The following is a 57,671-nucleotide window of genomic DNA, read 5'->3' as shown; positions in this document are numbered from 1 at the left end:
ATTAGCGATAAAAGGAAGGGCTTCTAAAGGAAATTTGGCGTCCAAATATCCAATCAAAAAGATAGAAATAAAGGAGAAAGGAATTTCGACTTTATTGCCAAGGAAAATTTGGTACGATGATACCGTGCAACGATTAAATGTTGATGCGAGAGGAGAATTATTAGGCGAATTTAGGCCCAATGATAAAATTTTAGTAATCCAGCAATCAGGAAAATTAAAAGTGGTTATTCCTGAATTGACCACTCATTTTGAGGAAGATATGATTGTTTTAGAAAAATGGATTCCTAAAAAACCTATTTCAGCGATTTATTATGATGGCGAAAAAGAACGGTATTACCTAAAGCGTTTCTTGGTGGAAACTGAAAATAAAGAGGAAATTTTTATAACCGAACATCCAAATTCGCAATTAGAAATTGTATCGACGGATTATCGTCCAGTTGCGCAATTGGTTTATCCAAAGATAAAAGGAGTTCAAAAAGAGAGTTTACAGGTGGATATTGAAGAATTTATTGCTGTAAAAGGAATTAAGGCTTTAGGAAATCAATTGACAACAGAGAAATTAAAACAAGTGAATTTGTTAGAATCGTTGCCTTATGAAGCTCCAGAAGAAGTTATTCCGGAGGAAATGGAAGTCAGAGGCGAATTAAATGCTGATGATGGTCCAATCCAACTGGATGATGATGGTCAAATTGGCCTAATTTTAGAATAATATGAAAAAGCTTCCACCATGTCGGAAGCTTTTTTTTTGACTTTTATCTAAAGAAATGATACAGCATAAGAGCATCTTTTTCTCTTAACTTTTTTAAGATTTTAAGAAAAGCGATAGCGGTAATGTAAGCATCTCCTATGGCGGTATGTCTGTCTTTTTTAGAAATATCAAATTTATCGGCTAGATCGTCCAAGGTGTAATGATCCTTATGTTGCAGTAAGTTTGACTTAATTAATGTTTTTTTGTACAAGCTGGCTGTGTCTAAAGTTCGGTTTGTAATTTTAGCCAATCCATTTCTAACCAAAGCATTATTAATCATTGTCATGTCAAATTTTGTATGATGAGCAACAATAATCGAATCGCCTAAATAATCTAAAAACATTTGCAATACCTGAAGTTCCGATTTGTGATCCAAAACATCACTTCTAATAATACCATGAATTTGTACGCTGGATTTATCAAAATGTTCCTGATCCATATAATGTTCAAAAGCATTTTGTAAATTGATGATTCCGTTTTGTAAAGTAATGGCGCCAATACACAGAATTCTATCATTTTCATAATCAAAACCAGTGGTTTCAGTATCTAAAACAACAAAACGTTCCGATTCAATAGGTCGATTTAATTTTTCGTCAATAGGTTCCTTAAGAATGCCTAAAATTTGTAGCGACTCAATAATTTTTTCTTTAAGTGTCATTATATTGTAATTTTTCCAGGATTAAAACGCATCGAAATAACTTCTTGTAATTCTTTTATAGTTTTAAAAGCGCCTTTCAGTTTTACTTTTTCCAGTTTCGAAAGGGCTTCTAATTCAATAAATTGTCCTGAATCATGATGTAAAAGACCTTGTTTGGTTCGGAATTTCAATAATGTTTTGTATGAATAAGCACAAGATAAATACAATTCTTTATTTTGAGGCTCGAGTTCGGCTAGTTTTTCAAATCGTTCGGGAGTATTACTTATTCCTTTAACCGAATGTGATAAGATTAATACTCGTGCCGCATCGGCTAATGGCATTAAAGCGCGTCTTTTAATGTCAAAGAAGTCTTTGTGAGCGCCATCTTGTTCGACTAGAAATTGTCTAAAAAAACCTGTTGGCGATGGACTTTGCAAAGCACCACTAACCAAATGAACATAGAAAATGGGATTAGCATCAATATCGCTAAAAATAAAATCAGCTAGTTCATTTGCTAATTCTCGGTCTCCATAAGACAAACTATAATCAAAAAAGATAAAAGATAGTAACACTTCGTCTTTTCCTGGTTTGCTAATCCAGTCGTGAACTAATTCTTTCCATTGGTTTAAACTCAAACACCATTTTGGGTTGGATGCCATCATTTCGGCAGGACAATATTCGTAACCAATTTCAAAAAGTCCTTTATTGACTATTGCTGCTAATTCTAGAAAATACTTGTTAGTTTTTTCTTGTAATATTTCCGGAACATCTTCATATATTAACGCATTGTCTTGATCGGTGTGTAATAATTGTTCACTACGGCCTTGGCTTCCTAATGCGAGCCAGGAAAATCGAACTGGTGGAGGAGTTCTCATTTTAGTCAATGACAATTCTATGACTCTTTTGATGCAAGCATCGTTCAATTCGGTAATAATTTTAGATGTTAGTGTTATCGGTATATTTTGATCTAAATAGCCTTGTAAGAGTTGCATTATTTTGGCTCGAATTGGTTTGATTGCTTTGACTTTTTTAACCCTTTTTAAAGCTTTTATCAGTACCGCAGGATTGTTTCCTAAGGCTACCATCAAATCGTGTTTGGATAGAATTCCTACTGCTTTTGTATTGGCTGTTCCATCTTTAGTAAGACATAAATGGCTGATGTTGCTTTTCATCATTGCCATTTGTGCTTGCGTAATCGTCATTTTTTTAGAATAGGTAATTACGGGCGAATTCATAATTACATCAGCCGTAGTGTTGATAGAATATTCTCCGGTTACAATTTTATTCCTTAAATCTTTGTCGGTAATAATTCCTATTGGCAGCATATCTTCAACCACAAGCATGGCGCCAATATTCTTTTTAGTCATTGTTACTGCAATTTCTTTAGCAGTTGCTGCACGCGAACAAGTAATTATCTTTTTAGAATATTTAATAGGTTGTAAGTCGAGAATTTTATTATCAGTGTCGATCACTTCTCCAATATTTTCTCCATTAAAAACGTCTCCATATAATTTATCGCTATGACTTTTAGAAAAAGGATTCTGTGTGTTTGAAGCAAAACTATCTATAATGAAACTCCCAACATCAGGGTTTTTTATGGCATACGGTTTAAAAACAGCAATTGGAATGGCATATAAAATGGTTTCTTCATGCGTGATGGCTTCCATTTTGTAATTTTCGTGTGCAATTAATGGTCGTAAACCAAAAATATCACCTTCATCACACATATCCAGAATATCATTATGCTCTTTTTTACGGAGTTCTATTGCACCTTTATGCACCACATAAAAGGAATCGTGAGTTTCTTCATTTTCAGTAAAAATAACAACTCCTTTGTCTTTGTATATTATGGAAACTTGCTCCGAAAGCACTTCAATATCATGTTGGTCTAGAAAACTAAAAGGAGGGAAATTTTTTAAAAAATCGGCTACTCTTTGCGAAATGGTATTTTTCATTAAAGTTTATTTTATGGCTATGGTTTAGTTGTATTATTGAAAATAAAAATTTGTACTGATTTTTATATCGTATGCTAATGTATTAATTTTTATGTTTTATAATCAAAAAAAGCTCCCTTTAAGGAGCTTCTTGATAGTAAAATTTGTTGGATTTATTTCTTTTTTGACATTTTCATATTCAAAACTTCTACCATAAGAGAAAAAGATATAGCAAAATACAAATACCCTTTTGGAAGAGGAGTAACATGACTGCCAAAAATCAAAGCATTAGATAGGTGAGCACTTTCGGTAATTAGCATCAAACCAATTAAAATTAAGAATGATAAACCTAAAATTTGAATAGAAGGATGTTTGTTTACAAATGTTCCTACTGGAACAGCAAATTGCATCATAATGATAATTGAAATCACCACAGCTGTTATCATAATGTAAATAGCCCCAGCAACACCATTAGTCATCCCCACTGCAGTTAAAATACTATCGAATGAGAAAACTAAGTCAATCAGGATAATTTGTATGATTACACTACTGAATGATTTTGCAGCAGTTTTTCTTACTTCTTTTTCTTCTTCTCCTTTATGATCTACTTTTTCTCTAATTTCGGTGGTGCTTTTATAGATTAAGAATAATCCACCCAATAAAAGAATGATGCTTTGTCCCGAAACTTGAGCGTTTATCCAACTAAAATCGATGGTAAACCAAGGTTCTTTCATTGCAATTAGGTACGATATCCCCAAAAGAAGAGCAATACGCATAAACATCGCTAAGAACATACCAATTTTAGTGGCTTTTTTTCGGCTTTCTTCAGGTAGTTTACCCGTTGCTATCGATATAAAAATGATATTATCGATTCCGAGTACGATTTCTAGAAATGTTAGTGTTAACAGCGCAATCCAGGCATCAGCGTTTAAAAATACTTCCATAGTATTAAGTTAAGAATTAAAGAATAAGTAGAATTTACAATTCACCAATTTTTGTTACAGTTCCTTTTTGTTTTTGGTCAGAACCAATGATACCAAATTCAAAGGTATATGAATTTCCTGAGGTACTCAATATTTTCATACCAATTGATTTTTCTTCAGCCCTATTCTTTGGATGCAATTTCTTTAACACATATTCGCAATCGTTTAGCCAGCGCACCGAAGCAGTATCCGTTTTTCCGTCGAATGTTTCAATTTCGATACTGTCATTGCGTTCAAAGAGCGTTACTTTTTTTACGCCGTCTACTTCGTGTTCAAATTTGAATTTCCCAGTTTTGAAATCTTTGCAATTGTGTTCGGCATTGTAGCAAGAAGCTAAAATAAGAAGTAAGGGCAGTAGAATTAGTTTTTTCATTTCTATTGAATTTTAATATCGAATTTGTCTAGAAGTCCCGGAATTCCCTGCATCGAAAATTTAGCTTTTCGCATTGGGTTGAATTCAGGATCAATTTTATAATTATAAGCCGTCAGGAAATTCACTTCTTTCAATTGCGTATCATTAAAAATGGCATTGTCTAAATTACAGTTATCAAAAACCGAACTAGAAAGATTTGTTCCAATGAAAGTCACTTCTTTCATCGAACAGGAATTGAACTTTGTTTTGGGCATTTTTTTATTCGAAAAAGAAGCATAATCTAAGATGCAATCATTAAAACTTACGGCAAACATAAAATCGGCACAGTTGTTAAAATGAATTCCCAGTAGTTTACAATTCGAAAAATGCACGGTTTTTAAACTAGTTCCGCCCAGCGTTGTCATCGAAAGATTGCAATTGATGAATTCACAATCCATAAATGTATTATTCGAAAAATCACTATTGGAAAAATCACAGTTTTTAAAAACGCAATCTTCAAATTCTCTATTACTTACTTTTTTGTCGATAAAAACTACTTTATCAAATGTTTTCTGGATATGAATTAAATCTTCCATTAAAAGGTTTTGGGTTTTCTTGAGGTATGTCTAACTCGCAGAATTTGAATATTATTTGGAGTAATTCGGTATGAAATCATATAGTCATAAATAAAGTAAGTTCTAAAACTTCCATCATTGTTATCTTTCTTAGTATCGAGTTTGTAGATTTCTGGTTTAGTTTTAAGAATTTTGGTACTTTCAAAAATTTCATCAATTACTTTGTCTGCAATATGAATGGATTTGCTTTCAAAAAGAATATAAAAATGAATGTCTTCCAGTTGTTCTAAAGCATTGGAAGACCAAATTATTTTCTTCCCCATTTTTTTGAAATTTCTCTTGCTTCATCTTCAGTATGAAAATGTCCTTTCTTAATACTTTCTAATGCTTTTTCAATATCGATATTGTAATCAATAGTGGTAGCTTCATGAGAAGAGTTTGTAGTAAGTAAAAGGCGTTTTAATTTTTCAACAAAAGTAGGATCTTTTACCTTGTCAATTTCTTGATGTATCCAATTTATTTCAGCTTGAATATCCATAATCTAATTTTTAGTAAATATACAAATTAATCGTTAAATAAGGCTTTCATCATTGTTTTCAATCCTAAAAAAATCAAGTACATCGATGCTAAACAAGCAATGATTCCAATACCTAGAACAAGGTAATGCCATACATTTTCTTGGTTCATAAAAGCATTGTAAATCAAGGATGGCCCGATAAAAAGCAAAGGCAAAGCACCAGATAAATACCGAACTCCTTTAGATAATAATTCTTTGTTTGTTGCCATTTTGAAAAGGTTATGAATTATTGGGATATGAGTTATGGGTTATGAGTTATGGGTTATGAGTTATGGGTTATGAGTTATGGGTTATGGGAGTGCTTGTTAACAACGTATAACACCTAACTTATAACTTCTTTGCATTAAAGAAATCAACTGCTTTGCGTACGCTTCCATGCTCTTTCAACAATTGAGCGGCTTCTTCGTAGCTTACAGGAATTTCACCCATAATCATTTTAGTTCCGCGATCCACAAGTTTGTTGTTACTCAATTGCATATCGACCATTTTGTTGCCTTTAACTTTTCCTAATTGTATCATAGTGGCAGTCGAAATCATATTCAAAACCAACTTTTGAGCCGTTCCTGCTTTCATTCTCGAACTTCCGGTAATAAATTCAGGACCTACCACCACATCGATGGGGAATTGTGCCGTTTGCGAAAGCGGACTTCCCGCATTGCAAGAAATACTTCCTGTAATAATATTATTTTTATTGCAAATTTCTAAACCACCAATAACATAAGGCGTTGTTCCCGAAGCTGCTATTCCAATGACTACATCATTCTTGTTGATGTTGAATTCCTGTAAATCAATCCAGGCTTGCGTTGCATTGTCTTCGGCGTTTTCTACCGCTTTACGAATGGCTTTATCGCCACCAGCAATAATTCCCACAACCAAATCAAATGAAACCCCAAAAGTTGGCGGACATTCAGAAGCATCCACCACACCTAAACGACCTGAAGTTCCAGCGCCTATGTAAAATAAACGTCCTCCCAGTTTCATTTTAGCAACAATTTGAGTTACTAAATTTTCAATTTGTGGCAAGGCTTTTTCAACAGCAAGTGGAACGGTTTTGTCCTCGTTATTGATATTCGAAAGCAAGTCAGCAACTGACATTTTTTCTAAATGCTCGTATTTTGAGGATTGTTCGGTAGTTTTAGTGAAGGTCATTTTGTTTGAGTTTCTGAGTTGCAAAGTTTCAAAGGTACTAAGTTTTTGAAAAGTATAGTAGCTTGTTTATATTTCTCCACCATTTATTGGATTTAAATTAGAAATTATGAATACTTTATCAAAATATAAATTAAAATCAATGATTTCTCTTAATTGACTAAATTCAGTTTGACTCAATCCGTTTCCTATATTGTCAACTAGAGCAAGCCACCAAGTTTTATATTCAGATTTATAATTTTCTATTTGTTTTGATTTTTCAGGTATAATAATTTTTAAGCTGTTGTAAATATTTGCTAAAACAAATCCTCCTTCATTGAAATCTATTGAAGAACCAAAATGATATTGAGTGTCAAGTTTTTTATCAGAAGGGAAAATTTCTAATTCAAGATTGTCATTTATTTTGTATTTCTTAGATGTTTCCATTATTGAAGAATGGTTTTCCAGAATAGCATTTATTAAATCTTTAATTTTCTTATTGTAGTTTATAGGTCGAGTATATCTTATTCCAACAAATGCAGATTTAGAGTAGCTTTCTTTTTTAAAAGCTTCAATCTGACTAATGATTTTAGGGAGTAAATTGTGTTTTACTTTCTCTATGGGTATTCCATTATAGAACTGGTTTAATCTTCTAACCTCAATTGCAATTTTTTCATCAATTACAAAGTCAGGTGTACGGTTACCTTTTGGTTCAAAGACAATGTTTTGGAAACCAATTGATTTAAAGTAAGTTTCAACGGTTTTTTCTTCTCGTTTCAATTCAAGTATAAATAATATTTTTTTTTATAATTTTAATAAAAAAATAAATTTGATTAGCATATGTGTTTTAATACTTGATTTTCGTCTCCTATCAATTTTGCAGTCACTGACTGCAAAATTGTATTTTGTTGAAAATCATTTATATAGAATTCAACAGTCACTGACTGTTGAATTTCTGGATACATTTTATAAAACTTTGCAAACAAATAAATATTCCGTTCAGAGATTCCTTTTATGTGCTTGCATCTATTGGCAATTTCTTTGTATCAATTCTCTCCATAAACCGCTCTGTCTTTGCCTTTTTGTTCGTATTCTACAATATAAAAACCAAAAAACCAGTTGCGCAACGTAAGCCCAATATTGACCTGTTTTTGGGCTTGTTGCCTAAAATAAGTTTGGGTTTCGCTTATTACGGTTACTAAATTTTGAATTTCTTGCATAATACTTTTTCTCCAATATCTAATTTAAAACCTCTAAAATACGATTTTAATGAATGTCAAGATTTGTTTTTCTAAATGTTTGTTTTTTGAGGGTTATTCGATTATATGGCTTTTTTGAAAACTAAAATTTACAAAAAATAAGCCAAGACAATTCCTAAAACAATCATCGAAACTTTGGCAATATTAAATTTGTGTCCTTCGCTACTTTCGAAAATAATAGTTGAAGAAATATGAAATAATATTCCGATTACGATTGCTGTAATTTCGTTATGGTATTCATTTAATACTGTAAGATAATCAGAGGCGAATGTTCCTAGCGGTGTCATCAAAGCAAAAGTAAGCATGAAGGCAAAAATAGCTTTCTTGTTTAGATGGGAATTAATGAAAAAAGTAGTCAAAATAATGGCAATAGGAAGGTGATGAATCGCAATTCCCAGCGCTAAATTATCGTGATTGTGTCCCACGGGAAATCCTTCCAAAAAGGCATGAATACAAAGACTGATAAACAACAACCACGGAATATGAGACATATTAGGATGTCCGTGAACGTGACCGTGTTCGGCACCTTTAGAGAAAAATTCTAAGATGATTTGGAACAAAATCCCCAGCATGATAAAGATTCCCGCATTGTAATCGTTACTTCCACCAATAACGTGTTCATGAATTTCATAGACTTCAGGTAATAAGTGCATTACCGTCAAAGAAAGCAAAAAAGAACCACTAAAAGCCAATAGTAGCTTTAGATTGCTTTTGTTTTTTGGTTTTAAAACCAATGCAATAATATACCCTAAAAGTACAGAAAGTAATGGTAAAAGGTAATTCATTATTTAAAAATAAGGATGAGTCGTTCGCTTTCGGTTTTGTGGAATTTTTTCAGCTTATAATCTCCAAAAATGTCCAATAGATAAATACCTGCTTCTTCCATCATGTATTCGAAATCTTGTAAGGTCAGGGCTTTTACTTTTTCGGTAAAATGGAATTTTTGTCCTTGGTCTTCAAAATCAATTTCTTTAAAAATATGACCGTCGGCAACATAGCGTTTCAGGTGAAAATCGATTCCGTCTACGGTTTTTACTTCTTCTGGAACTAATGTTTCAATTACCTGATTGACATTCATAAAATCAATTACGGCAAAACCATAGTCAGATAAACTGTTTTTGATGGCTTTTAAAGTAGTTAAATTGTCATCGTCATTTTCGAAATAACCAAAACTGGTAAACAAATTAAAAATGGCATCGTACTTTTCTTCGAAAACTTCACGCATGTCGTGTACTTTAAAATGCAAGCTTTCATTCGCATTTTTATTGGCTTCGGCAATGCTGTTTTCTGATAAATCAGCACCAATGACATCAAATCCTAATTGGTTCAAATAAATAGCGTGACGTCCTTTGCCACAGGCTAAATCCAATACTTTAGCTTTTTCAGGAAGATTTAAATAATGGGTTAAATTATCCATGAAAAGCTGTGCTTCTTTGTCATTTCTTTCTTTGTAGAGAATGTGATAATAGGGAGTGTCAAACCAAGAGCTGAACCAAGTTTCATTTTGCTGGTCTTGATTTGTATGAGTTGTTTTTGATGCTTCGGACATTTATTCTTTTCAATTAATTCTATCCCGCAAATTTAGTGTATTTTTGCGGAAATATACTATTTCAGACTGTTTAGAATTTGGACTCGAGCGGCAGAGAATAGGTAAAGCAATTTAATTATTGGAATTTAAAAGAGAAATGGAAGAAAATTTTAAGATGATAGCCAAAACCTTTTTTGGTTTTGAAGAAATATTAGCAACCGAATTGAAAAATTTAGGAGCACAGGACGTAGAGCAAGGAGTGAGAATGGTGAGTTTTAAAGGCGATAAAGGGTTTATGTACAAAGCCAATTTGTCTTTGCGTACTGCATTGAAAATCTTAAAACCGATTTATTCTTTTAGAGCGAATAATGATCAAGCCTTGTACAAAGGGGTTTTTGGTGTAAACTGGTCTAAGTTTATCAATGCCAATCAAACTTTTGTGATTGATGCTACGGTGCATTCGGAATATTTTAATCATACTGAGTTTGTTTCTCAAAAATGTAAAGATGCCATTGTGGATCAATTTAGAGAAAGAACAGGACAACGTCCAAGTGTGGATAAAGTACATCCTGATTTACGAATTAACATTCATATTGATAAAGACCAAGTTTCGGTTGCATTAGATACTTCAGGAAATGCGCTGAACCAGCGTGGTTATAGAACTGCTACTAATATTGCACCTATAAACGAAGTTTTGGCTGCAGGAATTCTGTTGCTTTCAGGTTGGGACGGACAAACGGATTTCTTAGATCCTATGTGTGGTTCAGGAACTTTTCTTGCCGAAGCAGCAATGATTGCTTGTAATATTCCAGCAAACATCAACCGTAAGGAATTTGCTTTCGAAAAATGGAAAGACTGGGATAATGATTTGTTTGACAAAATCAGCGATAGTTTATTAGGCAAAGTACGTGAGTTTCATCATACGATAAAAGGCTATGACAAAGCGCCGAGTGCAGTTAGTAAAGCCAAAGACAATATCAGGAATGCTAATTTAGAGGAATATGTAACTATTACCGAAGACAATTTCTTTGATAGCGAAAAAACTTCGGAAGGAAAACTGCACATTGTTTTTAATCCACCTTATGATGAGCGTTTGGATATTCACATGGAAGAATTCTATAAAAATATTGGCGATACGTTAAAGAAAAGTTATCCAGGAACGAATGCCTGGTTTATTACAGGAAATTTAGAAGCTTTAAAGTTTGTAGGTTTACGACCATCAAGAAAAATCAAATTATTCAACGCTGGACTTGAAGCTCGTTTGGTAAAATACGAAATGTACGAAGGAAGTAAGAGAACCAAGTTTCAAGTCTAAGTGACTAAGTTACTAAGTTCCTAAGAAAAATATATAATTAAAAATAATAATTTAGGGTTCGATAAAATTAAGTAGCTAAGATTAAATTCTCAGTAACTTAGAATCTCAGAACCTTAGCAACTTTAAAAAAAATGACAAAACTACAATTAAGAGCATTTTTATATCAACTGGGAATCTTTGCCAGTTTATTTATTTTATTTCGTTTTTTAGTACAACGTTATACTGAATTGTCTGGTTTTTGGGTTCCATTTGTAGCTTTTGTTTTAGCAACATTTATAGGTCCAAAATTTCAGGCGGTGAAGACCAATGACGGAGAAAAATTATACATGAAGTGGGTTTTTTCTAAAAATGTGAAAGAAATAGGGTAAATCTAGTGTTCAGGAAACAGTAATTAGTTAGCAGAATTTAGAAATAAAAAACCGCAAATTCATTGATTTAATAAATGAATTTGCGGTTTTTTGTTGATATTAATCTGCGTTCTGCATTTTGAAAACGGCTTACTTTTTCTCTGTTTTTTTAGTTTCTTTAGGAAGGACTTTCTTTTTGAAAATAGGAACAAAATAGGTTACGGTGTAGTTAAAACCAACACCAAAATCACCATTATACGTTCTATTGAAACCCGGTATGTATAAGTTTTCGAAATTATTGGGTTGTTTGTTGGTAATTAATCTATTGAATCGAAGACTGAATCCCATAAAGACATTATTGAATACTTTGGCTTTCATTCCTGCTACAACTTCAATCCAGCTTGCTGTAAGACCGTTGTATTTTTGTCCAGAAGCTAAAGACGGTGTTTCTCCAAAATATTGGTTGGGATTGTAAATTTTGTAGTTATTCAATTCTTGATTAAAAGTACTAAAACCGTAACGCAACCCTATCGAAATAATATTTTCCATATCAAGCCAGTTTTCGTAACCGTTATAATCAAACCCTACTTTTATATAAGAACCTTTTGTGGTGAAATTTAATCGGGCATCATCAGTAGTTTTATTTTCGTTTCCTACTTCTACGGCTGCATAGCGTTTTTTATCCAATCGATAATCACCTACTAATTCCAATCCTTTATAGTTTTTATCATAAAAACTACGACTTAATTTAAACAAATCAACTCCCACACGCACCCCATAACGATTCGTTTTTATTGGCGTAGCAATAGAATCTGTTTTTGTTTGGGTAGCCACGACTGCTTTTTCAGCAACAATACTAGTTGTAATGCTGTCCTTTGGTTTTTTTACTGGAGCTTGTGTATCTTGAGCATTTGCAAAAAGCAATGACAAAAGGAGTAAGCTACTAAAAATATATTTCAAGATGTGTTTCATTTTCGTTAGCTATAATACTGTTTTTAACGGCAACATATTGCATCCATTTTAAGTCAGCTGTCGCTCCATCAGTGTGAACAAAAGGAGGAGCTGTATTTGAAGAATCTGGATTTAAGGTATAATTCGTTTTGAATCCGCAGGCACGAGACACAAAAATATTTTGGGTCTCATAATTAAATTGGATAATGTCTTCGTTAGGCAAAGCGGCTACATTTGTACTTCCAAAATTTAAGATAAAACGAAAAGTAGTTGTTTTTGCATCTACCTTTAAAGGGATAGAAACGGTACTCCCGTTTATTAAAGTCCTTCCGCTAAACATTACCGCTTCTTCCATTCCCTCACCAATAATAGTTAGGTTAGTTACATTTTTTTCTACCGAAGAATTATTGAAATCATAAAATGTAATCACCAGTCGAGGTGTAGTGACGGTATTAGCATCACAAATATCGTCTTTCTCACAACTGGAGAAAGAGAAACAGAAAATCAATAAGAGCAGTATTGTTTTTTTCATATTTTTTAGTCTTTAGTCCCTAGTTATTAGTCCCTAGTCCTTAGTGTATTTATAAAAAAAAACTAAGGACTAGGAACTAAGTACTAATTGCTATCTTCTCTCCAGCAACACTACATTTTCCACGTGATGCGTTTGCGGAAACATATCTACAGGACGTACTTTAGTTACTTTGTATTTTTCGTCCATTAAAGCCAAATCACGGGCTTGTGTAGCCGAATTACAACTCACATATACTACTTTTTCAGGAGCAATTTTCATAATTTGTTCAATTACGTCTTTGTGCATTCCGTCGCGTGGTGGATCAGTGATAATTACGTCAGGTTGTCCGTGTTGTGCAATAAAAGCGTCGTTGAAAACGACTTTCATGTCTCCTACAAAGAACTCACAATTGTTAATGTTATTGCGTTCGGCATTGGCCTTAGCGTCTTTAATAGCATCTGGAACACTTTCGACACCAATTACTTTTTTTGCCTTTTTAGAAACAAATTGTGCAATGGTTCCAGTTCCGGTATATAAATCATAAACAATTTCATTTCCTGTTAATCCAGCAAAATCTCTCGTTATTTTGTATAATTCGTAAGCTTGATCGGAGTTGGTTTGGTAAAAAGATTTGGCATTAATACTAAATTTCAAACCTTCCATTTCTTCCAGGATGTAATCACGTCCTTTGTACAATTTGATGTCCTGGTCGTAAAGTGTATCATTTGCCTTATTGTTCACCACATATTGTAACGAAGTAATTTGCGGGAATTTGGCATAAAGATGGTCTAGCAACATTTCTCTGTTGGCTTTGTCATTTTCGAAAAATTGAATCAAAAGCATGATTTCGCCAGTGGAAGCGGTACGCAACATTAAAGTTCTTAGCAAACCAGAATGTTCTCTTGGATTGAAAAAAGTTAAGTTATTGGCGTTAGCAAAATCACGAACTTCATTTCTAATGGCGTTTGAAGGATCTTCTTGTAAATGACATTTTTGGATATCCAGTATTTTGTCCCACATTTTTGGAATATGAAAACCAAGTGCATTTCTGTTTCCTAAATCTTCGGTACTATCTATTTCGGCTTCAGTTAACCAACGGCTGTTAGAGAACGAAAATTCCATTTTATTTCTGTAGAAAAACTTTTTCTCCGAACCTAAAATGGGCTCGAATTCAGGAAGTTCAACTTTTCCAATGCGTTGCAAGTGATTTTTCACCTCATTTTGTTTGTAAAACAACTGTTGGTCGTAGTTCATGTTTTGCCATTTGCAACCGCCACAAACTCCAAAATGATCGCAAATAGGATCCACACGATGCTCTGAAAATTCGTGAAATTTCACTGCTTTTCCTTCGTAATATGCCTTGCGTTTTTTGAAAGTTTGCACATCAACCACATCACCCGGAACCACATTTGGAATAAACACTACTTTTCCATCGGGAGCCTTTGCTACCGAAACGCCTTTTGCACCTGCATCAAGGACTTTTATCTGATGAAAGACAACTTTGTCTGTATTTTTTCTACCCATGGCGCAAAAATAAGTGTTTGTTGTCGTTTATGAATTCAAATTGGAAAATATTTTTAAAAAACCTCGTTTCCACTTCCATTAAAATAAACAAAATATGGTTTTAGTATGTTTATTAAATACATCTATAAGCCGAAATAATTCTTTTTATTTAATGTTTTGATAAACGGAATTGTCATAAATTAAAATGCTGCTTTATCTTTGCTCTGAAAGTCTTAAAAAATGAATGTAGTTTCTAAAAATAGAGTGCTGTTAGTTAATGTCTTAATTGTCTTGTGTACCATTATTTTTAGTTGCGAAAAAAATAATGAAAAAGGAATTCAGTTTTTGTATCGCGCTGTAAATGATAAAGACACCGCTTTACTTCGATATTCAAAACTAGAGGATAATCGGTTTTTTGGACAATATGAGATAATGTATGGTGGATCCAGAAAAGATTCGGGCGAGATTCGGGGAATTATTTCTGGCGATACACTTAAAGGAAGTTTTTATTACAGTTCTTACGGCGGAGGAGTATTAAAAAGGTATCCAGTGGCGATGCTGAAACGAGAGGATAAATGGCTGTTAGGTAAAGGTATTATTTCCATTTATATGGGAATTCCTTTTTTCTTAAAAACAGAACCAATTGATTATTCTCATCCCGAATTTGTGTTTGAAGAAATCAAGCAATAAGCTAAAATAGACACACTTAATTTTGCTAGTAGAAAAAATACAGTTTGCGAGAAAGAGCTGGATTTAATTAAGGATTTGTTTAAAAAAGTAATATTGTAAAACAACATATTGTTATATTTTTTTAACTATTGATAGACTTGTTTGATTCGTTTTTTTTAGAAAATAAAATATTGGTTTTCGACAGTAATTTTCTGTATAAATGGTTAAATAAATGCTTTTAAACGGTAATAATCGTCAGTAGGAAGGGATTCGAGTATATTCACAAACTTAAATACTTCCCCAGAAATTTAAGAGTATGCACCATGAAGCACCTTTTTACGATTATTTTATTTTTAGTTTTAGTAACTCCGATTAACAAATTAAATGCTGAAAATAAAGTATCATGTTTAAATTCTTATCATAATATAGAATATAAAAAAACTTCTAATTTAGTTTCATTAACTGCAACTATTACAGGTACTACAACAGTTTGTCAAGATGCAGCAAGTCCTATAATTACTTTTAAGGGTTTTGGAGGAACAGCACCCTATGCTTTTACTTATACATTGAATGGTGGTGTACCTCAAACAATTGTTACTTTGGGCACAAATGATTCGGTAACGCTATCAGTTGATACTGCAACTACAGGGACTTTTGATTACAGCTTAGTGAGTGTTCATGATACAACAACTCCCGGTGTTGAAATAATACAATCAAGTACAGCAATTGTAACTGTAGGCTCTCCAACCACAGCTGATTTTACATTTAACAATGAGGCGACATGCTCAGAGACAGCAATACAATTTAATTCATCCGTTTCAGCAGCTGGAACTATAACTTATTCCTGGGATTTTGGCGATGGAACGGCTTTGTCAAGTTTGCCAAATCCAACTCATCAATTTACAGCTTTAGGATGTGGTATTTCAACATTTACAGTAGTGTTGACAGTTACCGTAAATGGTTGTATTGCCACAAAAACTAAAACAATTAATGTAAAACAAAAACCCGATATCAGTTTTAAAGATGCCAATAATCCTTTTGCTTTAGACTTATTTAATAATTGTTCGAATGCAGCTATTAATCCTGTGTTCCCCATAAAAGTGGATAATGCTTCCACTTCAATTTGTATCAGTTCGTATTCTATAGATTGGGGAGATGGAACTGCCGCTACTCCAAATGCTACTTTTCCTGCTTCTCATACTTATAATTTAGTAGGGACTTATAATATGGTAATAACAGCTTTGGGAACAAATGGTTGTAGCAACTCGGTAACTTATGTTATTAAGAATGTGACCAATCCTTCGGGTGGACTTGTAAGTCCGGGAAATACACAAAACTTATGTGCTCCAACATCTCCTATAAATTTTACGATTTCAAATTGGGGAGCCAATTCATTAGGAACTGTTTATGATATAAATTATGGAGATGGTTCAGCTATTGTACATTTTACCCAAACTGATTTAGAAAGTTCTATTTATTTTAATCCTTCAAATCCTTCGGCATCGCTTAATTTTCCGATTCCACATTCTTATACTGTAACAAATTGTCCAAATTCAAAATTTACAGTCTCATTAATAATTTCAAATGCTTGTGGCGAAACACCCAGTTCTGTCACTAGCATAACCGTTTATTCAAAACCAAAAGCTGATTTTACTGCGCCAACAGAGGCTTGCTTGAATACAAATGTTGCATTTACTAATACATCCGTAACAGGTTATGGTCAAAATTGTACCCAGAATGTAATTTATGAATGGGATTTTGGTGATGGAACAACATCTACCTCAATTAATCCAATTCATGCCTATACTGCAGCTGGGAACTATAACGTTAGTTTAGTAGCTCGAGGATATTGTGGTATTTCAGCTCCAGCTCAAAATAGTATTTGTATTGAAGGACCTTTATTACCTTCATTTACATTAGATAATTCTTCAGGTTGTATGCCATTGGCAATTGCTGCAACCAATACGACTAATGAAGCAAATACTTGTTTGTCTCCTACCTATTCCTGGACGGTTACTTATGCTTCGGCAAATTGTGGAACAGCCGTAGTAATTCCAAATCAAACTTCTAAAGATGCTTCGTATAATTTTACAATGCCGGGGATTTATACCATTAAATTAACAGCAACAAATTCTTGTGGAAGTGTTGAGACGTCACAAACAGTTGAGGTAAAAAAACCGCCTACTGCAACTATTGCAACAATTGGAAATACTTGTGGGATTGCAACGATAAATCCATCAGCAACCATTAATAGTTGCGCTCCCGCATCGAGTACTTTAACCTATGCCTGGAGTTTTCCTGGAGGTTTACCTTCTGCAGCAAGTACAGCTAACCCTGGAACAATCAATTATAATACCACAGGAAATTATACAGTTTCATTAGTTGTTACCAACGAATGCGGTGTTTCAGCTACTGCAACCCAATCTTTTTTGGTTAATAAAATTCCAACAATTACCAATACCGATTTAAGTCAAACACTATGTTCAGGTACATCCTCTACAGCAATTAATCTGACATCAGATGATGCTTCAATAACATTTTCTTGGACAGCTACAGCAACAGTAGGAATTTCAGATTTTGTTCCGTCAGGAAGTGGCAGCACAATACCAGCCAGAGTTATTACGACTACTAATTCATCGTCAGGAACAATTACTTATGTGGTTACTCCTAAAATAGGTAGTTGTGCAGGTACTCCAGTAAGTTTTATAATCAATGTCAATCCAGCCCCTAGTTTTACTACACAACCTGTGCCAAGTACTGTTTGTTTAGGAGGTATCCCAACTCAATTAGCAGTAGTGCTTGGGGGAAGTACAGCAACACCAACTTATGAATGGTATTCAAATGCTACTAATTCAACAACAGGGAGTACTTTGATTCCCAGTGCTACGAGCAGCACTTTTGATCCACCTACAAATGCGGTAGGTACTTTATATTATTATAGTGTGGTTACTTTAACTTCTGGAGGTTGTTCTAATTTGACTTCTTCTATTGTAGCAATAACGGTTACACCACTGCCTACTATATCACAGCCAGTAGCATCACAAATTTTATGTACTGGGGCAACAATTACCACTCCTTTATCGGTAACTCCTTCTGGAGGAATTGGAACGGCAAGTTATAAATGGTATTTGAATACTACTAATTCTAATTCAGGAGGGACTTTAATTTTAGGAGCGACAACTAATAATTACACGCCAGCCGCTTATTCCGTTGCAGGGGATTATTATTACTATGTTGAGGTTAGTATAAGTGGAACTGGTTGTGGTTCTATTGTAAGTGATGTAGCTCGAGTAACTGTCTTAGATACTCCTACAATATCAATACAGCCTTTAGCCAATCAGGTGTTGTGCCAGGGTGGGACTTCTACCCAACTTGAAGTTGTAGGCGCTGGAGGAAATGGTACATTTTCATACCAATGGTATAAAAATAATACAAACAATACAACCACAGCTACGGTAATTCCAGGTGCAACGAGTTCAACTTATTTGCCTTTAACAACTACTGTAGGAACTCAATATTATTATTCAGTTTTGTCGCAAACTGGTCCGGGTTGTAATGTTAAGAGTACTATAGCATCAGTACAAGTAAGTATAGTGCCAACAATTACAACACAGCCTATATCAAGTACGGTTTGCGTAGGAGAGACTCCAACTACTTTGTCTTTTACAGTGAGTAACGGCGTAGGAACACCTACTTATCAATGGTATTCCAATACTACAAATTCCAATACAGGAGGAACTATTTTAGCAGGAAAAACAAGTGCTACTTATCTTCCTTCAGCTGCTACTTCTGGAACAGTGTATTATTATAGTGTAATTAATTTTCCATCTTTGTCTGGTGGTTGTTCAGTTGTGACAACTAATCCTGCAACTGTGATTGTAAATAAGAAACCCAATATAGCTCCTGAAAGTATTACTATTTGTAGCTCAGTCATGTTTACAATCACTCCAACTAATTTGGGAACCAATATTGTTCCAGTAGGTACTACTTATACTTGGACAAATCCAACCATTAGTCCCGCAGGAACCGTTACAGGGGCTGGTTCACAATCGACTCCTCAGACAAATATTAGCCAAACTTTAATTAATACATCTGTCAATCCTACGGTGGTTACTTATGCTGTTACTCCAACTTCTGGAACTTGTGTTGGAAACAGTTTTACCGTAGCCGTAACTGTAAATCCAGCTATTAGAGCGAATGAAGTTATAAATGACAATACTTGTTTTGGAACTAATACCGCTTCTATTTCGACGAATATTACAGGAGGAATTCCTTTTTCATCAGGTTCTCCATATAGTATTTCTTGGTCAGGACCTAGCGGATTCACTTCTTCGGCAGCAACTATTTCAAATTTGAAACCAGGGAATTATGATTTATCAGTTACTGATAATGGGAATTGTCCTTTTTTCAAGAGCTATGCTATTACTGAACCAACAGACATTGGTATTGCGGTGATTAATAAAAAAGACATCAGCTGTTTAGGTAGTAATAATGGTAGTGTAGATATTAACGTAACAGGAGGAACTGGGAATTACACTTATAATTGGACAAAAGACGGAGCTGCTTTTGCTGTATCACAAGATATTTCAAATTTAGGTCCAGGAAATTATGTTGTGTCTGTTACAGATGCGAATAATTGCGGCCCTAAAACAGCCTCTTTTATAATAATAGAACCGCCCCTTTTAGTTGTAAGTTTAATTAATAAAACAAATGTTATTTGTTTTGGAGATGCAACAGGAGCCATTAACGTGAATGTTACGGGAGGAACATCTTCTGTTTCGGGATATAATTTTGCTTGGACTGGGCCTAATGGATTTACAAGTAGTAATCAAAATCTATCCGGAATTATAGCAGGAACCTACAATGTAATTGTAACTGATAATCAGTCATGTTCTAAAAGCCTGACTGTTAGTATTTCAGAATCAACTGAAATTAAAATTACATACAGTAATACAGCAATATTGTGTTATGGTGCTAACAATGCTTCTATTACCACTTCTATTTCAGGCGGAATTCCTCCATATCAATTTACGTGGAGTAATCTAGCCGAGACTTTAAACCAGAATAATTTATCAGCTGGGGATTACACTATTTTGGTAACAGATAATGCAGGATGTAAAAAGTCACAAACTATTACTATTGCTGACGTACCAATTTTTACGGTTAACCCAATAAAAAAAGATATTAGCTGTTTTGGTGCTCACGATGGAAGTATCGCTTTGAATTTAGTTGGAGGAAAAGCACCGGTTACTTTAGTTTGGAACGATGGGAGTACTTCGGGATTATCAAGGAATAATTTAGGTCCAGGAACCTATACCGCTACAATTTCTGATGGAACAGCTTGTCAAATTGTTAGAACATTTGTAATTCAAGAACCTCAAATTTTGGTTGTTTCAGCCAGTGTTACTAATGCATTTGATTGTTTTAATCCTAATAGCGGAGCAATAGATCTTTTAGTTTCAGGAGGTACCGCCCCTTATACTTATTCATGGTCTAATGCTGCAACAACCGAAGATTTAACTAATGTACCAGCTGGAAATTATTTAGTAACAGTAACCGATGTTAGAGGTTGTGTGAAAATAGCTCAGTATTCTTTAAACAGGCCACCGCCGATTCTTATTGGTGTTGCCACAAAAACAGATATTTATTGTGATACCAGAGCGGTAAAACAAAATTTTACAGCTCAGGTTTCAGGTGGCTTACCTCCCTATCAATTAAATTGGTCCAGTGGTGTTGTAAGCGGTGTCAATAATGAAATGATGACGACCAACCAAAATGGAACTATTGTACTTGAAGTTACGGATGCTTTAGGCTGTAACGCTAATTATAGTTTCAATGTAGATTTACCATCATTAGGGAGTCCTTCATATACGACCAATTCTTTTGGATTTACTACCTATGGCTTTTATTCTATTGAGGATCCTGTCCAATTTACCAATACAGCAACAAATGGTTTTATAGCGATTTCATGGGATTTTGGTGATGGTTCTTTTTCTAATGAAATTAGTCCAGTGCATATTTTCAAAAAAGAAGGAAGTTATAGTGTCAATCAAAGAGTGACTTATCCTTTGGGCTGTGATTTAATTTATACAGTAACATTAGAAATTAAAAAAGGATATAATTTAATTCATCCTACAGCTTTTACGCCTAATAATGATGGTGTAAACGATTATTTTACCCCCGTTTTTAAAGGCTTAACTACTATTGTATTTAATGTTTATGATACCTGGGGAGGATTAATTTACTCAGAAACAGGAGAAACTATCAAGGGCTGGGATGGAAGAATAAAGGATAAAGAGGCTGAAAATGGTAATTATTATTTTAAAGTTACCGCTAAAACATTTTACGGAGCAACAATTAAAAATCAAGGGGTATTTGTACTTATAAAATAATAAAAATGAAGTTTAAAATACTATTTACAATATGTATTTGTTTCTTTTTCTCAAAAGCTAAAGCGCAAGATCCCATATTTACGCAATATTTTATTGTGCCAGAAACTTTAAATCCAGCTTATTCTGGTTTTTTAGAAACTACTTCGGCAGGTATAATTCATCGTTCACAATGGCCTGATTTAGATTTAAAAATTGATACAGATTATGCTTTTTTCAACACTTGGAGTGAGCGTATCAATAGCGGTTTTGGGGGAAGTATATTGAGCCACAGGGAAAATAATACCCGTTATAATTTTACTCAATTCAATCTTAACTATGCTTACAAAGTAATTTTAAATGATAGATGGGCATTTAGACCTGCAATTGAGATTGGTTTTGGAACCAAATCTTTTGGATTTAATAATTTAATTTTGGGAGACCAAATAAATATTGATTCGGGAACGATTAATCCAATCACTAATGACCCATCAAATTTTCATGATAAATTTAGTTTTTTCGATTTTTCAACGGGAATCTTATTCAATAGTGAAGAAGCTTGGATTGGATTGTCTTTAAAGCACATTAACAAACCTAATATTTCTTTGGTTGACGAAAAAAATCTACCACTAAATATGTTTTTTTCGGCAAGTGTTGGATATGAATTCTTGGTAGCAGATTATTTGGATGTTCTTATTTTTCCTTATGAAACAAAGTTTATGCTTTCAGCTAATTATATGAATCAAGGTGAATTTAACAGATTAGATTTAGGATCTTCTATTATGTTTACAAGGCTTTTTTTGGGAGTTTCTACTGCTTTGAATCCTTTTGGAAAGTCGCAAGATAGTCATTTGATTAGCTCTGTTAATTTTTATGGTGGTGTGCAATTTGAAAAGCTGAAATTTGGTATTTCACATGATTTTACCACTTCTAAAATGGGAAAAACAGGTGGGATTTATGAATTGTCTTTAACTTATCAATTTGATTTTGGAGTCAAATGTTTTGGATGTCCAAATTATGAAAATAGATATTAAAATGTGTTTTTTTAGAAAGAGACTATTGAAATTCAACACAGACAATAATGATTGCCTATGTTGAATTTATATGGTGATAGAAATTTTAAATTACCACAACTGCTGTACCTCTTTTTTGATGTATTGCTCATAAATAGCATTCATTGCAGCAATTTTTTCAGGAGTTAATAATGGTAAATCTAAAGTAGAAAGATTAGACAATACATGACTTTCAGTTGATGCACCCGGAATAATACAGCTTACTTCATTAAAACTTAAAATCCATTGTAAGGCTAGAGGAGCTAAGTTTTGAACTTCAGGGAATAATTCTTTTAGTTTGTTTACTGCAATTAAACCCAATTCGTAATTGATTCCCGAGAAGGTTTCGCCTTTATCAAAAGCAGCTCCTTCGCGGTTAAAAAATCGGTGATCCTGACTGTCAAAAATAGTTTTGCTGGAGAATTTTCCGGTCAGCAATCCGCTGGCTAATGGAACGCGGGCAATGATTCCGATATTTTTTTTCTGAGCTTCTTTAAAGAATAATTCCGAAGGACGTTGTCTAAAAAGATTGAAGATAATTTGGACTGAAGTTACGTTTGGAAATTCAATTGCCTTCAATCCCTCTTCTACTTTTTCGACACTAACACCTAAATTCTGAATTTTACCTTCTTGTTTTAATTTGTCAAAAAGTTCAAAAATTTCTGGACGATAATAAACTTCAGTAGGAGGGCAGTGTAATTGAATTAAATCGATAGTTTCTAATTTCAAGCGTTTTAAACTGTCTTCCACATATTTTTGTAAAACTTGAGGTTGATATCCTTCATTAACATGCGGATTGATGTGACGCCCACATTTAGTCGCAACATATATGCGCTCTGAACGGGAACGAATCACTCTTCCCACGGCAGTTTCGCTTAAACCATTCTCGTAAACATCGGCAGTGTCAATAAAATTGATGCCTTTGTCTATTGCTGTGTTTAAAAGTTCATCAGCAGTTTTATCATTGAATGGTGATCCCCATTTTCCGCCTACTTGCCAAGTGCCAAGAGCGATTTCGGATATTTCAAAATTGGTTTTTCCTAGTTTACGATAGTTCATCTTGTATGTTTTTATAAATTATTTATTGTTAGTTGAATCACTTTTTCAATTAGTGGACTCATAATTTCATAACCCGCCGTATTGGGATGTACTCGGTCTTCTGAAAGTTCTGATTTTAAGCCTTTTTGTTCGTCTACCATTTTTGAATAATAATCCACAAACGGAATTTTATTCAAGATAGCATATTTTTTTAATAAAACGTTCAATTCGATAATTCGTTCCGCTGGTTTTTCTTTTGGTTTCCAATAAAAAAAATTAGCAGGCAAAACCGAACAAAGAATAACTTTAATATGATGTACTTGCGCTAATTCGACCATCGAAAAGATGTTGTTGGTAATCATTTTGGTATCAGATACTCCGGTATTTCCTGCAATGTCATTTCCTCCAGCAAGAATGACTACTATTTTAGGTTTTAGCTCTACTACATCGGCTCTAAAACGCAGCAGCATTTGTGGAGTGGTTTGCCCGCTAATTCCTCGATTGATATAAGCTCTGTTTTCATTGAAAAATGAATGTTTGTAACTCCAAAATTCGGTTATCGAATCACCTAAAAACACTACTCTGTTTTCATCTGATTTAGGAATCGAAAGTGTTGCATTTTCTTTTTGGTACTTTAGTAGATACGGCCAGTCTTGCATTGGAATACTTTCTTTCATAAACTTTTTTTATTGTCGAAAAACCTTAGAAACAAAACTAATAAAAATAATATTGAAGTTAGTCTTTAAGTTTTTTGTTTTGGTATAATTTTTTTGTTCAAAAAAAAGCTTTTTCGTACATTTAAAATACCTCAAATATTAATTTTTATGATTTTATACGAAAAGCTAGCCAGTATTGGTTTTTTAAGAAACAATTATGTCTACAAATTTCTTTTTGTAGCTTTTATTGGGATCCACATTCCTTTAATTGGAATATTATTTTTTGTGCTTTATGCAAAAACAAATTTTTCCACTACCAGTTTATTGCTTTTCTCATTGCTTATGACTTTAATTGCTACTGCGTTAACTTTGGTTGTTTTGAAAAAATTAATTCAACCCATAGAATTAGCTTCAAAAACCTTAAATGATTATAAATTAAAGCGAAAAATTAGCAATTTACCTCTTCATTTTTCGGATGAAGCGGGTTTGTTATTATCCAATATTCAAGATTCTATTTTAGAAAGAGAAAATTTTATTACCGAAAAGCAAGATTTAATTTATTTGCTTTCGCATGATTTAAGAACTTTTGCTTCTAATCCAGGATCGTTAGCTACAATGATACTGGAGACCAATCCATCAAATGAAATAAAAGAATTAGCCGAAATGATTTATGATTCTTCAAAAGATCAATTTCAATACGTAGAAAATTTTATAAGAATGTTAAAAGAACAGGATGAAGTATTGAAAACCAGTCTTGAGATTAAAACAATTCATTTAGATAAGCTAATTGCAAAAGTTACGGATCAGTTAAGTCAAAATTTGATTGTTAAAAAAATAGAACTCATCCAGGATCTTGATGTAGTAATACTTAATTTAAGAATTGATCCAGAATTATTAACTCGTGTCATTTTTAATTTAGTTAGCAATGCAATCAAATTTTCTTTTGCAGCTACTGCCATAGAATTGAAAACTTACATTGATAACAAAAATGTTTACATTAAAGTAATCGATCAGGGTATAGGTTTTGAAAGTGATGACAATGAGAAACTATTTGCCAAATTTACTGATAAAAGTCGATTAGGAACTTTTGATGAATCCTCGACCGGAGTAGGTCTTTATTTGTGTAAGCAAATTATAGAAAGAAACGATGGCACATTGACTGCTAGTAGTGAGGGCAGAAATAAAGGTGCTGCTTTTACTATTGTTTTTCCTAAAATGGATTGATTAGCACTAATTTTTCAATAAAAAAAGGCTCGTTTATATTTAAATCGAGCCTTTTTTTTATGAATTTTCAATAATCATTAATCAAATAAATCAGAAGATAAATAACGATCTCCTCGGTCGCAAATGATGGCTACAATCACACCTGATTCGAGTTGGCTGGCAATTTTTAACGCTACAGCAACAGAACCACCACTACTCATGCCTGCAAAAACACCTTCTTCTAAGGCGAGGCGTTTAGTCATCTCACGTGCTTCTTGTTCTGTTACATCGATGGTTTGGTCAACTTTTGAAGCATTAAAAATTTTAGGTAAATACTCTTGAGGCCATTTTCGAATACCTGGAATTTGAGAACCTTCGCTAGGTTGTGCTCCGATAATTTGAATAGCAGGATTTTTTTCTTTTAAGTAGGTTGATGTTCCCATTATAGTTCCTGTTGTTCCCATAGCTGATACAAAATGGGTTACAGTACCTTCGGTATCGTTCCATATTTCTGGCCCTGTGGTGTTGTAGTGTGCTTTCCAGTTGTCATCGTTAGCAAATTGATTGAGCATGATGTAACCGCCTTCGGCTACTTTTTTATCGGCATAATCTCTAGAGCCAATGATTCCCTCTTTGGCAGAAGTCAAAATCACTGTTGCACCATAAGCACGCATGGTTTGGGTGCGTTCTTTGGTAGAGTCTTCAGGGAGGATTAATTCGATTTCAATTCCAAGTAATTGTGCAATCATGGCTAAAGCAATACCGGTGTTCCCACTAGTAGCTTCAATTAATTTGTCTCCTTTTTTGATTTCGCCGCGATCTAGTGCGCCTTTAATCATATAATAAGCAGCTCTGTCTTTGACACTACCGCCAGGGTTATTTCCTTCTAGTTTTAAAAGTAGTTTTACGTTTTTATTTTGTACTAAATTGACTGTTTCTACAAGAGGAGTATTTCCTATTAAGTCAACTAATTTTTGAGGCTTCATAATTATTTAATTTCTTTTACTTTTACTTCAGTTGTTGTGGTATTCATGACAATCGATTTTGCCGGAACCGACTTGGTTACCCAGGCATTTCCTCCCACAATACTATCTTTACCAATAATGGTTTCACCTCCCAGAATAGTGGCATTGGCATAAATACAAACATTTTTTTCTACAGTAGGATGTCGTTTGGCGTTTTTCATGTCTTTGCTCACACTCAAAGCACCAAGAGTAACTCCTTGGTATATTTTTACATTTTTTTCAATAACAGTAGTTTCTCCAATAACAATTCCAGTGGCATGATCAATAAAAAAGGGAGAATCAATTTGAGCTCCTGCGTTAATATCAGTTCCCGTTGTTTTATGTGCATATTCGCTCATTAATCTCGAAAAAAGCATTAAATCCAGATTGTAGAGTTCGTGACTGAGACGATAAATAGCAATTGCATAAAAACCAGGATAAGCTAAATATACTTCTTCAATACTATTGGAAGCCGGGTCGTTTTCTAAGATATAGGCAGCGTCTTGATTCAATTTTTCAAGTACCGTTGGTAATTTTTCGAGGAAACTATCCCACATAGAGTCACAAGCACCCTCAGGTTTTTTGCAGGCTACTTTAGAAATATCTTTAAATAATTTTTCGAGTTCATCAATGCTTTCTGTCAATGGAGCATTAGAGTCAAATAAAGTATAGAATAATTTTTCAGTGAACTTTTCAATTTTAGTTTTTATTCCGTAATTGATGGATAGATGACTTTTTAAAGAGTCGATATTTTTTATAATTAGATCCTTTGTCATGACTTTTGGATTGTTAGTAGAAAGAATACTACTTGATTCTAATGGTGTTGCTAATTTTAAACAAATATATTGAAGTATTTTGAATAAAAGTTCATGAACCAGTGCAAACGCACGAGTTTTATTTTTGCCACGAAATACACGAATTAGCACAAATAGTATTGATTCTAAAATAAATTACACAAATTTCTATCTGCCTTTGGCAGATTTGTGGAATGTTATAACATCCAAATTAGTGTTATTTAGTGTAATTGGTGGCTATATTTTTATTTCTGGAACTGGTGCGTTTGCCTTGGGTCATGAACCAATACGCTTTCGCGCTATAATGTTGATTTTTGTAAAAATGGTTTTTATCGTTTTCGAAGTCGATTTTGTCGAATTACAAATCCGTTTCTTAAAACCACAATTTTAAATTTATTACTTTTGAAGGCTGATACCATTATAAATGAAGAAAATAGTTATTCCCATAATGCTTGTTGCTATTGGTGTTGCTTTTTATGAGCAGACTACAGATGATAAAAATGTTTATGTAGGCGTAATTGCAATGGCAGTTTTTATGTTCGGAATGATGCAATTGAGCGCTAAAACACCAAGTAAAAATCAAGAAAAAGAAAAAGAAGATGCTGAATAAAGGAGATAAAGTTGCTGTACTCGATGAGGCGATTAACGGAGTGGTGTTGACGGTTAACGGTCAGGAAGTTACTATTGAAACTGAGGACGGTTTTGTAATGAATTTTGCAGTAAATGAGTTGGTTAAAACAAGCGACTCTGTTAACTTAATGGATTCTATTAGACGAATTAATATAGAGGAAATTAAAAAGGAAAAAGCAATTCCAAAACCAAGAAGTTTTGTAAAAGAACGCAAAGAAAAGGAAGTAGGCGTTCCTGAATTTGATTTACACATTGAAAAATTAGTCAAAAACAAACACGGAATGTCTAATTATGATATTTTGACTTTGCAGGCCGAAACCGCACAACGCCATATAGAATTTGCTATTAAAAACCGCATTCCTAAAATTGTTTTTATACATGGAGTGGGAGAAGGAGTACTTAAAGCCGAACTTGATTTCTTATTAGGACGTTATGATAATATCGATTTTCAGGAAGCCAATTACCAAAAATACGGTCAAGGAGCAACCGAAGTTTTTATCAAACAAAGTAAAAAATAATACCATTTAAACATGCAAAAAGCGCTCCTTTTGAACTTTCAAATGAGCGCTTTTTTATTACTTTTTGTATAGGAATAAGAATAATTTATTGTCATATAAAAACACCGCAATGCCTTATATGGTCTAAATTATTATTAATTAAGATACTAGAATAAGGTAAAAAAAAACTTATATGACTTTTGTGGTTAAAAAAAACGACATTATTTTATTCCAATTACTTATCTTAATTAGTAGTGGTGAATAATTCACCATAAATAAAACTATCTCCAAGAGTAAAATTGCTATTTCCCTTTTGTAAAGACACTTTTTTAAGAACAATAGTGTGCTTAAAACTATTTGGTCCATTGGTGGTTGTAGTAACTTCAATAATACCGTTTTCACCATTTATTCCAGTTACGCCATTCCATTCTTGAGTGACAGCAGGTGTAGTAGGTGTGGTATTTTGGCAAAAATAATCAGCGGTTAATAAGTTTGAGAACAAGCGGTATGTAAATACATTTGTGGTGGTTCCAACAAGTCCAGTTCTAGGGCTATTAAGAGGTGTAGCTTCGTTTGCAATTAAACTAGGGTCAATGTTTAAGATTAGAGCTTCGCTTGTATTGAAGTTGTAAACATCATTAGAAGAGGTACATTTTTCTAATGTCTGGTCAAAATTAAATGATAGAGGTTTAATTGTGGATTTGTAATTGCCAAAAGGGAAAGTTTCGTATACTTGTGTTCCTATAGCTTTTGCAAAAGTTACATTTTTTAACACAATGTTGTGATTGTATCCCGTAATTGTAGTTGCTTTAGTGGTTGGATTAGTAGTTATATCAGCGGTGGTTACAATTCGTATTTTACCAGCTGTAGCCGTCCATTGATCAGTAATAAAAGGAGTTGCTGGAGCAATAGTTTCGCAAATATTGTTAGAGGTTACTGTTCCGTTATAAAAACGATACACCACTCTATTAGCTGTAGTACTAATGTCTAACTCAATAGTATCATTAGCAGCAGTAAGTTCAGTTGTGAAATTAGTTTTAGGAACCTCCAGTATTAAGGCTTCTTGTTCTTTTATTTTGTAGATAATACTATTTGCACTACAATTTTGAGTTAAGGTAACGTCTTCAAAGCTAATGTCTTCTTGAGTTAAGTCTCCATCATCGCAGGCATTAAATAATGCTAATATAACCAATAGGCTTAGGGCTTTTTTCATCTTAAAAATTTTCACAAAAATAGACAAAAAATGACAAATGTTATTCAGCTTTTCATAATTGATATTTTATAACTTTGCAACAATGAAAAAAATATACCTCGATAACGCATCTACTACCGCAATCCGACCTGAAGTTATTCAAGAAATGACTAAAATAATGACGGAAGATTATGGAAATCCTTCTTCAACACATAGTTTTGGTCGAAATGCAAAAAATAGACTTGAACTTTCCAGAAAATCCATTGCCAAACTACTGAATGTAAGTGCTCAGGAAATTATTTTTACCTCTGGAGGAACCGAGGGAAACAATTGGATTTTGCGTTCAGCTGTTCAGGATTTGAAAGTCAAACGAATCATTAGCAGTAAAATAGAACATCATGCTGTTTTATTAGCTATTACCGCTTTACAAAAAGAATTTTCAATTCGGGTAGATTATGTAAATGTGTTGCCAAACGGCACCATCGATTTGACTCATTTATCAGTTTTGCTTTCTCAGGAAGTAAAAACATTAGTGAGTTTAATGCATGTTAATAACGAAATTGGGACTGTTTTAGATTTGGAACGAGTAGGCGTAATCTGCAAGCAGTATAATGCTTTATTTCATTCGGATACCGTGCAATCGATGGGGAAAATGAAACTGGATTTACAAGCAACAGCTGTTGATTTTGTCTTAGCTAGTGCTCATAAATTTCATGGACCTAAAGGAGTTGGATTTGCCTTTGTTCGAAAAAATTCGGGATTGCAACCTCTTTTTTATGGCGGCGAACAAGAAAAAGGTTTGCGTGCAGGAACTGAGGCGGTACATCAAATTGCAGGAATGGCAAAGGCTTTAGAAATTTCGTATTCGAATTTAGATTCCGAAAAAGAACATATTACAGCTGTTAAAAACTATTTGGTTGAGCAAATGGAAAAAAATTTTCCCGGTTTTAAAATCAACGGAACGAGTGATGGGTTTTATAATATAATTAATGTTTTATTGCCTTTCTCAGAGGAAAAAACAGCCATGATTTTATTTCATTTGGATATGCGAGGCATAGCAGTTTCTCGCGGAAGTGCATGCCAGAGTGGAAGTATTAGACCTTCTCATGTGTTAGCCGAAATTCTTTCGGACGACTTAGTTCGCAAACCAAGTTTACGCATTTCTTTTAGTCATTATAATACCAAAGAAGATATTGATGGATTAATTGAAGCTTTGAAAAATTTATGAAAAACTTTTGGTAATTTTTTTGACATAAAAGCATAAAAAAACCCCAATATCTATTGGGGTTTTGTGACCTTGACTGGATTCAAACCAGTAACCTCTTGAGCCGTAATCAAGTGCGCTATTCAGTTGCGCCACAAGGCCATTTGCAGTCGTTTTGTAAACGTGATTGCGGGTGCAAATATAGGGATAAATGTGTAACTTGCAAGCATAAATTTCAATAAATACTAAAAAAAATGCAGTTAGAAAATTATATCCGTGATATTCAGGGTTTTCCAAAAGAAGGAATTTTGTTTAAAGATATAACTCCGCTATTAAATGATGCTAAGGCAACTCAGGAATGTCTTAAAATCTTGGTGGAATCATTGAAAGGACAAAAAATAAATAAGGTGGTTGGTGCTGAAAGTAGAGGTTTTTTATTCGGAATGTTGTTGGCACAAGAACTAAATGCTGGTTTTGTGCCCGTTAGAAAACCAAATAAATTGCCGTATGAAACCATTTCTGCATCTTACGACTTAGAATACGGAACAGATACATTAGAAATTCATACAGATGCGATCCAAAAAGGAGACAAAGTATTAATTCACGATGATGTGTTAGCCACAGGAGGAACGGCCAAAGCAGTTTGTGAATTAATAGAAAAATTAGGGGGCGAAATTGTACAATTGAATTTCCTGATGGAACTCACTTTTCTAAACGGAAGAGAAAAAATAAAAGAATACAATATTTTTGCTGCGTTGACCTATTAGTCTAACGCTCTTGAAGTAACAAAATAACGATAGCCAATAATAGCCAATTGCCATTTTTTGGCTTTTGCCAAATCCAGGCCTTGCTTAGTAAAACTAGGCAAAATAAGTTTGTTGATTTTTGCTAAAATTTTAAACATAACTTTTGGGTTTTCTCAAAGATACAAAAAAGACTTTGCCAGTTGACAAAGTCTTTTTACAGTTATATAAGAATTAAGATTATTTATTTTCTTTCGTTTTTGTATTAACTTGGATAAAACCGTTAAGAGCTTTTTTACCATATAATTGTATCGCTTTATTTCTATCTTCTTCAGATGCGTTTTTAATGTCAGCTTCAATTACTGATTCAACTTCTTTAGGATTTAATTTTTCTAAATTTTTATAATCGCTCTGTTTTCCATCAATTACAATAACTGCTTTTTTGTAATTAATTTTTTTATCGTTGATTATTTTACTTATGGTATTTCCTGTTCCATTAGTACCGTATCCTACTATCCAATCATTCTTAACAGTGCCTTGTTTTAATGTTTGAAACCCTTGAACGGCTTTTCCTCTAATAGGTTTGAAATTATTTAAAGTTGTTTTTTCTTTAGTTGTAATTTCTATAACGCCATTTTTCCCTTTTTCACCATATTTTGTAGTGGCACTGTTTCCTTTTAATACATTTATGTTTTCAATTTGGTCTGTTGGAAATTCATCTATCTTAAAATTAGAATCGGCCTCAATACCATCCATGATGATAAGTGGTTTTACTTCATTGTTTTTTAACGTACTTTTTTTAGAAGTAGTTATATAATGAGTGTCAAATTTTTCTCCTTTGACAATCTTGGAATCTTTAACATTTCTGAACACAAAATTATTTTCTAATTCGGATTGGCTTATTTTTTCACCATCAATATAAACTACATTAGGTAATTTCTTCTCTTCTTTTTTTGTGGTGATCCTAATCGTATTTTCCAAAGTATTAACATCCATTTTGTCAATAGTGTTCTTGTCTAATTTTGAAAATTCTTCATTAGTCGATTTTACACCATCTATGTAAATGTCTTTGTCCGTAATTTTTAAGGGTTTTGTTAAATGTTTGGTAGTAACTAGAATTTTTGGATTGGCGGATTTTTTAATAACATCTACAGATTCAATATCTTTAGGATCTAATTTATCTAGTTCTTCCTGACTCGATTTTTTGCCGTTAATGTAAATCTCTTTTCCTTCTGATAATGGAATTAAATCTTCATCAACTTTAAATGATTTCAAATCAACCGCTTCTGATTTGGTTTCTTTTTCCTGTTTTGGAGTTTCTTTTTCCTGCGCCACTACTTCAATTTGGAATAAAAATACAAAAGCAACAAGTGCTGGAAGGACTAAAGCATACTTCCATGTATTTGTTTTTTTAGATTGGTTTTTGTTTAACATAATAATTCGTTTTTTGATTAATGATTGATAGAAATGATTGGTAAGCGCTACACAATTTTCCTGCGTGGTTATTTTTAATAAGGTAAATTGATAGGCTTTTTTATCGGTTATTTTTTTAGCCGCTTCGCTATCGGCAATGAATTCCAGATTTTGAGCAATAGTTTTTTTATACAACCAAATGAACGGATTGAACCAAAAAATAACACAAAACAACCTCGAAATCAACACATCAATGCTGTGTTTTTGCTGACTGTGTACTTTTTCGTGTTCTAAAATATTTTCTAATTCGACAGCAGAATATAAAGCAGAGTTGTACACGATATGATTGAAATAGGAGAAAGGAGCAATATTTTCGGCAATGTCTATTAATTTGAAATTGTCTTGCTGTTGCATCGTTTTTCCTTTTAGTAATTGAATTAGGCTTTTAAAATCAAAAACTAGTTTGAGAAACGAAATGGCAATTCCTGAAAAGTAAACACAAGCTAAGACCAAATACCAATTGATTTTTGGTTCTGGAGCTACCGAAGTTGTGACAGGAATAGTTGACCAATCAAACGAATCTGAATTAGGTTCTGTCCAAATTATTTTGGTAATAAAAAATAAAGGTAAAACGCTGGAAGTGATCAATCCCAATAGTAAAAACCATCGATTAGCGGAAAAGAAAGTTTCTTTTCGCAGTAAAAAAAAGTAGGCAAAATAAAATAAACCAATTAAGCCACTTGCTTTGATGAGGTAAATAAATCCATTTTCCATAGCGATTACTTTTTTTCAATCATGGCTAAAATTTCTCGTAGTTCTTCGGCAGATATTTTTTCTTCCTTGGCAAAAAAGGAAACCATATTTTTATAAGAACTATTAAAATAGGTGTCAATGGCGGTATTCATGAATTTTTTTCGATAGTCTTCCATTTTTACAATTGGGAAATATTGATGTGTTTTTCCAAAGGCATTATAGGAAACATATCCTTTTTCTTCCAGATTTCTAATAATGGTAGAAAGCGTGTTGTAATGCGGCTTTTCGTCTTTGATTTCGGCCATGACTTCTTTTACAAAAGCTTTTTCGAGCTTCCATAAAATTTGCATGATCTCTTCTTCTTTATTGGTTAATTTTTCCATGGTTGTTTAATTTTAAATCAATATTACAACTATATTTCTAGTTTTGAAACTATTTTTATAGTTATTTAACTAATATTTTAGTTTTTAAACGGTTTTACTGATAAATATTATCTGCTTAAGACTTTGTGCCTTTCTAAGTTTTAAACTATTTTTGCTTAAAATTTTGAAGATGAGGTCTATTCTTTTATTTGTTTTTTTAGTTCAGTGTAGTTTTGGCTTTTGTCAGGGGAAATTTGATTTGGCTGCAGCCAAAAAATACCAGCAAGAACTAAATAAAGAATATGCTGACCCGAAAACTAGTCCGCTGGAAGCTCAGGATTTAGCTGGGTTTAAAGGCTTAGATTTTTATCCTATAAGCGAAAAGTATTTTGTTAACGCTCGTTTTGTGAGAACTCCAAAAGAGAAACCATTCCAAATGAAAACTTCGACAGACAGAACGCCTATTTTTGTAAAATATGGAGAAGCTCATTTTGAAATTAATGGTAAAAAATGCAAACTAAATCTTTATCAGGATGTGGTTTCGGCTAGAAATCCAGAATACAAGGACGATTTGTTTTTACCTTTTTTTGATGAAACATCAGGAAAAGAAAGTTATATAGGTGGGAAATACATTGATTTAAAAATTCCTAAAGGAAATATTATCGTTATCGATTTTAATATTTCATACAATCCGTATTGTGCTTATAATTATCGTTATTCTTGCCCGAAAGTACCTTTGGAAAACGATATAAAAGTAGCTATTCGTGCGGGTGTAAAGAAATTTCATGATTAATGCAGTACTTTAATTTACATACCCACGTTTATACCTCTCAGGAAGATATAGTAGAATTAGTCAATCAATATCCACAAGAATTTGATGCTACTTTACCCAATTATTCCATAGGAATTCACCCGCTATTTATCAATCTGGATAGATTAGAAAGTGATTTTGAAATTTTAGAACAAAAAGCAGCATTGCCTGAATGTTTGGCTATTGGCGAATGTGGCTTAGACAAACGCAGCGAAACTGCTTTTGAAATTCAGTTGGATGTTTTGGAAAAACAACTGTTGTTAGCCGAAAAACATCAAAAACCAGTAGTAATCCATTGCGTACATGCTTTTCAGGAATTAGTGGAATTAAAGAATAAATTAAATATCACGACTCCAATTCTAATTCATGGTTTTTCAAAAAAAGAACAATTGGCAAAACAACTTTTAGATAATGGATTTTATCTTTCGTTTGGTAAAAACTTACTGAAGAATCCAGAATTGGAAACTGTTTTTACCAATACTCCTAACGATTTTTTTTTCTTAGAAACGGATATGATTGAAGAAGGAATTCACGAAGTATATGCCTTGGCAGCAAAATATAAAAAAATAACTGTGACGGAATTGCAGCAAATTATTTCGAATAATTTCAATACCGTTTTTACAAATAAATAAATTACCAAAATAAACGAATACACATTAATTATGGCTGAATGGACCGAACGAGCTGAGTTATTATTTAGAAAAGAAGGATTAGAAAAATTACAAAATGCAAACATACTTGTTGTAGGATTAGGCGGTGTAGGTTCGTTTGCAGCTGAATTTTTAGCAAGAGCAGGAGTGGGAAAAATGACTATTGTGGATGGCGATGTGGTGGATATTACCAATATTAACAGACAATTGCCTGCTTTGCATTCCACCGTAGGTCAACCTAAAATTACAATTGTAGGCGATCGATTGATGGATATTAATCCGGAATTGCAATTAACTCGTGTACAGGAATTTCTTTCTCCAGAGCGTGCTTTCGAAATTGTAGATCCTGAATTTGATTACGTTTTAGATTGTATTGACAGTATTACTCCTAAAATTAATTTGATTATGGGAGCCAAACGTCAAAGAGTCAAAATTATTTCCAGTATGGGAGCAGGAGGAAAGATGGAAGCTTCTAAGGTAAAAGTGGCTGATATTGGAAAAACCATCAATTGTTATTTTTCTAAAACCATTAGAAAACGATTAAAAAAGCTGAACATCAATAAATTAAAAGTCGTTTTTTCCTCTGAAATTCAGGATGGCAATAGTTTGAAAATGACTGATGGATCTAACTTTAAGAAATCTTTTTACGGAACCAATAGCTATATGCCAGGTTTATTTGGTTTATACATTGCCGAAACAGTGATTCGTTATATTCTTAAAAGTGAGAAGTAGGAAGTTGAGAGTAAAAAATTAGGAAGTAAAAAAAGCTTAGAATCTTAGTTTCTTAGAAACTTAGCAACTAAAAAAAAAACAAAATGATACAAACAGTAATTTTTGATATGGATGGTGTAATTGTGGATACAGAACCAGTACACCGTTATGCGTATTACAAGCAATTTGAAGAATTAAATATAGAAGTGAGTGAGGAATTGTACACTTCTTTTACAGGAAATTCGACTCGAAATATTTTTCAGAAACTAAAAGATATTTTCCAGTTGGAAAATGAAGTGGAAGATTTGATTCAAAGAAAACGCAGTATTTTTAATGATGCTTTTGATACCAAAAAAGATTTGGAATTACTGGAAGGCGTTCGAAATTTAATAGTGGATTTGCACAAAAACGGAGTACAGTTAATTTTGGCTTCTTCGGCATCGAAAGTAACGATTGATCGTGTTTTTAACCGATTTGAGTTGCACCACTATTTTACGCATAAAGTTAGTGGCGAAGATTTCCCGAAATCAAAACCGCATCCCGCTATTTTTGAACATGCTGCAAGTTTGTCTCGAGCGCCAAAAGAGCATTGTATTGTTATCGAAGATAGTACAAATGGAATTATTGCAGCAAAAGCGGCAGGGATTTTGTGTATCGGTTACAACAGCGTGCATTCTAAAAATCAGGATTTGTCTTTAGCAGATAGCGTAGTTAATCATTTTGATGAATTAAATTATGCTAGTGTTAAGGATTTGGATTCTAAATTATGCAATAATTAACAGCTGTAGTTGCATAGAAATTGTAAATTTGAATTTAAAAAATACCGAATTATGAAAAGATTATATATTGTAGTATTCCTGATTGTTTCTCATTTTGCTGTTGAAGCTCAGGTGCGGATTCCTGAAACAAGTCCAAAAGCTGTTGTAAAACAAGTAGTGGGTTTGACTGATATTGAAATTGTATATTCACGTCCTTCTGCTAAAGGTCGATCGGTTTTAGGTAATTTAGTTCCTTTTGGACAACTATGGAGGACTGGTGCTAACTATAATTCAATTATCTCTTTTAGTGATGATGTTGTGATTAGTGGAAAGACTTTGAAAAAAGGAAAATATGCCATATATACCATTCCGAACATTCAAAATTGGGAAGTATTATTTTACACAGCAACCGATAATTGGGGAATACCAAAAGACTTTGATGAATCTAAAGTTGCTTTGAAAACATTGGTAAAAGAAGAAGCTTTAACTAAGGCTGTTGAAACTTTCACAATTGGAATTAATAATTTAGACGCTAGTTCAGCGACTTTAGATATTTCTTGGGAGAACTCTTATGTGTCTTTAAAATTTGAAGTACCTACCAAAAAATTGGCAATTGCTAGCATCGAAAAAGCATTGGCTGGACCAACACCAGAAGAATATTATACAGCAGCTCAGTATTATTACCAATCTAATAGTGATATTACAAAAGGAAGAGCTTATATCGATAAAGCTGTTGAAATGTCTAAGGACGTTCCGTTTTATTACTTGAGATTAAAATCGTTAATTCAAGCAAAAGAAGGGGATAAAAAGGGAGCAATCGAAACGGCTAAATGGTCTATTTCTGCTTCAGAAGCAGCAGGCAATAAAGAATATGTTGAAATGAATAAGGCAAGTATAGACGAGTGGAGTAGATAAATAGTACTCGTTTTTATAAATAAAGAAATCCCATTTGCATGAAAAAAAGCAAATGGGATTTTTTATATTTCTAACAAGCCAAAAGTTATCCTTTGAATGTTATTGTATAGGAATTTGTCAGTTAGAGGTTTAATTTTTTTTAAGCACCACCATTACTTTGAAACGCCTAAGACAAAAAGGCTATCAATCCTTGACAGATGTTTACATCGAACTTAACCCATCACTTTGCGAACCGCCGAGTACGTGACCCGCTTGGTTTATCCTAAGCGAAGCCGAAGGGCTCGGTGGTGTGAGAGGCGCACTCCGTTCCGTTGGGGGCGGAGCTGTCTACTCGATTATCAGCTGGGCTTATCAAGATTTAATATTAAACATTTTTGTATTTACGCCAACATATATATTATCTTTAAATTGATTTTTTTCTTCTTGAGGTAAATTCGTCTTGTTTAAAAATAAATTTGTTATCGAGCGTTTTGTTCGAACTGCTTTCTGAGCAAATCTTTCTTTTACATCTTCTCCTTTACTGAAAATTATTATTTTAATGTTTTTTCTCAATTGCTCTCCAATTAATTGCCACCAATAATTGTCTGTATCGCCGATTGATGAGCCAAATATGCAAATTAAATGAGCTTCATTTATGTTTTTTTCGCATATTTTATCTACCTTATGTCTTTGAACACGATTACACTTAGTTTTTATTAAAGCTTCTAATATTTCCTCATTTTCATGGAAATCAACTTTGTCAATTTGCGATATATCATTCACACCTAAAACTGTTCGTTTGTCAGTATATCCATGAATATGATAAATATTCTTAAAAATAATTTGGTGTTGATGATGTACTCCAATTTGAAAATTGGCTTGTTTATCACCTAAAATTTTTTCTATTGTCGTTGTGTAATTTAATGTGATAATATTGATGTTCCAAGTATTATTTTTCCATTGATTTTTATATTCTTGAAGTTCTTGGATGTCTTCTGCGGTTAAAAATTTTTCTGGAGTACTAAGTTGTTTTAAAAAACTATCAACATTTACCTTTTTAAAATCAAATTTTTCTTCTTCACTAATTAAATAGTCAGCAAGATTGTCAACAATATCCTCGTAAACTTCATCAAATTCCTCTATGTTTTTTAATTTTACTGTGTGTTTACCAAATGCTAGTTCGAGATCCGACCAATTAATAATTCCTTCGGCAATTTCATTTTTTAATTCTTTAATTAACTCAGATTTTGAGTTTTGTGTATTGTATTGTTTATAAAAATCAGAGTATCGAGTTTTCATTCCTAGATTAATATCAAATCCATTTCCAATAAAATATACTATATTCATTTTATAATTTTGTATTGCAATTTTGTTGTTAATTATTCTTGTGCGGTCGCCTTGCTGCTAACTAGTTTATACTCGCATAAATTGGAATAGTTTTACCCTTAATTGGCATGTTATGCGCATGTTTAGGTTAGAACTTATGCGTATTATTTTTTCCGCTAATATATAAATAAATCTTACAAATTATTGGATGGTTTTATTATTCATCTAAAGATTTCGAGCTAGATTAACGTTTTATCAATAGCGTCTGGCTTTAGCCAGATGATTAGGTTTTGTGAATTAATTAGGCTTTAGCCAAAATCTAAATTAAGATTTGGCTAAAGCCTTTTGAAACTTTAATTTGTAAACGGGCTAAAGCCCGTTCCAATTGATTTGGGTTAAAAAAAATCCGTTAAAATCTGTTTTATCCGTTGAATCCGTGGGCAATTCAATAGCAATGACTATTGCAAAAATCAATTTCAATTTTAAAATATTCGAGGCAAAACAAACCACAAAAAAACGGCTAAAGATTGCTCCATAGCCGTTTGTATTGATTTTTGAAAGTTTATCCTAAAAAGGCTTTCATTTCGTCATACGTTTTGATTTTAGTACTTACTTTATCTTTGTTGAGTACACTTTCAATTTGAGTTGGAATTGGTAATTTGATTCCTAAAGCCGGTTCTACTACGTCTAAAAACTTGATAGGATGTGCCGTTTCTAAGAAAACACCAATAGCATTCGGGTAATTTTCCAATTCTTTTTTCAAACCTAAGTACCCTACCGCTCCATGTGGTTCGGCAATGTAACCATCGGTTTTATAGATGTTTTTTAGCGCTTCTAAAGTTTCTTCGTCATTATACGTATAAGAAGAGAAATCTTTTTTAAACTGTGCTAAATCGTTTCCGTACATTTCCTGAATACGGATAAAGTTACTTGGATTTCCTACGTCCATTGCATTTGAAATGGTTGCTATAGATGGTTTTGGATCGTAAATTCCGTTAGTTAAAAATCTTGGAACGGTATCATTTACGTTAGTTGAAGCTACAAAATGTTCGATATTTAATCCCATTTTCTTAGCAATAATACCAGCGCAAATATTTCCGAAATTCCCACTTGGGCAAGAAAAAACTAAAGGTTTGTTGTGAAATTTCAAGGCTTTGTAAGCAAAGAAGAAATAAAACATTTGTGGCAACCATCGTGCAATATTAATTGAGTTAGCCGAAGTTAGGTTTTTGTGTTTCAAGCTTTCGTCTAAAAACGCTTTTTTAACCATATCCTGGCAATCGTCAAAAACACCATCCACCTCCAGTGCTTTGATGTTTTGTCCCAATGTAGTCAACTGTCTTTCCTGAATGTCGCTTACTTTTCCGGAAGGATAAAGAATAACGACTTCAACACCCTGAACAGCCAGAAAACCGCTGGCAACAGCGCCTCCTGTATCTCCAGAAGTGGCCACTAAAACAGTATTAGTATTGTCTTTTTTGTCTTTGTTAAAATAACCCAGACAACGCGACATAAAACGCGCTCCAACATCCTTAAACGCCATTGTAGGACCGTGGAATAATTCCAGAGAATAGATTCCGTTCTCCACAGGAACTACTGGAAAATCAAAGCATAAAGTCTCTGAAATGATTTGTTTTAGGGTTTCAGTTGGAATTTCGTCACCTACAAATTGCTGAATGGCTTCGAAAGCAATTTCTTCATTGCTTAAGTTCTCAATAGTATCAAAAAAAGATTGTGGAAGCGCAGTAATGCTTTCCGGAAAATACAATCCTTTATCGGATGCTAATCCTTGAATTACGGCTTCCTGAAAAGAAACTTTTGGTGCGTTATGGTTTAAACTGTAGTATTTCATTGTTATGCTATTTTTATAATCCCCACCCCAGCCCTCCCCAAAGGGGGAGGGAGGAAGAACCGGAATATTAATTTTAATAATTTTGCATCGTTAAGAAGCCCCTCCTTCGGAGGGGTTGGGAGGATTTTTAAATCACTCTCATCCCCGTATCATTCACTTTACAAACATGAATTTCATAAGGTAAATTCATCGTATCGTAAACGGCGCTCATGCCCTGTGCAATTTTATCTGCGGTTTCCTTACCTCTGCTTAATGCAAATATTGAAGGACCAGAACCTGAAATTCCTGAACCTAAAGCGCCATTTTCTAATGCCGATTGTTTGATTAAATCAAAACCAGGAATCAATACGCTTCGCAACGGTTCTACAATTTCGTCATGCAACGAACGCCCGATTAAATCGTAATCCTGAGTGTACAATCCAGCGATTAATCCGCCTACATTTCCCCATTGCGTAATCGCGCTTTTTAGAGAAACGGTTTGTTTTAATACCGAACGGGCATCAGAGGTTTTCAATTCAATTTGTGGGTGAATTACGGTGGCGAACAATTCGTCAGGACTATCAATTTTGATAATATCCAAAGGATTTGAACTTCTAACCAACGTAAAGCCGCCTAAAAGGGCAGGGGCAACGTTGTCAGCATGTGCGTTTCCGGAGGCTAATTTTTCGCCTTGCATCGCAAATTTCACTAATTCTTTTCGGGTAAATGGATTACCTAATAATTCGTTAGCAGCAAAAACAGCTCCAGCTGAACTAGCAGCCGAACTACCAATACCGCTTCCGGCTTTGATGTGTTTGTAAATTTCGATTTCGAAACCAAAATCGGCATCTACTTCTTCCAGCATGGCTAATAAAGCGACTCCTGCAACGTTTTTCTCGGTTTCCAATGGCAAATTAGCACCCTCAATTTTGGTGATGCGAATGCCTTTTTCAGCCGTTTTTCGAACAATCATTTCGTCTCCTACATTGTCTAAACACAATCCCAGAACGTCAAATCCACAGGAAAGGTTGGCAATAGTTGCAGGGCAAAATACTTTTACTTCATTCATAAATTTATGTTGTTGGTTGTCAGTTGTTGGTTGTCGGTTGATTTTAGCTATCAACCATCAACTAAAAACTTTAAACTACATTATACGTTTCCTATTCTAATTACATCGGCAAAAATTCCCGAAGCCGTAACCGCTGCTCCAGCACCAGCACCTTTTATCAATAAAGGTTGGTCTATGTAACGATCCGTGAAGAATAAAACAATATTGTCTTTTCCTTCCAGGTTGTAGAATGGATGGTCTTTTGGAATGAATTGCAAACCTACGCTTGCCTTTCCATTTTCAAACTGAGCCACAAATTTCAATCTACTGTCTTTTGCTATGGCTTCCGCCAAAATACCTTCGAAATGGCTGTTATAGGTAATCAATGATTTGAAAAATTCCTCGTTATTAGCCGTATCCATACATTCTTTTGGTAAAAAAGCCTGGTTTTCAATATCTTCAATTTCCATTTGGTAACCGCTTTCGCGAATTAAAATCAGGATTTTTCTAGCAACGTCAATTCCGCTTAAGTCAATTTTTGGATCAGGCTCCGTAAATCCTTGAACTCCCGCTTCTTTAACCACATCGTGGAACGAATTGTCTTTGTCGAAATTGTTAAAGATAAAGTTTAAACTTCCGGATAAAACCGCTTGAATTTTGTGTACTTTATCACCAGATGCAATCAGGTTTTTAACCGTGTCGATAATTGGTAATCCCGCACCCACATTCGTTTCAAACAAGAATGGCGCATTGTATTGTCTTGATAATTTTTTCAGGTTTTTGTAATTGTCATAAGCCGAAGCACAGGCAATTTTGTTACAAGTTACCACACCCACACTTTGTTTCAAGAAGTGCTCGTAAGTAGCAGCAACATCAGCATTAGCTGTAATATCTACAAAAATAGAGTTGCGTAAATTTAACGCAGCTACTTTTTCGATAAACAATTCTTTGTTAGCCGCTTCACCATTGTCAAGCGCTGCTTGCCATGAATCCAAATCAATTGCATCGTCATCAAAGTGCATTTTTCTGGAATTAGATAAGGCAATCACGCGAACGTTGATTTTTAAATTTTCTTTTAAGAATTTCTTTTGTTGGTGGATTTGCTCGATGAATTTTTCACCCACATTACCCACACCCATTACAAACAAGTTCAATTGTTTTGTATTTTCCTCAAAGAAGTTTTCGTGCAAAGTGTTCAAGGCTTTTTTAACGTCTCTTTCGTTAATTACTGCTGAGATATTTCGCTCCGAAGCACCCTGAGCAATCGCTCTGATGTTTACGTTGTTTTTCCCCAAAGTGCTAAACATTCTTCCGCTTAGCCCTTGGTGATTTTTCATGTTTTCGCCAACCAATGCAATAATACAAAGGTTTTTCTCCACAATGCATGGATCGATTTTGTTTTGAGCAATTTCGATTTCGAATGCTTTGTTGATGGCGTTTTCAGCAACTTCCGCATCCGAATTCAAGATTCCAATACAAATAGAGTGCTCAGAAGAAGCCTGAGTAATAAAAATTACATTAATATTTTCATTCGATAATACTTCGAAAAGTCTTTTAGAAGAACCAGAAACTCCAATCATTCCCGGGCCTTCCAGTGTTATCAAACTGATATGTTGAATATGACTAATTCCTCTTACCGGATTTCCATTTGAAGTAGAAACATTAGAAATAAAAGTTCCTTCATTCTCTGGTTCAAAAGTATTTTTAATGTGAATTGGAATATTTTTTCTTAAAACGGGCTGAATGGTTGGCGGATATAAAACTTTGGCACCAAAATGCGACAATTCCATTGCCTCTTGATACGAAATGGCAGCAATAGGTTGGGCTTGTTTTACAATTTTTGGGTTAGCAGTAAACATTCCGTTTACGTCAGTCCAAATTTCTAATTCGCTAGCATTTAATGCTCCAGCCATAATAGCTGCAGTATAGTCTGATCCACCGCGACCTAAAGTAGTATTGATTTCGTCTAAAGAAGAAGCAATAAAACCAGGCATTACTACGACCTGCGACTCATTCGAACTAAAAAATGCAGTAGTTAATAAGTTGGTTACTTCAAAATTTACAGCGGCTTTTCCGTAATTGTTATTGGTTTTAATCAACTCACGGCTGTCTTTGTAACTGCTGTTTTTTAAATTTTGCTTTAAAGATTCTGCAATAATGTAAGAGGAAAGCAATTCGCCAAAACTTAAAATAGTATCTGATGTTCTAGCCGATAATTCGCCCAAAAGAAAACAGCCGTCTAAAATAGTTTCCAGGTGGTTGATGATTCTTTTAATATGGCTCAATAAACTGCTTTGCTCGCTTACAGGAATTAATTCTTTTAAAGCGTCTAAGTGTTTTTTCTCGATTTCAGCAACAATGTCTTTGTAGGTTTCATCGTTAGAAGCAGCTTTTGAAGCGGCTAATTGCAACAAATCCGTCACTTTGCTAAGGGCAGAAACAACTACAATTAGTTTGTCTTTTTTAGCTTTGTTGAGAACAATATCTAGAACTAGTTTTATATTTTTTGCATTGGCTACCGAAGTTCCGCCAAATTTTAATACTTTCATTTTGTTTGTTTTATTTTAAAAATGCAATACTTTATATACACCCAACAGCTTTCTTCTAATAAAAAAGTATGTATAAATTTAGGATTATATGTAATGATAAATACCCCTAAGGGGTAGTAGTAGTTGTAACAGAAATTGAAACCCAAATTTGAGTTGCTATCGGAGATTGATATATAGTTCTGTTGTCTTTCATAAGAGTTCCCAAAAATACAGTTTTTTATAAAAAGCAAAAACCTTTATTTGGTTTTTGTGAATAATTTTAAAAAAAGAGCAAATATATGTTTTTACTGCTTTTAATTATCCCTATTCTTCTTTAAATTTTTAGAAATAAGATGTTTTTTGTGAAAATAACAGCAGAAAAGATTTATCAAAATGAGAAACTTTAAAAACTGTGAGGACCTAAAAAGTTTTAGGTACAGCTTTGCTTTCGTTTTTTTAGATTAATTAGTGTGATTTTTATCTTTAGCGATTCAGCAACTGAAAGCTTTTATTTTTTGAGAAATAGCGGTTTTGTACTAATTGCTTTGCGAAGTATTTTCTATTTGGATCAATTTATAATTTAAAAAAGCACAGATTGTATGAAAAAAACAAATTAGTGGATTATTAATTTTTAAAATGACTTTATCATGAAATAAAAAAAAGTATTTTTGCTGTCTAAAAAATAAAGTAAAAAATGTCAATAAATAGTATTTTCCAATTTTTAGTACCAAAGGATAAAAAATTCTTTCCACTTTTTGAAGAAGCTTCTAGTAATTTGATTGAGTTGGCTTCTAATTTGCACGAAGCTGTAAATCTTCCGCTGAAAGAAAGAGAAGTGCTTTTTCATAAAATTGATGAATTAGAACAAAGAGGAGAAGATATTACCCGTCAGACTAATTTAGAGTTGAGTAGAAATTTTATTACTCCGTTTGATAGAGAAGACATTCACTCACTGGTTACTTCTATTGATAATGTTGCCGATCGTTTGCACGGTGCTTCAAGTATTATGCGATTGTATCAAGTGGATAAAATTACTAAATCCATTAGAAAATTGACAGAAATTAATCTTGAAGCCTGTCAGAATATTGAAATTGCGGTAAAAGAATTGAGAGATTTTAAAAATGCACATAAAATTAAAGCAGCTTGTGCTAAAATTTCTAAGTTAGAAAACAAATCGGATAATGTTTATAATAAAGCGGTTTTTGAAATTTTCGAAAATGAAACTGACGCTAAGAACATTATTAAATACAAAGAAGTATTATCAATTCTAGAATCGGCTACCGACAAATGTAAAAGTGTAGCAAGTGTTTTAGAATCTATTTCGGTTAAACATTCTTAAATTTAATTTATTCTTTTGAAGTAATTAACCTATGACTTTACTTATAATAATTATAGTTTTAGCACTTGTTTTTGATTACATAAATGGTTTTCATGATGCTGCTAATGCTATTGCAACGGTAGTTGCTACAAAAGTGTTAACTCCTTTTCAAGCAGTGGTTTGGGCAGCTTTTTTTAATTTCTTAGCCTATTGGGTTTTTGGATTTGGAGTTGCAGATACTGTTGCAAAAACAGCGCACACAATTGACATCAACTTGATCGTGATTCTGGCAGGTGTTATTGCAGCCATTTGTTGGAATTTATTAACCTGGTGGTTAGGGATTCCGTCGAGTTCTTCTCATACTTTAATTGGTGGATTTGCTGGAGCTGCTATAGCTCATGCTATTTACATGCACGGTTTTTCAGATTATACCGTAGTTGAAGATGGGGTTACTATTACAAGACATTGGTATAATATTGTAAACTGGTATGATCCAGGGAAACCAGGTGGTTTGCCTACAGGTGTAATGATTATAATTGCTTTTATATTTTTGGCGCCATTAGTAGGAGCAATCGCTTCTTATTTAATATCTATTTGGTTATTAAATGCAGCTAGAAAAAGCATTTATCCAAAGATATTTACAGTTGTTTTAATGATTGCTACAATTTGGTTTGTAAGCAGTATGATGATTGATGATATTGAAAAGCCAAGATTTGAATCTCATTTTTGGAGTGTTGCTTTTGAACCTCATAACATAAAATGGCTTTTAGTTGGTTTTATTGTTTTGTCAATTAGTGCATTTTGTTTGGTTTTTAGCAGTTTGAGTCATCATCAATCGGAGAAGATGCTAAAAAAGATGCAATTGCTATCTTCAGCAGCATTTAGTTTAGGTCATGGTGGTAATGATTCTCAAAAAGTAATGGGTATTATTGCAGCAGCGGTAATTGTTTATGTAAATAGTGAGGGAGTGGCTTTAGAGTCAATGCCTAGTTGGTTGCAAGTAGCCTTGCCTGATGGAGATACTCCAGGGATTATGCCCGAATGGATTCCGTTAGCTTGTTATTCGGCTATTGCGGCAGGAACATTGAGCGGTGGATGGAAAATTGTAAAAACAATGGGATCTAAAATTACAAAAGTAACTTCTTTTGAAGGTGTTGCGGCAGAAACAGCAGGAGCTTTGACCTTATATTTTACCGAACATTTAAAAATTCCAGTAAGTACAACTCACACTATAACAGGTTCTATTATTGGTGTTGGATTAACTAAAAGAGTCTCGGCAGTGCGATGGGGAGTGACCGTTAGTTTGATTTGGGCTTGGATTTTAACCATTCCTATTTCTGCACTTTTAGCAGCCATTTGCTATTATATTTTGAGTATTTTCTTGTAGATCAAGAGAAATAAATGATAACAAAAAAAGAGATTTTCTAAATTTAGAAAATCTCTTTTTTTATGACTGAAATTATAAGTAAGTCGAAAGTTTAAAAGTTGTAAAGTAAAGAGGCTTTATTGGTAAAAACATCTAAAATTCAATGTTTTAATTAACAATATATCGTTTCAAAATACAACATTATATAGTTTTTCTACTTATTACAAAATGGAAGCAATTAAAATCTTAATTTTTTATTGTTTCCATTTTGAAGTTTTTCTCGATAGCCTTAATCATTTCGCCAGCGATATCTTTGTTAGTTGCTGTTTCGATTCCTTCAAGACCTGGAGAAGAGTTCACTTCGAGCAATAAAGGTCCTTTTGAAGAACGAATAATGTCTACACCTGCAACTTTTAAATCCATGGCTTTAGCGGCTTTAATGGCTATTTTTTTCTCTTCTGGAGTTGCTTTGATGATTGAGGCTGTTCCGCCAAGGTGAATATTGGCTCTGAATTCGCCTGGCATGGCTTCCCGCTGAATGGTAGCTACTACTTTTCCGTCCACTACAAATAGGCGTAAATCTTTACCGTTAGCCTCCTTGATGAATTCCTGAACAAGAATATTAGCATTTAAACTTTTGAAAGCATTAATAACACTTTCAGCAGCTTTTTTGGTTTCGGCTAGAACGACTCCTTTTCCCTGAGTTCCTTCCAATAATTTTATGATTAAAGGGGAGCCACCAACCATTTTTATTAAATCGTCTGTGTCTAAAGGAGAATTAGCAAAACCAGTTGTCGGAATATCAATACCGCTATTCAAAAGTAATTGTAGCGAATATAATTTATCTCGCGATTGTGTTATGGCTGTAGCCGAATTTAAGCAAAACACCTTCAAGGCTTCAAATTGTCGTGTTAAAGCACAGCCGTAAAAGGTAATACTTGGTCGAATTCTAGGAATAATGGCGTCAAATTGATTTAGTATTTTTCCGCCACGATAATGAATCTCAGGAGTTTTAGCATCTAGTTTGATGTAACATTCTTTTATGTTCAAGAAGTGCATTTCGTGACCACGCATTTCTCCTGCTTCCATGATTCTTTTGTTGCTGTACAATTCAGGATTGCTTGCTAATAAACCAATGCGTAATCCGCTAGGTGCTTTTTCTGAATTTTTATAGATTTCTTTTAGACTGTCTGTTGTAGGTTGACCCAATAAGAAGCGTTGTTCTGGATCTACAAGAATTCTTCCGCTCATGGCTTCGCGACCTAAAAGCATACGGAAACCCATAGTGTCTCTGTTGGTCAAAGTCATTTCTATTGGCCAAATAGTGTCGCCAATTTTTAGATTGGTTTGAATAACGTAGCGTTGTTCTCTAAATCCGCTAGAACTTTTTACGATTCTTTTGTCTACCAATGGCGCTTCACAATGAATAATTGTTTTGGAGTTGTTTTGGATAGGATTGATATCAAATTTTACCCAATTCGATTCATTTTTGATAAACGGTGCAATATTAATAGCGTGAAGAGCGGAAGTTTTCGCTCCCGAATCTACTCTCGCTTTTATTGTTGGTATTCCTAATTCTGGGAATGAACACCATTCTTCGCTACCTACAACTACTTTATTCATTATTCTTATTGGTTTGAGATTGTATTTTGTAAAACGTCAAATGTAGTTATTTGTTATCTAAATTACTGCCAATTCTGTTAAAAGAATAAACCCGTTATGTTATGAAAACGTAACGGGTTTAAGTATGAAATGGATAGCAATTTTTATGGATTAGTTGCTTCTCCTGTTTTTTGAATTTTTACATTTAATTCCTGAGAACCGTCTTCGATATCCATGAAAATTTCATCTCCGGTTGTAATTTTTGAAGTGATGATTTCCTCAGCAAGAGTGTCTTCAACATATTTTTGAATGGCTCTTTTTAATGGTCTTGCACCAAATTGTTTATCAAAACCTTTATCAGCAATAAATGCTTTTGCTTTATCAGAAAGATTCAATTGGTATCCTAAATCAGCAACTCTTGCATATAATTTTTTCAATTCGATTTCGATAATCAAATCAATATCATGTTTCTCTAAAGCATTAAATACAATTACATCATCAATTCTGTTTAAGAATTCAGGTGCAAATGTTTTCTTCAAAGCATTTTCAATGATACTTTTCGAATTATCATCGGCTTGTGCCACTTTAGCAGCGGTTCCAAAACCTACTCCTTGACCAAAATCTTTTAATTGTCTTGCTCCAACATTAGAAGTCATGATGATTATAGTATTTTTGAAATCAATTTTTCGACCTAAACTATCTGTTAAAAATCCGTCGTCTAATACTTGTAAAAGCATGTTGAAAACATCTGGATGTGCTTTTTCTATTTCGTCTAAAAGAACAACTGCGTATGGTTTTCTGCGTACTTTTTCAGTTAATTGTCCACCTTCTTCGTAACCTACATATCCTGGAGGTGCACCAATTAAACGAGAAATAGCAAATTTTTCCATGTATTCACTCATGTCAATTCGTACTAAAGCATCTTCAGAATCGAATAATTCTTTAGCTAGAACTTTAGCTAATTGTGTTTTTCCAACACCAGTTTGACCTAAGAAAATAAATGAACCAATAGGACGATTTGGATCTTTCAATCCAGCACGATTTCTTTGAATAGAACGAGCAATTTTTATAACTGCTTCACTCTGACCAATCACTTTACTTTCAATAAGTTGTGGTAATTTGGCTAATTTATTGCTTTCTGTTTGTGCAATACGATTTACAGGAATTCCAGTCATCATAGAAACTACGTCGGCAACATTGTCTTCGGTTACCTCAATTCGGTTGCTTTTAGCATCCTCTTCCCATTGTTCCTGAGCAATAGCTAAGTCTTTCTCAATGCGTTTTTCGTCATCGCGAAGTTTAGCAGCTTCTTCGTATTTCTGTTTTTTAACAACAGCATTTTTTAATTCTCTAATGTCTTCTAATTGACGTTCTAAGTCTAATATTTTCTTAGGAACTTCAATATTGGTGATGTGAACACGTGAACCTGCCTCGTCTAATGCATCGATAGCTTTGTCTGGTAAAAAACGTTCCGACATATATCGGTTGGTTAATTTTACACAAGCTTCAATAGCTTCTTGACTATAGGTAACATTGTGGTGGTCTTCGTATTTATTTTTAACATTATTCAAAATGGTAATTGTTTCTTCTACCGAAGTAGGTTCTACAATGATTTTTTGAAAACGTCTTTCTAAAGCACCATCTTTTTCAATATACTGTCTGTATTCATCTAATGTTGTGGCACCAATACATTGTATTTCGCCTCTGGCTAATGCTGGTTTGAACATATTAGATGCGTCTAAAGATCCAGTAGCTCCACCTGCACCCACGATGGTGTGGATTTCGTCAATGAAAAGGATAATGTCGTCATTTTTTTCTAATTCGTTCATTACCGCTTTCATACGCTCTTCAAACTGTCCACGGTATTTAGTTCCGGCAACTAAACTGGCTAGATCTAGAGTAACAACACGTTTATTGAAAAGAATTCGAGAGACTTTCTTTTGGATAATACGCAATGCTAAACCTTCGGCAATAGCTGATTTTCCTACTCCTGGTTCTCCAATTAATAATGGATTGTTTTTTTTACGACGGCTTAGAATCTGACAAACACGTTCAATTTCTTTTTCGCGTCCTACAACAGGGTCTAGTTTTCCTTCTTCGGCCATTTCGGTCAAATCCCTACCAAAATTGTCTAAAACAGGAGTTTTAGATTTCTTGTTGGACTTGTTGGCTGGATTATTGAAATTACCTTCTTTTAAACTGTCATCTTGTCCTAAGTCGTCATTGTAAGAGTCAGTCGCTCTAGGTAAATTTTCTAAGAATTCTTCTTCGTTTGGTGTCATATTTAGATATTGTTCTTTAGCTATATCATAATCTATTTTTAGTTTATTCAATAACTTGGTTGTGGGATCGTTTTCGTTTCTTAAAATGCATAGTAAAAGGTGGGCCGTACTCACTGACGGACTCTGGAAAACCTTGGCTTCAAGAAAAGTCGTTTTAAGAGCACGCTCCGCCTGACGCGTCAAATGCAGGTTTTTCTTTTCTAAATTACTATCTATTCCCGGGATTGCAGGGCTTAGGATTTCTACCTTTCTACGTAAATGATCCAGGTCTATTGATAAGTTGTTTAATATTTGTATTGCTTTACCATTACCATCTCTAAGGATACCAAGCATCAAGTGTTCTGTCCCAATGAAGTCATGACCCAGTCGTAAAGCTTCTTCTTTACTGTAGGTAATAACATCTTTTACTCTTGGTGAAAAATTATCATCCATAATATTTATTTCTAGTATGTGTAAATTTAGTGAATTACTTATTGAAAAACAAAAACCGTACCTAGAGTACTTATGTCAGCTAATAGACAAAAAAAAAGCCATAAAAGCTTGGTTTTATTTTTAATTTATTAAACAAAAGCCAATGTTAATTTGTTAATAAATCATTGAAATTAGTGTATTGAAAAGCTTTTAAAAATTTCAAAAAGCCGTATATTGGCACGTTTTGAAATGAATATAATTATTTAATATAACAACTTATGTCTGAAGGAGAAAAGTTAATTCCTATTAACATAGAAGATGAAATGAAATCAGCTTACATTGATTATTCAATGTCGGTAATTGTATCAAGAGCGCTTCCAGATGTTAGAGATGGTTTAAAGCCAGTGCATCGAAGAGTGCTTTATGGAATGTATGATTTAGGAGTAACTTCAAGATCTGCTCATAAAAAATCCGCAAGAATTGTCGGGGAAGTTTTAGGAAAGTACCATCCACACGGAGATACTTCTGTTTACGATGCTATGGTGCGTATGGCTCAAGAGTGGAGTATGCGATATTTATTAGTTGACGGTCAAGGTAACTTTGGTTCTGTAGATGGCGATAGCCCTGCAGCAATGCGTTATACTGAGGCTAGAATGCGTAAGATTTCAGAAGAAATAATGGCTGATATCGAAAAAGAAACAGTTGATTTTCAATTGAACTTTGATGATACTTTGTATGAGCCAAAAGTAATGCCTACAAGAGTCCCTACCTTATTGATTAATGGAGCTACAGGTATTGCAGTAGGTATGGCTACTAATATGCCACCACATAACCTTACAGAAGTTATTAACGGTACACTAGCCTACCTTGATAATAATGATATAGAAATAGACGAATTAATGACACATATTAAAGCTCCAGATTTTCCAACTGGAGGAATAATATATGGTTATGAAGGTGTTCGTGAAGCATTTAAAACGGGTAGAGGACGTATTGTAATGCGTGCCAAAGTTGGTTTTGAAGAAGTAGACGGAAGAGAATGTATTATTGTTACTGAAATCCCATATCAGGTGAATAAAGCTGATATGATTAAGCGTACAGCTGATTTAGTTAACGAGAAAAAGATTGATGGAATTGCTAATATTCGAGATGAATCCGATAGAAATGGTATGCGTATCGTTTATATCCTTAAACGTGATGCTACGCCTAACGTAGTTTTGAATACTTTATACAAATTTACTCAATTACAATCTTCTTTTAGTGTAAACAATATTGCATTAGTAAAAGGTCGCCCACAAATGTTGAATCTAAAAGATATGATTCATTATTTTATTGAGCACCGTCATGATGTAGTAGTTAGAAGAACACAATTTGAATTGCGTAAAGCAGAAGAAAGAGCGCATATTCTTGAAGGTTTAATTATTGCTTCTGATAATATTGACGAAGTAATTGCATTGATTAGAGGTTCTAAAAATACAGAAGAAGCTCGTGAGAAATTAATAGAAAGATTCAAATTGTCTGATATTCAGGCACGTGCTATTGTTGAGATGCGTTTGCGTCAACTTACAGGTCTGGAACAAGATAAGTTAAGAGCGGAGTACGAAGAATTGATGAAGTTAATCGATCATTTGAAAGCATTATTAGCTGATGTTGACTTGAGAACGGCTTTAATCAAAGAAGAATTAGAAGAAATTCGCGAGAAATATGGTGATGAGCGTCGTTCTCAAATAGAATATTCAGGTGGAGATGTAAGTATCGAAGATTTAATTGCTGACGAAAATGTAGTGATTACAATTTCGCATGCAGGGTATATCAAACGTACAAACCTTACAGAATACAAAACGCAGAATAGAGGTGGAGTGGGGCAAAAAAGTGCTGGAACAAGAGATCAAGATTTCTTAGAGCACATGTTTGTGGCAACAAATCACCAGTATATGATGTTCTTTACCCAAAAAGGAAAATGTTTCTGGATGCGTGTTTATGAAATTCCAGAAGGAAGCAAAACTGCCAAAGGTAGAGCGATTCAGAATTTGATTAATATTGAAAGTGATGATAAGGTAAAAGCGTTTATTTGTACTCAGGATTTAAAAGATCAGGATTATATCAAGACTCATAACCTTGTAATGGTGACTAAGCAAGGTCAGGTTAAGAAAACTTCTTTAGAGAAATATTCTAAACCTCGTGTAAACGGTGTTGCTGCCATTACTATTAAAGAAGGTGATGAATTATTAGGAGCTGAATTGACTAATGGAGAAAGCCAAATCATCCTAGCAGTTAAGTCTGGTAAATTGGTTCGTTTTGAAGAAACTAAGACACGTCCAATGGGAAGAACAGCTTCTGGAGTTCGTGGAATTACGTTGAAAGACGATACGGATGAAGTAATTGGTATGGTTACTGTAGATAAAGATAATATTAACGATTCACAAATTTTAGTAGTAACTGAAAACGGATACGGTAAACGTACCAAATTAGTTGACGAAGATGGTGAAGATGTTTATCGAATCACGAATCGTGGAGGAAAAGGAGTTAAAACACTTAATATCACCGAAAAAACAGGAAACTTAATTTCGATTAGTGCTGTTACTGATGCTGATGATTTAATGATTATCAATAAATCAGGATTGACTATTAGAATGGCAATTGAAGATTTACGTGTAATGGGTCGTGCTACGCAAGGAGTTCGATTGATTAACTTAAAAGGGAAGGATTCTATCGCTGCTGTAACAAAAGTAATGAAAGATGATGTTGCCGAAGTTATCGTTGATGAAGAAGGTAACGTTATTGAAACGGTTGCAATCGAAAGAGTAAAACCTGATCTAGAAGTTCTTGAAGATGATGGAACAGTAGATGAAGATGATGATGAAGACGATGCAAACGAAGAAGAATTAGCAGATGAAGATGATGCTAATGAAGAAGACGAAGAGTAAACTACGATCAAAATAAATTATAAATATTAAAAATGAATACTATGAATGGTAAATTTGTAATGCTAGCTTCAGCTTTATTGCTGTCTGTTGCAACTTTTGCTCAGAAAAAAGAATTGAAAGCAGCCGAGAAAGCTGTAAGAGGCGGAGATATGAAAGAAGTGTTAGAACTTTTAAAAGCGGTTGAGCCAGTATTGGCTAATGCTTCTGATGAAGAAAAAGCACAGTATTATTTTTTAAAAGGAAATGCGTATTTGGATTTGGTAGATAAAAAAATCGATACCGATGCCAATATGAAATTAGCAGCTGATACTTACAAAGAATTGATTGCTGCTGAAAAAGCATCTGGAAAACAAAAGTATTCTGCACAAGCAGCAACTTCGATTACTAAAATTAAAGGTTTATTAATCAATAGTGCAGTTGCGGCAACTAAAGAGAATAACAATGCAGAAGGAGCTCAAAAGTTACACGAAGCCTATTTGTTAGATAAAAAAGATACTATCAATCTTTATTATGCAGCTTCAACGTATGTAAGTGCTAAAAATTATGATAAAGCAATGGAATTGTATAATGAATTAAAAAACATGAACTATTCTGGAAAAGCTACAGAATACCTTGCTGTAAGTAAGGTTAGTGGAGAAGAAGCGGGTTTTGCTTCGGCGGATGAAAGAGATAAAGCAGTAAAAATTGGAACTCATGAAAAGCCAAGAACAGAAGAAATACCATCTAAAAGAGGTGAGATTTACAAAAACATGGCTTTAATTTTAGTAGATCAAGGAAAAATAGCTGAAGCTAAAAAAGCAGTTGCTGATGCTAGAACTACTAATCCTGATGATTCTTCGTTGATGTTAACTGAAGCTAACTTGTATTTACAAACTAAAGATTTTGACAAATACAAGCAAATAATTACTGAAGTACTAGCTAAAAATCCTAATGATGCTGGTTTAGTTTATAATTTAGGTGTTATTTCGGCTAATGCAAACAATAATGCAGAAGCTGAGAAATATTACAAAAGAGCAGTAGAAATCAAACCTGATTATACTAATGCTTACATCAACTTAGCGGTTTTAAAATTGCAAGATGAAAAAGGTCTTATTGAAGAAATGAACAAGTTAGGAACTTCAGATAAGGATATGAAACGTTATGATGTATTAAAAAAGAAAAGAGAAGATTTGTTTAGAAGTACATTGCCTTACTTGAAAAAAGCGTACGAATTAGATCCTGAGAATACTGATATTGTAAAAACGCTTTCAGGAGTTTACGGAGCTTTAGAAATGACTGCAGAGAAAAATGCATTAAAAGCTAAAGCAGCAAAATAAGTCTTGAAAAGTTATGTTAAAAGCCATCTTTTGATTCCATTCAAAGATGGCTTTTTTTGTTGTACTAACTCTAGACCATCAATATAATTTGTAATTTTGCTTTTCTTGAATTTTTACCTAAAAAAGCATTGATTGATAGACATGATAAAGATTAACAACGACCATCAGTTTTTAATAGAAAATATTCTTTTTGTATTTGCTTTAGAAATAGAAGCAGGCGAAATTTTTAATAGCCACAACTGCTTGTTTACGGGAATAGGAAAAGTAAATGCCAGTTACGAATTGACCAAAACAATCCATCAAAAAAAGCCCGGTTTAATTGTCAATCTCGGAACAGCAGGAAGCAGTTATTTTAGCAAAGGTGATGTTGTTTGTTGTACGCAATTTGTACAACGAGATATGGATGTACGAGGTTTAGGTTATGCACTTTACGAAACGCCTTTTTCAAATGTTCCATTAGTTTTAAATTACGGCATGCCAATTGGAGAATTTCCTATGGGAATATGTGGGACAGGAGATAACTTTGAAATGGAACACAACACAACACAATACAACGTTGTGGACATGGAAGCCTATGCATTAGCAACAATTGCTAAAAAAGAAAACATTCCGTTTTTATGTCTCAAATACATTTCAGACGGTGCTGATGAAAGCGCTGCCGAAGATTGGTCTGTTTTAGTACATAAGGCTTCCCTTGCTTTTGGTAAAATATTTCAAATTAATGATACTATTTTTACTCAATAATGTTGATTTTATGATAATTTCAGATTGTTTCTTCTTATTTAGCCTATTAAAGGATTATCTCTTTATTGATTGTATGTAAAAGTATCTGTCCAATCGGATGATTTTATGGCAGAAATCAGATTGTCTGAATTTACAAAAACACGAAGTTCTTTATTGGCTACTTTTTTGGTATACAAAGCTTTAAAGCGATATACCGTTGTTTGGTTATTATTATTTCGGTAAACTTCAGCTAATTGAAGGTCTATAAAAGTACCGTACCACATTCTATACTTAGAACAGGTTTTAGAAAGTTTTTCAATAGTAATATTGTTAATCACTGATGCTGTTGCTTCACTAGTGCTAAATGGTTTGAATTTAGAAGTATTACAGGTCATTAAAACACGTTTACCTAATTCGTAGGCTTTGTTTTTCTGACTGCTGTTGATTTGGGCTACAGCCAATTTTACAACTTCATCTGGTTTAGGTTCTCTTTGATGTGCTTTTTTTGACTTACATCCTACTAATGTAATTAGACTTAAGATTACAATCAGTTTTTTCATTTTAATGTTTTTATTTTTAATAATAGATTTGGGTCGGGACAATTTTCTAAATAGAAATCCAAATTAGACAGACTGCATACACCAGGATAATCACCGCAATACTCATCAATATTTTTGATAATTTGAAAATGCAAATGGGGTGCATAATCACCATTTTCAGATGGATTTCCAAGAGTTGCCAACTGTTGTCCTTTTTCAAAAGACATTCCGATTTTTATATTTTGTATACTTTCTAACGACAAATGTCCATATAAAGTATAGAAAATTTCATTTTCTAATTGATGTTTTAAAATTAGTGTTGGACCATAATCGCCAATTGCATCATTATTTTTAAAACTATGAATCCAGCCATCCAAAGGACAAATTACCGCAGTTCCTGCCTGAGTCCATAAATCAATACCAATGTGAATGTTGCGTTCTTCAGTAACTTCACTTTTAAAATGGCTACTTCTTTGATATAAATTTCGTTTCTCCAGATAACCGCCAAAGGCAATTTTGGAATCGAAAACTTGCTGTTGTTCTAGTATATAATTTTCAAATGCTAAAGCATCTGTAATATCGATTTGTGCTAAATTTGAATTGTTAACTGATAAATCCAACGGGAAATAATCTTTATCTGAATTGGCATTAGCCAATAGATGAATGGGAGCTGTATTTTTGAAAAGACTTTCGATGTTTTATAGTAT

53 protein-coding genes and 1 tRNA gene (1 of these 54 cut by a window edge) are annotated in these 57,671 nt (G+C 33.6%); 21 read left to right on the top strand and 33 right to left on the bottom strand.

Translation table 11 applies throughout. The annotated features are described in order from the left end of the window. Positions 1-709, top strand: the 3' end of a protein-coding gene (locus tag AAGV28_RS05375; protein WP_373405799.1) for a DNA gyrase/topoisomerase IV subunit A. 2,024 nt of this gene lie to the left of the window's left edge; only the last 709 of its 2,733 coding nucleotides appear in the window; its start codon lies off the left edge, out of view; it ends in the stop codon at positions 707-709. Between the two features lie 43 nt (positions 710-752). Here the strand turns inward: AAGV28_RS05375 and AAGV28_RS05370 are convergent, their stop codons facing one another. From AAGV28_RS05370 to AAGV28_RS05310, 13 genes are all read right to left on the bottom strand, one after another. Next, the gene (locus AAGV28_RS05370; RefSeq protein ID WP_373405798.1) at positions 753-1,406 is read right to left on the bottom strand and encodes a 3'-5' exonuclease; all 654 of its coding nucleotides are present in this window, start codon (positions 1,404-1,406) and stop codon (positions 753-755) included. Next, the gene (locus tag AAGV28_RS05365; RefSeq protein WP_373405797.1) at positions 1,406-3,340 is read right to left on the bottom strand and encodes a DUF294 nucleotidyltransferase-like domain-containing protein; all 1,935 of its coding nucleotides are present in this window, start codon (positions 3,338-3,340) and stop codon (positions 1,406-1,408) included. The genes AAGV28_RS05370 and AAGV28_RS05365 overlap by 1 nt, the downstream gene beginning before the upstream one ends. Before the next feature lie 152 nt (positions 3,341-3,492). After that, a complete protein-coding gene (locus AAGV28_RS05360; protein WP_373405796.1) occupies positions 3,493-4,263 on the bottom strand; it encodes a TerC family protein in 771 nt (256 codons plus the stop codon). A gap of 34 nt (positions 4,264-4,297) precedes the next feature. Further along, positions 4,298-4,675, bottom strand: a complete 378-nt coding sequence (locus tag AAGV28_RS05355; protein ID WP_373405795.1) for a DNA topoisomerase IV — start codon at positions 4,673-4,675, stop codon at positions 4,298-4,300. A gap of 2 nt (positions 4,676-4,677) precedes the next feature. After that, positions 4,678-5,250, bottom strand: a complete 573-nt coding sequence (locus tag AAGV28_RS05350) for a pentapeptide repeat-containing protein (protein ID WP_373405794.1) — start codon at positions 5,248-5,250, stop codon at positions 4,678-4,680. After that, positions 5,250-5,552: a type II toxin-antitoxin system RelE/ParE family toxin gene (locus tag AAGV28_RS05345; RefSeq protein ID WP_373405793.1), complete on the bottom strand. Its 303-nt coding sequence runs from the start codon at positions 5,550-5,552 to the stop codon at positions 5,250-5,252. Before AAGV28_RS05345 ends, AAGV28_RS05350 begins: the two co-directional genes overlap by 1 nt. Next, complete coding sequence (locus AAGV28_RS05340) at positions 5,537-5,767, bottom strand: hypothetical protein (protein ID WP_373405792.1); 231 nt, start codon at positions 5,765-5,767, stop codon at positions 5,537-5,539. The genes AAGV28_RS05345 and AAGV28_RS05340 overlap by 16 nt, the downstream gene beginning before the upstream one ends. 26 nt (positions 5,768-5,793) lie before the next feature. Further along, on the bottom strand, positions 5,794-6,015 hold the full coding sequence (locus tag AAGV28_RS05335; RefSeq protein ID WP_373405791.1) for a DUF6095 family protein: 222 nt from the start codon (positions 6,013-6,015) through the stop codon (positions 5,794-5,796). A 118-nt stretch (positions 6,016-6,133) separates the two neighbouring features. Next, entirely contained in the window at positions 6,134-6,955 is an 822-nt protein-coding gene (gene murQ, locus AAGV28_RS05330; RefSeq protein WP_373405790.1) for an N-acetylmuramic acid 6-phosphate etherase, read from the bottom strand. Positions 6,956-7,021: 66 nt separating this feature from the next. Then, positions 7,022-7,711 carry a hypothetical protein gene (locus tag AAGV28_RS05325; protein ID WP_373405789.1) on the bottom strand — a complete coding sequence of 230 codons (690 nt, stop codon included), beginning with the start codon at positions 7,709-7,711 and terminating at the stop codon, positions 7,022-7,024. A gap of 266 nt (positions 7,712-7,977) precedes the next feature. After that, positions 7,978-8,151, bottom strand: coding sequence for a DUF1016 N-terminal domain-containing protein (locus AAGV28_RS05320; protein WP_373405788.1), 174 nt, complete (start codon positions 8,149-8,151; stop codon positions 7,978-7,980). Positions 8,152-8,279: 128 nt separating this feature from the next. Beyond that, the gene (locus AAGV28_RS05315; protein ID WP_373405787.1) at positions 8,280-8,975 is read right to left on the bottom strand and encodes a ZIP family metal transporter; all 696 of its coding nucleotides are present in this window, start codon (positions 8,973-8,975) and stop codon (positions 8,280-8,282) included. Beyond that, entirely contained in the window at positions 8,975-9,739 is a 765-nt protein-coding gene (locus AAGV28_RS05310) for a class I SAM-dependent methyltransferase (RefSeq protein ID WP_373405786.1), read from the bottom strand. The genes AAGV28_RS05315 and AAGV28_RS05310 overlap by 1 nt, the downstream gene beginning before the upstream one ends. 136 nt (positions 9,740-9,875) lie before the next feature. Here AAGV28_RS05310 and AAGV28_RS05305 point away from each other — a divergent pair, with 136 nt between their 5' ends. Together AAGV28_RS05305 and AAGV28_RS05300 are read left to right on the top strand one after the other, a co-directional pair. Next, positions 9,876-11,033: a THUMP domain-containing class I SAM-dependent RNA methyltransferase gene (locus AAGV28_RS05305; protein ID WP_373405785.1), complete on the top strand. Its 1,158-nt coding sequence runs from the start codon at positions 9,876-9,878 to the stop codon at positions 11,031-11,033. A gap of 131 nt (positions 11,034-11,164) precedes the next feature. After that, complete coding sequence (locus AAGV28_RS05300; protein ID WP_373405784.1) at positions 11,165-11,401, top strand: hypothetical protein; 237 nt, start codon at positions 11,165-11,167, stop codon at positions 11,399-11,401. A gap of 129 nt (positions 11,402-11,530) precedes the next feature. Here the strand turns inward: AAGV28_RS05300 and AAGV28_RS05295 are convergent, their stop codons facing one another. The 3 genes from AAGV28_RS05295 to rlmD form a co-directional block, all read right to left on the bottom strand. Next, complete coding sequence (locus tag AAGV28_RS05295) at positions 11,531-12,352, bottom strand: DUF6048 family protein (protein WP_373405783.1); 822 nt, start codon at positions 12,350-12,352, stop codon at positions 11,531-11,533. Beyond that, on the bottom strand, positions 12,324-12,863 hold the full coding sequence (locus AAGV28_RS05290; RefSeq protein ID WP_373405782.1) for a DUF6452 family protein: 540 nt from the start codon (positions 12,861-12,863) through the stop codon (positions 12,324-12,326). The genes AAGV28_RS05295 and AAGV28_RS05290 overlap by 29 nt, the downstream gene beginning before the upstream one ends. Positions 12,864-12,953: 90 nt before the next feature. After that, entirely contained in the window at positions 12,954-14,366 is a 1,413-nt protein-coding gene (gene rlmD, locus AAGV28_RS05285; protein ID WP_373405781.1) for a 23S rRNA (uracil(1939)-C(5))-methyltransferase RlmD, read from the bottom strand. 219 nt (positions 14,367-14,585) lie between these two features. On the opposite strand from rlmD, the gene AAGV28_RS05280 reads away from it, so the two are divergent. The 3 genes from AAGV28_RS05280 to AAGV28_RS05270 all read left to right on the top strand — a co-directional run bounded on the left by AAGV28_RS05280 (position 14,586) and on the right by AAGV28_RS05270 (position 22,416). Next, positions 14,586-15,035 (top strand): hypothetical protein, encoded by a 450-nt coding sequence (locus AAGV28_RS05280; protein WP_373405780.1) that lies wholly within the window; start codon positions 14,586-14,588, stop codon positions 15,033-15,035. Between the two features lie 302 nt (positions 15,036-15,337). Further along, complete coding sequence (locus tag AAGV28_RS05275) at positions 15,338-21,406, top strand: PKD domain-containing protein (RefSeq protein ID WP_373405779.1); 6,069 nt, start codon at positions 15,338-15,340, stop codon at positions 21,404-21,406. A 5-nt stretch (positions 21,407-21,411) separates the two neighbouring features. After that, the gene (locus AAGV28_RS05270; RefSeq protein ID WP_373405778.1) at positions 21,412-22,416 is read left to right on the top strand and encodes a PorP/SprF family type IX secretion system membrane protein; all 1,005 of its coding nucleotides are present in this window, start codon (positions 21,412-21,414) and stop codon (positions 22,414-22,416) included. A 90-nt stretch (positions 22,417-22,506) separates the two neighbouring features. On the opposite strand, the gene AAGV28_RS05265 is transcribed toward AAGV28_RS05270, so the two are convergent. Further along, positions 22,507-23,493 carry an aldo/keto reductase gene (locus tag AAGV28_RS05265; RefSeq protein WP_373405777.1) on the bottom strand — a complete coding sequence of 329 codons (987 nt, stop codon included), beginning with the start codon at positions 23,491-23,493 and terminating at the stop codon, positions 22,507-22,509. An 11-nt stretch (positions 23,494-23,504) separates the two neighbouring features. Further along, the gene (locus tag AAGV28_RS05260) at positions 23,505-24,149 is read right to left on the bottom strand and encodes an SGNH/GDSL hydrolase family protein (protein ID WP_373405776.1); all 645 of its coding nucleotides are present in this window, start codon (positions 24,147-24,149) and stop codon (positions 23,505-23,507) included. A gap of 147 nt (positions 24,150-24,296) precedes the next feature. Between AAGV28_RS05260 and AAGV28_RS05255 the strand changes: the two genes are divergently transcribed. Next, complete coding sequence (locus AAGV28_RS05255; protein ID WP_373405775.1) at positions 24,297-25,352, top strand: sensor histidine kinase; 1,056 nt, start codon at positions 24,297-24,299, stop codon at positions 25,350-25,352. A gap of 77 nt (positions 25,353-25,429) precedes the next feature. Here the strand turns inward: AAGV28_RS05255 and cysM are convergent, their stop codons facing one another. Beyond that, positions 25,430-26,317, bottom strand: a complete 888-nt coding sequence (gene cysM / locus AAGV28_RS05250) for a cysteine synthase CysM (RefSeq protein WP_373405774.1) — start codon at positions 26,315-26,317, stop codon at positions 25,430-25,432. Positions 26,318-26,319: 2 nt separating this feature from the next. Continuing rightward, positions 26,320-27,111 carry a serine O-acetyltransferase EpsC gene (gene epsC, locus AAGV28_RS05245; RefSeq protein ID WP_373405773.1) on the bottom strand — a complete coding sequence of 264 codons (792 nt, stop codon included), beginning with the start codon at positions 27,109-27,111 and terminating at the stop codon, positions 26,320-26,322. A gap of 442 nt (positions 27,112-27,553) precedes the next feature. On the opposite strand from epsC, the gene AAGV28_RS05240 reads away from it, so the two are divergent. Together AAGV28_RS05240 and AAGV28_RS05235 are read left to right on the top strand one after the other, a co-directional pair. Further along, a complete protein-coding gene (locus AAGV28_RS05240; protein WP_373405772.1) occupies positions 27,554-27,739 on the top strand; it encodes a hypothetical protein in 186 nt (61 codons plus the stop codon). Next, positions 27,729-28,277, top strand: a complete 549-nt coding sequence (locus AAGV28_RS05235) for a Smr/MutS family protein (RefSeq protein ID WP_373405771.1) — start codon at positions 27,729-27,731, stop codon at positions 28,275-28,277. Before AAGV28_RS05240 ends, AAGV28_RS05235 begins: the two co-directional genes overlap by 11 nt. A gap of 223 nt (positions 28,278-28,500) precedes the next feature. On the opposite strand, the gene AAGV28_RS05230 is transcribed toward AAGV28_RS05235, so the two are convergent. Further along, on the bottom strand, positions 28,501-29,469 hold the full coding sequence (locus AAGV28_RS05230) for a hypothetical protein (RefSeq protein ID WP_373405770.1): 969 nt from the start codon (positions 29,467-29,469) through the stop codon (positions 28,501-28,503). Between the two features lie 82 nt (positions 29,470-29,551). On the opposite strand from AAGV28_RS05230, the gene AAGV28_RS05225 reads away from it, so the two are divergent. Continuing rightward, positions 29,552-30,676 carry a cysteine desulfurase family protein gene (locus tag AAGV28_RS05225; protein ID WP_373405769.1) on the top strand — a complete coding sequence of 375 codons (1,125 nt, stop codon included), beginning with the start codon at positions 29,552-29,554 and terminating at the stop codon, positions 30,674-30,676. 64 nt (positions 30,677-30,740) lie between these two features. Here AAGV28_RS05225 and AAGV28_RS05220 read toward each other — a convergent pair. Continuing rightward, positions 30,741-30,814, bottom strand: a tRNA-Arg gene (locus AAGV28_RS05220). 92 nt (positions 30,815-30,906) lie between these two features. Between AAGV28_RS05220 and AAGV28_RS05215 the strand changes: the two genes are divergently transcribed. Continuing rightward, the gene (locus tag AAGV28_RS05215; protein WP_373405768.1) at positions 30,907-31,419 is read left to right on the top strand and encodes an adenine phosphoribosyltransferase; all 513 of its coding nucleotides are present in this window, start codon (positions 30,907-30,909) and stop codon (positions 31,417-31,419) included. Here AAGV28_RS05215 and AAGV28_RS05210 read toward each other — a convergent pair. From AAGV28_RS05210 to AAGV28_RS05200, 3 genes are all read right to left on the bottom strand, one after another. Next, a complete protein-coding gene (locus AAGV28_RS05210) occupies positions 31,416-31,556 on the bottom strand; it encodes an SsrA-binding protein (protein ID WP_373405767.1) in 141 nt (46 codons plus the stop codon). The two genes, AAGV28_RS05215 and AAGV28_RS05210, sit on opposite strands and share 4 nt — an antisense overlap. A 79-nt stretch (positions 31,557-31,635) precedes the next feature. Continuing rightward, a complete protein-coding gene (locus AAGV28_RS05205; protein WP_373405766.1) occupies positions 31,636-33,582 on the bottom strand; it encodes a M56 family metallopeptidase in 1,947 nt (648 codons plus the stop codon). 5 nt (positions 33,583-33,587) lie between these two features. Further along, a complete protein-coding gene (locus tag AAGV28_RS05200) occupies positions 33,588-33,944 on the bottom strand; it encodes a BlaI/MecI/CopY family transcriptional regulator (RefSeq protein WP_161641608.1) in 357 nt (118 codons plus the stop codon). A 169-nt stretch (positions 33,945-34,113) separates the two neighbouring features. Between AAGV28_RS05200 and AAGV28_RS05195 the strand changes: the two genes are divergently transcribed. From AAGV28_RS05195 to AAGV28_RS05175, 5 genes are all read left to right on the top strand, one after another. Next, the gene (locus tag AAGV28_RS05195) at positions 34,114-34,716 is read left to right on the top strand and encodes a DUF1684 domain-containing protein (RefSeq protein WP_373405765.1); all 603 of its coding nucleotides are present in this window, start codon (positions 34,114-34,116) and stop codon (positions 34,714-34,716) included. After that, positions 34,716-35,366 carry a TatD family hydrolase gene (locus AAGV28_RS05190; RefSeq protein ID WP_373405764.1) on the top strand — a complete coding sequence of 217 codons (651 nt, stop codon included), beginning with the start codon at positions 34,716-34,718 and terminating at the stop codon, positions 35,364-35,366. Before AAGV28_RS05195 ends, AAGV28_RS05190 begins: the two co-directional genes overlap by 1 nt. A gap of 30 nt (positions 35,367-35,396) precedes the next feature. Next, positions 35,397-36,116 carry a tRNA threonylcarbamoyladenosine dehydratase gene (locus AAGV28_RS05185; protein ID WP_373405763.1) on the top strand — a complete coding sequence of 240 codons (720 nt, stop codon included), beginning with the start codon at positions 35,397-35,399 and terminating at the stop codon, positions 36,114-36,116. Between the two features lie 83 nt (positions 36,117-36,199). After that, positions 36,200-36,874, top strand: coding sequence for an HAD family hydrolase (locus AAGV28_RS05180; RefSeq protein WP_373405762.1), 675 nt, complete (start codon positions 36,200-36,202; stop codon positions 36,872-36,874). Positions 36,875-36,925: 51 nt separating this feature from the next. Further along, on the top strand, positions 36,926-37,768 hold the full coding sequence (locus AAGV28_RS05175; protein WP_373405761.1) for a DUF2911 domain-containing protein: 843 nt from the start codon (positions 36,926-36,928) through the stop codon (positions 37,766-37,768). A 351-nt stretch (positions 37,769-38,119) separates the two neighbouring features. On the opposite strand, the gene AAGV28_RS05170 is transcribed toward AAGV28_RS05175, so the two are convergent. The 4 genes from AAGV28_RS05170 to thrA form a co-directional block, all read right to left on the bottom strand. Then, on the bottom strand, positions 38,120-39,094 hold the full coding sequence (locus tag AAGV28_RS05170) for an AbiH family protein (RefSeq protein ID WP_373405760.1): 975 nt from the start codon (positions 39,092-39,094) through the stop codon (positions 38,120-38,122). Between the two features lie 541 nt (positions 39,095-39,635). Then, complete coding sequence (gene thrC, locus AAGV28_RS05165; RefSeq protein WP_373405759.1) at positions 39,636-40,925, bottom strand: threonine synthase; 1,290 nt, start codon at positions 40,923-40,925, stop codon at positions 39,636-39,638. A 127-nt stretch (positions 40,926-41,052) separates the two neighbouring features. After that, on the bottom strand, positions 41,053-41,973 hold the full coding sequence (locus AAGV28_RS05160) for a homoserine kinase (RefSeq protein WP_373405758.1): 921 nt from the start codon (positions 41,971-41,973) through the stop codon (positions 41,053-41,055). An 80-nt stretch (positions 41,974-42,053) separates the two neighbouring features. Then, the gene (gene thrA, locus AAGV28_RS05155; protein WP_373405757.1) at positions 42,054-44,501 is read right to left on the bottom strand and encodes a bifunctional aspartate kinase/homoserine dehydrogenase I; all 2,448 of its coding nucleotides are present in this window, start codon (positions 44,499-44,501) and stop codon (positions 42,054-42,056) included. Positions 44,502-45,174: 673 nt separating this feature from the next. Here thrA and AAGV28_RS05150 point away from each other — a divergent pair. Both AAGV28_RS05150 and AAGV28_RS05145 read left to right on the top strand, forming a co-directional pair. Further along, positions 45,175-45,819, top strand: a complete 645-nt coding sequence (locus AAGV28_RS05150; RefSeq protein ID WP_373405756.1) for a DUF47 domain-containing protein — start codon at positions 45,175-45,177, stop codon at positions 45,817-45,819. Positions 45,820-45,850: 31 nt separating this feature from the next. Beyond that, complete coding sequence (locus tag AAGV28_RS05145) at positions 45,851-47,185, top strand: inorganic phosphate transporter (protein ID WP_373405755.1); 1,335 nt, start codon at positions 45,851-45,853, stop codon at positions 47,183-47,185. Between the two features lie 225 nt (positions 47,186-47,410). On the opposite strand, the gene rimK is transcribed toward AAGV28_RS05145, so the two are convergent. Both rimK and AAGV28_RS05135 read right to left on the bottom strand, forming a co-directional pair. Next, positions 47,411-48,787, bottom strand: coding sequence for a 30S ribosomal protein S6--L-glutamate ligase (rimK, locus tag AAGV28_RS05140; RefSeq protein ID WP_373405754.1), 1,377 nt, complete (start codon positions 48,785-48,787; stop codon positions 47,411-47,413). 143 nt (positions 48,788-48,930) lie between these two features. Then, positions 48,931-51,480, bottom strand: a complete 2,550-nt coding sequence (locus tag AAGV28_RS05135; RefSeq protein WP_373405753.1) for an ATP-dependent Clp protease ATP-binding subunit — start codon at positions 51,478-51,480, stop codon at positions 48,931-48,933. Positions 51,481-51,737: 257 nt separating this feature from the next. Between AAGV28_RS05135 and gyrA the strand changes: the two genes are divergently transcribed. The 3 genes from gyrA to AAGV28_RS05120 all read left to right on the top strand — a co-directional run bounded on the left by gyrA (position 51,738) and on the right by AAGV28_RS05120 (position 56,446). Further along, the gene (gene gyrA / locus AAGV28_RS05130; protein ID WP_373405752.1) at positions 51,738-54,386 is read left to right on the top strand and encodes a DNA gyrase subunit A; all 2,649 of its coding nucleotides are present in this window, start codon (positions 51,738-51,740) and stop codon (positions 54,384-54,386) included. Positions 54,387-54,418: 32 nt separating this feature from the next. Further along, positions 54,419-55,702, top strand: a complete 1,284-nt coding sequence (locus AAGV28_RS05125; protein WP_373405751.1) for a tetratricopeptide repeat protein — start codon at positions 54,419-54,421, stop codon at positions 55,700-55,702. Between the two features lie 141 nt (positions 55,703-55,843). Next, positions 55,844-56,446, top strand: coding sequence for a 5'-methylthioadenosine/S-adenosylhomocysteine nucleosidase family protein (locus tag AAGV28_RS05120; RefSeq protein WP_373405816.1), 603 nt, complete (start codon positions 55,844-55,846; stop codon positions 56,444-56,446). A 62-nt stretch (positions 56,447-56,508) separates the two neighbouring features. On the opposite strand, the gene AAGV28_RS05115 is transcribed toward AAGV28_RS05120, so the two are convergent. Together AAGV28_RS05115 and AAGV28_RS05110 are read right to left on the bottom strand one after the other, a co-directional pair. Further along, positions 56,509-56,985 (bottom strand): hypothetical protein, encoded by a 477-nt coding sequence (locus AAGV28_RS05115; RefSeq protein ID WP_373405750.1) that lies wholly within the window; start codon positions 56,983-56,985, stop codon positions 56,509-56,511. Beyond that, a complete protein-coding gene (locus AAGV28_RS05110) occupies positions 56,982-57,584 on the bottom strand; it encodes a peptidoglycan DD-metalloendopeptidase family protein (RefSeq protein ID WP_373405749.1) in 603 nt (200 codons plus the stop codon). Before AAGV28_RS05110 ends, AAGV28_RS05115 begins: the two co-directional genes overlap by 4 nt. Between the last annotated feature and the right edge of the window lie 87 nt (positions 57,585-57,671).

The organism is Flavobacterium zubiriense (assembly GCF_041729725.1).
GTDB classification, from domain to species: Bacteria; Bacteroidota; Bacteroidia; order Flavobacteriales; family Flavobacteriaceae; genus Flavobacterium; species Flavobacterium zubiriense.
This window is presented reverse-complemented; position numbering and strand designations above follow the sequence as displayed.

What these genes read in the sequence shown, in the direction of transcription:
- AAGV28_RS05370 (WP_373405798.1), bottom strand. Translation starts at nt 1,406, where the DNA reads ATGACACTTAAAGAAAAAATTATTGAGTCGCTACAAATTTTAGGCATT.
- AAGV28_RS05365 (WP_373405797.1), bottom strand. Translation starts at nt 3,340, where the DNA reads ATGAAAAATACCATTTCGCAAAGAGTAGCCGATTTTTTAAAAAATTTC.
- AAGV28_RS05360 (WP_373405796.1), bottom strand. Translation starts at nt 4,263, where the DNA reads ATGGAAGTATTTTTAAACGCTGATGCCTGGATTGCGCTGTTAACACTA.
- AAGV28_RS05355 (WP_373405795.1), bottom strand. Translation starts at nt 4,675, where the DNA reads ATGAAAAAACTAATTCTACTGCCCTTACTTCTTATTTTAGCTTCTTGC.
- AAGV28_RS05350 (WP_373405794.1), bottom strand. Translation starts at nt 5,250, where the DNA reads ATGGAAGATTTAATTCATATCCAGAAAACATTTGATAAAGTAGTTTTT.
- AAGV28_RS05345 (WP_373405793.1), bottom strand. Translation starts at nt 5,552, where the DNA reads ATGGGGAAGAAAATAATTTGGTCTTCCAATGCTTTAGAACAACTGGAA.
- AAGV28_RS05340 (WP_373405792.1), bottom strand. Translation starts at nt 5,767, where the DNA reads ATGGATATTCAAGCTGAAATAAATTGGATACATCAAGAAATTGACAAG.
- AAGV28_RS05335 (WP_373405791.1), bottom strand. Translation starts at nt 6,015, where the DNA reads ATGGCAACAAACAAAGAATTATTATCTAAAGGAGTTCGGTATTTATCT.
- murQ (WP_373405790.1), bottom strand. Translation starts at nt 6,955, where the DNA reads ATGACCTTCACTAAAACTACCGAACAATCCTCAAAATACGAGCATTTA.
- AAGV28_RS05320 (WP_373405788.1), bottom strand. Translation starts at nt 8,151, where the DNA reads ATGCAAGAAATTCAAAATTTAGTAACCGTAATAAGCGAAACCCAAACT.
- AAGV28_RS05315 (WP_373405787.1), bottom strand. Translation starts at nt 8,975, where the DNA reads ATGAATTACCTTTTACCATTACTTTCTGTACTTTTAGGGTATATTATT.
- AAGV28_RS05310 (WP_373405786.1), bottom strand. Translation starts at nt 9,739, where the DNA reads ATGTCCGAAGCATCAAAAACAACTCATACAAATCAAGACCAGCAAAAT.
- AAGV28_RS05305 (WP_373405785.1), top strand. Translation starts at nt 9,876, where the DNA reads ATGGAAGAAAATTTTAAGATGATAGCCAAAACCTTTTTTGGTTTTGAA.
- AAGV28_RS05300 (WP_373405784.1), top strand. Translation starts at nt 11,165, where the DNA reads ATGACAAAACTACAATTAAGAGCATTTTTATATCAACTGGGAATCTTT.
- AAGV28_RS05295 (WP_373405783.1), bottom strand. Translation starts at nt 12,352, where the DNA reads ATGAAACACATCTTGAAATATATTTTTAGTAGCTTACTCCTTTTGTCA.
- AAGV28_RS05290 (WP_373405782.1), bottom strand. Translation starts at nt 12,863, where the DNA reads ATGAAAAAAACAATACTGCTCTTATTGATTTTCTGTTTCTCTTTCTCC.
- rlmD (WP_373405781.1), bottom strand. Translation starts at nt 14,366, where the DNA reads ATGGGTAGAAAAAATACAGACAAAGTTGTCTTTCATCAGATAAAAGTC.
- AAGV28_RS05280 (WP_373405780.1), top strand. Translation starts at nt 14,586, where the DNA reads ATGAATGTAGTTTCTAAAAATAGAGTGCTGTTAGTTAATGTCTTAATT.
- AAGV28_RS05275 (WP_373405779.1), top strand. Translation starts at nt 15,338, where the DNA reads ATGAAGCACCTTTTTACGATTATTTTATTTTTAGTTTTAGTAACTCCG.
- AAGV28_RS05270 (WP_373405778.1), top strand. Translation starts at nt 21,412, where the DNA reads ATGAAGTTTAAAATACTATTTACAATATGTATTTGTTTCTTTTTCTCA.
- AAGV28_RS05265 (WP_373405777.1), bottom strand. Translation starts at nt 23,493, where the DNA reads ATGAACTATCGTAAACTAGGAAAAACCAATTTTGAAATATCCGAAATC.
- AAGV28_RS05260 (WP_373405776.1), bottom strand. Translation starts at nt 24,149, where the DNA reads ATGAAAGAAAGTATTCCAATGCAAGACTGGCCGTATCTACTAAAGTAC.
- AAGV28_RS05255 (WP_373405775.1), top strand. Translation starts at nt 24,297, where the DNA reads ATGATTTTATACGAAAAGCTAGCCAGTATTGGTTTTTTAAGAAACAAT.
- cysM (WP_373405774.1), bottom strand. Translation starts at nt 26,317, where the DNA reads ATGAAGCCTCAAAAATTAGTTGACTTAATAGGAAATACTCCTCTTGTA.
- epsC (WP_373405773.1), bottom strand. Translation starts at nt 27,111, where the DNA reads ATGACAAAGGATCTAATTATAAAAAATATCGACTCTTTAAAAAGTCAT.
- AAGV28_RS05240 (WP_373405772.1), top strand. Translation starts at nt 27,554, where the DNA reads ATGAAGAAAATAGTTATTCCCATAATGCTTGTTGCTATTGGTGTTGCT.
- AAGV28_RS05235 (WP_373405771.1), top strand. Translation starts at nt 27,729, where the DNA reads ATGCTGAATAAAGGAGATAAAGTTGCTGTACTCGATGAGGCGATTAAC.
- AAGV28_RS05230 (WP_373405770.1), bottom strand. Translation starts at nt 29,469, where the DNA reads ATGAAAAAAGCCCTAAGCCTATTGGTTATATTAGCATTATTTAATGCC.
- AAGV28_RS05225 (WP_373405769.1), top strand. Translation starts at nt 29,552, where the DNA reads ATGAAAAAAATATACCTCGATAACGCATCTACTACCGCAATCCGACCT.
- AAGV28_RS05215 (WP_373405768.1), top strand. Translation starts at nt 30,907, where the DNA reads ATGCAGTTAGAAAATTATATCCGTGATATTCAGGGTTTTCCAAAAGAA.
- AAGV28_RS05210 (WP_373405767.1), bottom strand. Translation starts at nt 31,556, where the DNA reads ATGTTTAAAATTTTAGCAAAAATCAACAAACTTATTTTGCCTAGTTTT.
- AAGV28_RS05205 (WP_373405766.1), bottom strand. Translation starts at nt 33,582, where the DNA reads ATGGAAAATGGATTTATTTACCTCATCAAAGCAAGTGGCTTAATTGGT.
- AAGV28_RS05200 (WP_161641608.1), bottom strand. Translation starts at nt 33,944, where the DNA reads ATGGAAAAATTAACCAATAAAGAAGAAGAGATCATGCAAATTTTATGG.
- AAGV28_RS05195 (WP_373405765.1), top strand. Translation starts at nt 34,114, where the DNA reads ATGAGGTCTATTCTTTTATTTGTTTTTTTAGTTCAGTGTAGTTTTGGC.
- AAGV28_RS05190 (WP_373405764.1), top strand. Translation starts at nt 34,716, where the DNA reads ATGCAGTACTTTAATTTACATACCCACGTTTATACCTCTCAGGAAGAT.
- AAGV28_RS05185 (WP_373405763.1), top strand. Translation starts at nt 35,397, where the DNA reads ATGGCTGAATGGACCGAACGAGCTGAGTTATTATTTAGAAAAGAAGGA.
- AAGV28_RS05180 (WP_373405762.1), top strand. Translation starts at nt 36,200, where the DNA reads ATGATACAAACAGTAATTTTTGATATGGATGGTGTAATTGTGGATACA.
- AAGV28_RS05175 (WP_373405761.1), top strand. Translation starts at nt 36,926, where the DNA reads ATGAAAAGATTATATATTGTAGTATTCCTGATTGTTTCTCATTTTGCT.
- AAGV28_RS05170 (WP_373405760.1), bottom strand. Translation starts at nt 39,094, where the DNA reads ATGAATATAGTATATTTTATTGGAAATGGATTTGATATTAATCTAGGA.
- thrC (WP_373405759.1), bottom strand. Translation starts at nt 40,925, where the DNA reads ATGAAATACTACAGTTTAAACCATAACGCACCAAAAGTTTCTTTTCAG.
- AAGV28_RS05160 (WP_373405758.1), bottom strand. Translation starts at nt 41,973, where the DNA reads ATGAATGAAGTAAAAGTATTTTGCCCTGCAACTATTGCCAACCTTTCC.
- thrA (WP_373405757.1), bottom strand. Translation starts at nt 44,501, where the DNA reads ATGAAAGTATTAAAATTTGGCGGAACTTCGGTAGCCAATGCAAAAAAT.
- AAGV28_RS05150 (WP_373405756.1), top strand. Translation starts at nt 45,175, where the DNA reads ATGTCAATAAATAGTATTTTCCAATTTTTAGTACCAAAGGATAAAAAA.
- AAGV28_RS05145 (WP_373405755.1), top strand. Translation starts at nt 45,851, where the DNA reads ATGACTTTACTTATAATAATTATAGTTTTAGCACTTGTTTTTGATTAC.
- rimK (WP_373405754.1), bottom strand. Translation starts at nt 48,787, where the DNA reads ATGAATAAAGTAGTTGTAGGTAGCGAAGAATGGTGTTCATTCCCAGAA.
- AAGV28_RS05135 (WP_373405753.1), bottom strand. Translation starts at nt 51,480, where the DNA reads ATGGATGATAATTTTTCACCAAGAGTAAAAGATGTTATTACCTACAGT.
- gyrA (WP_373405752.1), top strand. Translation starts at nt 51,738, where the DNA reads ATGTCTGAAGGAGAAAAGTTAATTCCTATTAACATAGAAGATGAAATG.
- AAGV28_RS05125 (WP_373405751.1), top strand. Translation starts at nt 54,419, where the DNA reads ATGAATACTATGAATGGTAAATTTGTAATGCTAGCTTCAGCTTTATTG.
- AAGV28_RS05120 (WP_373405816.1), top strand. Translation starts at nt 55,844, where the DNA reads ATGATAAAGATTAACAACGACCATCAGTTTTTAATAGAAAATATTCTT.
- AAGV28_RS05115 (WP_373405750.1), bottom strand. Translation starts at nt 56,985, where the DNA reads ATGAAAAAACTGATTGTAATCTTAAGTCTAATTACATTAGTAGGATGT.